This is a genomic window from Saccharothrix lopnurensis, from assembly GCF_042658445.1.
GTDB classification, from domain to species: Bacteria; Actinomycetota; Actinomycetes; order Mycobacteriales; family Pseudonocardiaceae; genus Actinosynnema; species Actinosynnema lopnurensis.
In genome coordinates this window covers 1-56,626 of the sequence record NZ_JBHSQO010000001.1, presented here as the reverse complement: position 1 = coordinate 56,626, position 56,626 = coordinate 1, and the positions used below count along the sequence as shown (strand labels likewise).

Below are 56,626 nucleotides of genomic sequence, written 5' to 3'. Positions count from 1 at the left end.
CAGCACCTCGACCAGCCCCCCGGCGTCGGCGTCGACCCGGTCCACCCAGTCGAGCACCCGCTGCACCACCTGCGGCAACACCGCCGCGCGCACCTCCCGGGGGGTGCGCGTGCCCTGCGGCCCGGCCGCCACCCAGGCCGCCAGCCCGACCAGCAGGAGGGGGTTGCCCGCGCTGAGCCAGTGGCACTCCGCCACCAGCCCGTCGGGCCGGCGCGCCCCCGTGCGGGCCTCGAACAGCTGCCCGGCCTCGGACCGCGACAGGCCGTCCAGCGCCACCCGCCTGGCCCCGTAGAGCAGCTCGCCCAGCTCGGGCACGACCGCGCCCGGTCTCAGCGAGGCGACCAGCAGGACCGGCAGGTCGGAGCACGCGGCCAGCACGCGGTGCAGCAGCGCCGGCCCGCCGGTCCCGGCCTGGTCCAGGTCGTCCGCGGTCACCACGAGGCAGGACCCGCCGGCCGACGCGACCACCGCCTCGCGGACCGCCGCCACCAGCCCGCAGGTCGGCTCCGCTCCCGTGGCGCGCGCGTCGTCCCACGCCGCGCCCAGCCGTCGCGCCACCTCGTCCGGGCACAGCTCGGCCAGGTCGCGCAGCAGGTCGTCCACCAGGGCCGCAGGCCCGCGCCGGTCGCGCCACCGCCCGCTCAGGCGCACCGCCGCGTTGCCCCGGGCTCGGGAGGCGGCGGCGAAGGCGTCGAGCAGCGCGGTGCGCCCCATCCCGGGTTCGCCGGTCACGACGCAGGTGACCAGCCCGTCCCGCGTGCTGTCGGCGCGCGCCGAGGCCAGCGCGCCGAGCTGCGCCCGCCTGCCGACGAACACCGCGGGCGGCCGATCCCTCACGACGGGGTTCCGGGACGGGCCACCAGCACCGTCGCCTGGTCCCCGATGGCGTGCGGGCGGTGCCGGAAGTGGCGGTGCACACGGGGCCGCAGGGCCTCGCGCATCTCCTCGACGCGGGGGTGCCCCTCGTACCAGAAATCGCCGAGCACGGCGCAGGCGGCGTCCACCCGCTCGTCGACGGAGGGTTCCGGGAAGTGCAGCGCGGCCTCCGTGCGGTGCAGCGAGAAGCGGCCGAACCCGGAGTCGGCGAACGCCGCCGCGGCGGTCGCCAGCAGGTAGCCCTGGTGGTCGGGCTCCTCGCCGGCCAGGGGGACGCAGACCTCGTTGAGCACCGAGACCAGCTCGTTGTCCGGGGAACCGCCGATGAGCACCACCTTCGCGCCGGGGTCCGACGCGTCGCACACCCGCGCCATCTCCCGCGCGGCCCGCTCCGGGTCGTCCACGTACGGCAGGACCCAGGTGGCGTACACCGCGTCGAAGGCGCCGTCCTCGAACGGCAGCGACTCGGCGTGCCCGGGGTGCACGTCGACGACGCCGTGACCGGAGTCCTGCAACGAGGCCACCCGGTCGGCGTGGGGCTCGACGGCCGTGCACCGGCCCACCTGCGCGGCCACCGCGCGGGCGATCTCCCCGGTGCCGCCGCCGACGTCGAGCACCCGCCGGTTGTCGGCCACGGCGGCGCGGATGATCGCGACCTCCTCCCCGCGTTCGAGCCTGGTCACGAAGTTCACCCACCCGTCCCGGCCCAGGCCGTGCGGACCGCGGTAGCGGGTGGGCATCCGGTCCGCGGGACCGCACCACGGGTGTTCCCTGACCTCCGTCGCGGTCAGGCCCCGGGTCGGCGCGGACAGAACTGGTTCCCTCGTCGTCACGGTGTCTCCAGGTGTGGGGGAGTTCGACGGTTCTCCGGCGCGCACACCGCACCACTGCGCGCGATGGGTTTGGCGCCGGATTCGAGACCGATATTTTCACAACTACTTAATGAAGTATGCGGTGTCAATGCCGGGCAGCACCTGAGCGGCTTCGCGAAATTAGTGGATTCCGCCGGCTCCACCCTGATATACTTCCTCCCCCGCCGTCGTGAACCACACCTACCAATCGGCTAGCCCGGCCGGAGCAGGGAAAATGCCGTCCACCGGCCCCACGATCCGCAGTTTCGGCAGGCCGGCCGTCGAATTTCCCGCTCGGCCGGAATCACCGTGGACGTAATTGTGGCGCACCACTGCGGCGCCAAGGCTGCCCTTTGGGGCAAAACAGCCCTGCCCGGATCGAGCGGTGTGATCATGGGGCCAATGAATCGAAACACCGAAACCACGACCGGCGGCTGTTCGCGTGGTCTCGCGGCGATTCCCCGCGATCCGCCGCGCGGAACCGCTGTGCACGTCCGCAGGGGGGTGTGGCCGTGCGGTTGCGCTTGCCGGGCGAGCCGGCCGTGCACGTGGACGGCCGGCAGGCGTGTCGGGCCGGTTCCGCCCGCCGCCGCTTGCAGCCCCGCCCGGCCCGACCCCAGGGGCGCGGACCACCCTTTCGGCCCATCCGCCTTCCGTAATTCTGACTGTGCGTAGCTTGGCGTTGCTGCGTTGGAGTGACCCTCTTCACCGGCGTGCGGTTCGCGGAGGTGGTCATTAGTTTCGGACGTGCCGGTGCCCGAGTGTGCGCCGGGTGTGTGCCGGACGCCGGGGGTGTCCGGTTCCGTGAGGGGGAATCGTTGTGAGACGCAGTTTTCTGCGTGGTTTCGCGCTGCGCGCGTTCGGCAGCACCGTGATGGCCGTGGCGCTGGCGGCGGGTGTGGTGACGGGTGTGGCGCAGGCCCAGCCCGCAGCGGGTGACGTGGTGCGGGCGCCGCGGACGTGGACGCCGCCGGCGGAGGTGAACCGGACCCCGACGGGCGGTCTGCCGCCCGAGGTCCCGGCCGCGCGGGCACAGGGGGAGGTCGGGACCAGGACGGTCCAGTGCAGCTCGTCGGGCGACCGACCGGGTGCGCTGCCCTCCTACCCGATGGAGCGCCACCGCATCAGCGACCGCCTGGAGTTGGCGGTCAACCTGAACAACGGCAACCTGCTCGTCATCGCCCGTGACCTGACGCTCAAGGGCACCGGGATGAACCTGTCGATCGACCACGTCTACAACAGCAACGACTGGGGGACCAACGGTTTCGACAACTGGCAGTTGAACACCGGCCGCGGCGTGTACCTGTCCCTGTGGGACAGCGGCTCGGTGGAGATGCACGGCCCCAACGGCTACTGCGTGCTGTTCAGCCCCAACCCCGACGGCGGCTACAAGCGCGTGCCGGGCCTGAACGCCGCGCTGACCAAGGGCTCCGACGGCACGTTCACCCTGGTGTTCGACTCCTCGCGGGAGAAGTGGCGCTTCAACGCCGACGGCTGGCTGCTCTCGCAGTCCGACCGCAACGGCAACACCAACACCATGGCCTACACGGCCGACGGCAACACCGCCTCGATCACCGACTCCCAGGGCCGGGTCACGACCTTCGGCCACAACTCGTACCGCATCAGCTCGATCACCGACCCGGCGGGGCTGACCTTCGGCAACTTCACCTACACCGGCGACAAGCTCACCAGCTACACCGACCGCGACGGCAAGGTGGTGTCGCTGACCTACCACGGCACCACGCGCCTCAAGTCCATCACCGACCCCCGTGGCGGCACTTACACCATCGGTTACACCGACGACTACCGGGTCTCGTCCTTGACCAAGCCTCTCGCCGGCGGGACGACGGCCACCACCACCTACGCCTACGACCGGCCCAACCGCAAGACCACGGTCACCGACGCCAACGGCAACCCGGCGGTGCACGAGTTCGACGACAAGGGCCGCCAGATCAAGGCCACCGACGCGCTCGGGCACGAGCAGTCGCGGACCTGGACGGCCAACAGCGACGTCAACACCACCACCGACAGCCTGTCGCACTCCACGACCTACTCCTACGACCCGCTCAACAACCTCATCGGCACCCAGTTGCCGACCGGCGCGAAGAACGTCGTGGGTTACACCAGTTCGGCGCACCCGCACCTGCCCACCCAGGTCACCGACGCCTCGGGCAACCAGGCCACCCGCGAGTACGACACCCGCGGCAACCTGACCAGGACCCGCTCCACCGGCCTGAACGCCGACATCGAGACCTACACCCACGACAACCGCGGCCTGGTCACCACGCGCAAGGACGGCAAAGGCGCGACGACGACCTACACCTACGACACCGCGGGCAACCTGACCAAGGCCGCCCCGCCCGCGCCCGCCGGCGCGACCACCTACACCTACGACTCGCTGTCGCGGATCACCAGCGTCACCGACGGCAACGGGGTCAAGATCGACTACGGCTACGACAGGCTCGACCGCGTCGTGTCGGCCGAGCACGGGGCGACCGTGGTGCAGGCCAACGACTTCGACGCCAACGGCAACCTCACCTCCACCCGGGTCCCCGGCGTCACCCGGACGCTGACCTACGACCCGCGCAACCAGCTGACCAAGGTCACCCGCGGCACCGAGGTGGTGTCCTACACCTACGACGAGGTCGGCAACCTCAAGACCCTGACCACCCCGACCGGCACCGCGACCTACGCCTACGACGTCGCCGACCGGCTGACCTCGTTGGCCGACGCCTACAGCGGCACCACGACGTTCGGCTACGACAACGCCGACCGGCGCACCACCACGAACTTCCCCGGCGGCGCGGTGCAGACCACCGGCTACGACAACGCCGGGCGCCACACCTCCATCACCGTCACCAAGCCCGGCGCGGAGCTGCTCAAAGCCACCTACCGCCACACCCGCCCCGACGGCAGCGACACCGACAAGCTCCAGTCCAAGACGATCAAGGGCGTCACCACCGACTACACCTACGACGGGTTGGGCCGCCTGACCAGGGCGGGCACCGGCTCCTACACCCTGGACAACGCCGCCAACCTGCTGTCCGGCGAGGGCCGCACCTACACCGTCAACGCCGCCGACCAGTACACCGGGTCCAACGAGACGACGGTGGCCTTCGACGGCGCGGGCAACTACGAGTCCACCACCAACCCCGACTCCGCCGTCACGCACAGCCCCACCAACCAGTTGCTCACCGGCAACCTGGGCACCACCGAGGTGCTCGACCTCCACTACGACACCAGCGACCAGACCCAACCCCGCACGGTCACCGAGACCCTCACCAGCGGCACCACGACCACGCACGTGTTCACCCGTACGGCGCTCGGGGTAACAGAGACCGTGGACAACGGGACGCGCTCCAGCTACACCCGCGACACCGAGGGCCTGCTCGTCGGCCTGAAGGACAGGGCGGGTTCACGCTACGGCGCGATCACCGACCACCAGGGCAGTGTCCTGGCGCTGGTCGACACGAACGGCAACCTGGCCGCGGAGTACAGGTACACCCCCTACGGCGCGGTGACCGCCACCGGCACGGCGGCGGCGTCCAACCCGTTCCGCTACCTGGGCGCCTACCAGCTCCAGCGCGGCCACTACCTGCTCGGCTACCGCGTCTACGAACCGAGCTACGCCCGCTTCTTCTCACCCGACCCCACCGGTCAGGAACCCAACCCGTACAACTACGCGGGGGGCGACCCGATCAACAACAGCGACCCCACCGGCGGGAGCTTCAGCTCAAGCGGTGGTGCCACCATCGGCGGCGGTGTCGGCGGGCTCGCGGCAACGGCATTCGTCACAGCCGCCTGCGGCACCGGCGTGGGGTGCCTGCCGGCCTTCGCGCTCATGGGCGGCTTCCTGGGCGGAGCCGGGGCGGCGATCGGGTCCCAGGTGGCCGGCGGAACGCGGAGCGACGTTTCCACCGACGGCTTCTGGGGCGTTGTGGGCGGGGCGGCGTTCACCTCACTGGGCGCCGGGTTGGGCAGGCTCGTCAAACCCGCACAACAATAGTTCCGCCACCTCGTAGGGGGTCCTCCGGTGGGTTCACGCGGTCACTCCGGAGGACCCCCTGCGCGCGGCACCGTCGTCGGTCGAGGACGGACCCGTCGATCCCGAGGAGGGTGTCCCGTGGTTGTGAAGCGCCTGCTGCTGGGAGCGTTCTGGCTCGTGCTGCTGGTCCTCGCCGTCGTCTTCCGGGACGAGGCACCCGGTGCGCTACCGGCGGTCCTGGCCGGAGGACTGGTCCTGCTCGGCGCGGGAACGGTCATGCGCGCCGTCGAAAAGCGGAAGAACCGGTCCCCGGATCGCTGATGACGGCAACGGCGGGCGCGTTCGACGGCGGCGCTGCCCGGGCGCTCACGCGACGGTCGACCGGCGAGGTCCACCTCCCTCCGGTCTCCGGGGACAAGGCGTGTTCCGGTCGCGCCAACCGGGAGGAGGGCCGCCGGCTCCGGGCAGCCCTAGTGGTGCGCGAGCCGGTAGCCGCTCCACCCGAAGCCGACCTGCACGGCCACGGCGAAGCCGCCGGTGCCGCTGCCGAGCCAGCGCCACAGGGTGTTGTCGTCGGCGCGCACGGCGACGAGGTCCGCCTTGGCGTCACCGTTGATGTCCATGACGTTGAACGGACCGAATCCACCCCACCCGGAGCCGACCCTCCGGCTGCTCGAGAACGTCCCGTTGCCGTTGCCCTCCCAGAAGTAGAGCTCGCCCGCCGCGTTCGTCCCCCACAGGTCACCGTCGCCGTCACCGTCGGCGTCGCCGCCCGCGAACTCGGGGAACGTCGCCCAGCCCTCACCGACGAACGCCCGCTCGGAGAACGCGCCCCTGCCCCTGCCCGGGTACCAGTACAGCCTGTCGCCGTCGCGACCGACGACGTCGGCGCGGTTGTCACCGTTGACGTCGAGCACCGCGAACCACTCCACCGTGTGCCAGCCCGAGCCGATGTCGGGTACGCGCTCGAACGTGGCCTGACCGGAGTTGTGCCAGTAGTGCAGCGACCCGTCCGCCTTCGTCGCGAGGATGTCGGTGAAACCGTCGGCGTTGGTGTCACCGACACCGATGCGGTTGTACGGCGACCACCCCGGGCCGATGTCGCTGGAGCCGCCGAACGTCCCGGTGGCCGTGCCCGGGTAGACGCGCAGCGTGCCACCGGGGTCGACCGCGAGCAGGTCGTCGTACTTGTCGCCGTTCACGCTCTCGGCGGCGAGGCCGCGCGGCGTGGACGTCCACCACGTGGTCTGCTTGCGCGCACCCGCCCAGCTGAAGCTGAAGTGGATGTGGTCGGTGTGGGGGTTGGCGCCGGTGTAGGTCTGCCAGCCCTTCGACGACTCGTACGCCCGCCAGATCTGGTGGTTCCAGATGATGTACATGACGCCGAACCGGCGGACCCTCGCATGCGTGTTGCCGTGCTGGTCGGTGGCGAAGAGCCAGTTGAGCACCTCGGCGGCCTGCGCCTTCTGCGTGGCGTTGGTCGCGTCGAACCAGGCGTCGAGCGCGCGGCCCTCCTTGTGCTCGCTCTGCCCACCCTGGTCGCACTCGCGGCTGATGCCGCCACCGCGCCCGTACTCGGCCGTCAGGATGTCGCGGAACCCCACGACGCCCGGCTTGGCGTCCGGGTCGCACGTCGACTGCCCCACGTACTGGGCGTAGGCGTCGATCGCCGACCCGAACGCCGGCGCGGGCAACGCCGCCGACGCGGGCGGCGTGAGCAGGACCACCATCATGACGGCGGCGCCCAGTACCGCGAAGAACCTTCTCATCATTCCCTCCCTTGTGCGCGACCGGCGGCTGAGGATCTCCTCCAGCGGTGTTCCGGTCTCGCTGTCCTGTGGAGTTCGTTCCTGTGGAGTTCGTTCCGGGCGCGCTGCCGTTCGTGCGGCAGAGCGCCTCACCGCGGCGTCGAAGCCGTTCGGCTTCTTCGCGGGCCGGCGGGCCCTCGCTGGAGTGGAGCCTCTTCCGGTTCGCGGCGTGCACGAGCGCGGCCGAGGCCACCGGTGCCGCGCACGAGACGATCCCGACCGGCAACGACCTGGACCCGCACGGGAACAAGACCTTGAGAACGCACGAAATCCACCCCTGTGGCAAACCCGGCGAGCGCACCCCGCTGTCACGCACCACCGTCGACGCGGTCTTACCCGGACAGGATCACGCGAAATTCCGTCTCATGACGAAAACGCGGAACCGCAGGTGCGGGTGATCGACCACAGCACCGGCAGACCGTGCGCTTCCCCGAAAGCGCACAGGGATTACGGAGGCCCCCCTCGCGACGCCCGACGGTCGGGCAGTCACCCCATACTGGGCGGTGCCTTTATGTCGAACAATCTGCCGTTCGAGTGACGCGGTCACAACCTCTGGGCTCTGCACCCGCACCACCACGGTGGCGGTCGACGTTCGAGGTTCCCGACGGTGAAATGGCTCCCTGCTCCTCGGCATCCGGAACACCGGACACCCGGGCGATCACGCGTCGGTGGGCAGCCATTCCTCCCGGTACCCGGGGTGATCGCGGAACGGCACGGACAGCCTCCGCAGAAGGCTTTCGGCCAGTAGGCGCTCGTCGGCCGTGCCCGTGTACAGGTCCAGTGTCGAGACGAGTTCCTCCAGGACACCGCTGTACCCGTCGTACAGGGCCCGGAAGCCGCCGGTACCTGCCTCGGACGCCCCCACTCCCTGTTCGTGGGCGAGCTGGTCGAGCCTGGCGCGCAACCACTCGGCAAGATCCTCCACGACGGACATCTTACGCCCGTTCGAAGCCGGTGATGGAGCGGCTGCTCAACGCGGCGCCCACGGTGCCGCCCGCTACCTGCGCCGGTTCGGCCCGCGGGGAACCGGAGCACGACTGGCCGGCCTCTGCGACGTCGGTGAGGCGCACGTGGTCGGCCGCGGCTTGGCCCTGGCCGGTCTCGGCGCGCACGGTTCGCGGGAAGACCTGGAGCGGTCGGGCTTCCACGTCTGCGTCGAGGACCTGGAGGACGAACTCATCCGCGCCGCCGGGCCGACGCGGGTGATCGAGGTCTTCGCGGCCCACGGTGATGTCGGCGCGTTCCGCAAGGTCCAGCGGCAACCCGCGTGGCGGGGGAAGGACGAGGCGGCCCAACTGCGCCGCTTCCTCGGCTCCGGCTCACAGCGCAAACTCCGCTACGCCCGCCTGCTGACCGAGGCGATCGCCCTGGACCGCGTACCGCGACCGCTCACCGGTCTGCTCGACGCCATCTGATCCGGTCGTGGGTCGGGACCGGACGCCGAACCGGTCACGGGGTGATGATCTCCAGCACCACCTGGCCGTACAGGGCGGACAGGGTGCCCAGACCCAGGTTGCACAGCAGGATGTTGGTGCTGGGGTAGATGATGGTGTGCACGAACGTCGCTCCCGCGAACACCCCCGAGGTGACCGTGCCGGTCGTGACCACGGTCAGGGCGAGGCCGCTCAGGCTCGACACGTTGTTGCCGGACAGGGTGGACGTCTCGCCGGTGTTCCAGGTGATCGGGATGGTGATCGCGTTCGCGCCGAGCAGGCTCAGGCAGGTCGCGCCCTGGGAGGTGCCCGTGGCGCTGGAGTGGCCCGAGGTGATGTCCGGGCGGGTGGCCGAGACGCACGGGCCGTACTGCCGGGACACCGAGAGCGCCATGGTCTGCGGGGAGTTGGTCGCGGGCGGGTCGAAGAGCAGGCTCGCGCTGCTGGGCGGGGTGCACGTGAGGTCGAGGCCCACGGCGGCGGCCGTGCCGGGTGCGACGAACGGGATGGACGCGACGGTCATCAGGACGGCGGCGAGGGCGGAGGCGACTCGGGACATGGCGGTCCCCTTTCCGAACACTAATTCCGCAGAAATGCGGATTCGGTGGTGTCGGCATTGATCTATCGCGCACCGCGGGGCTCCGTTACCGCAATTCCCGCACCGACCGCCGCCGGGCACCGGTCGTCACAAAAGGCGAGCGAGGGGTTCGCCACCGGAACAACTGCGTGACCGTCGGCCCGTCCGCGACGTGCGGCCACCGGGTGCCCCACAGCGGGACCACGGGCCGGCACGACAGCATGGTGGAGGCCACCGTGCGGTAGCGGCCCGGCCCGACCGGCTCGGCCACCCCGCCGGGTCAGGTAGCGGTGCGGCGGCCGGGCGTGCCGGCCGAGCTCAGTCGTCGAACCGCACCTTGACCCAGGTGGTGGTGCTGCCGGCCAGCGGCACGACGCCCCACTGCTCGCTCAGCGCCTCGACGATCAGCAGCCCGGCCGCCGGCACCGGGTCGACCGCCCCGCCGGTGGCCCGGTTGCGGAGCCTGATCGTGAGCGTCCCGGTCCCCCGGTCCAGCACCAGCTCCAGCACGTAGCGGGGCAGGCCGTGGCGCTGCGCGTTGTCCAGCAGCTCGACCACGATCAGCCCGACCCGCAGGACGTCGTGCTCCGGCCAGCCGGCCAGCCGGTCGCGCAACCACAGCGCGACCTGCTCCCGCGACAGCGCCCTGTCGTCCCGGATCAGCAGCAGGGCGGTGTCGTAGCCGGCGCTGTCGTAACCCGCGCTCATCGTCGCCCCCGGTCCGCCCCGAGGCGGTGGGGACGCGTGGCTGCGGCTTCTCGGGGCACGGCATCGAGTCTGCCACCGACATGTCCGGTTGCACCTGACGATCACCTTGCGCCACCCGGTCGCACCACGGGCACGTGATCGGCCGGACCGGGTCCGCCCCACCCGGGGCAGCGGGTGCGGCGGTGCGGGCGGTCACGGTCACCGGTCGTCGCCTTCCTCGGTGGCGGCCCGGGGCGGGGTCCCGGAACAGCGGCGCGCCCTCACCCGGCGCCCCACCGCCGGACAGCCGCCCTCGCGGACGCGCCCACCCCCGCGACCACCACGACGGCGCCGGTGACCGCCTCGTTGACGGCCGCGATCCCCAGCTCCGGGGAGCGTCCCGCGAACGGCGCGACCACCAGCCACGCCCCGACCAGCAGCAGGACGGGCCCCAGCCACGGCGTCTCCCGCGGCGCCATGGCGTGGACCAGGGAGCACACCGCCACCGCGAAACCGGCGAGCACGCCGTGCCAGCGGGGGTCGAAGTCGCCGACGGCGGTCTGGTAGCCCAGCGCGAAGGGCGCCATGAGCAGCCACAGGCCGGCGAAGAAGCCCAGCACGACCCCGAGCGAGACCACCGCGTCCCACCCGGGCCCGCGCCGCGTCGCCGCACCGCGACCCGTCGCGGGCGACCGCGTTCCCACGGACGTCACGGCGCCCTCCTCCCCCTGCACCGGTGGCGGCCGCACGCCGTTGCGCGGCCTCCCCCGATCGTGGCACCGTCCGGCGGAGGTGGACCTGACGCTTGTCTTGCGATCGCGTCGCCACGGGATCGGTCGGCCCACCCCGGAAGGGCTCAGGCGCCCGCGCACCTGCTCGGGCCGACGACCGCGGACGTGACGGGTACGGTCACGCTCAGGTCACCGGAGCGGGCGAAACCGAACTCCACGGTCACCGTCGAGCCGACCGTGACCCCCTCCCCCAGGTCGACCAGCACGACCCGGTAGTCCGAGCCCGCACCGCCGCCGGGCACCACACCGCCCTCCAGGGGCAGCGTCGCCACCGGTTCGGCGGCGCCGTCGCAGTCGCGGTCCCAGCGCAGCTCGACCCGCCGGGCCTCGTCGCTGCCGACCGAGACCAGCTCGTCGTCCGCGCCGTGCTGGGCGAAGACCCTGAACCTGACCACGGCGTCGTCCCCGGGCCGCAACGGCGACCCGCCCTCGGTCACCGCCGGGGCCACGCGCAGCACGACGTCGCCGACCCGGCCCCGCACGCCGGCGCCGGCGGCCGAGCCCAGCCCCCCGGCGATGACCACCAGGCAGAGCCCGATGCCCACCGCACCGGTCCCGATGCGCGTCACGACGTCCGGCATACCCGACCGGGCCGCCCGGTGGGGGTTCGCCGGCGAGCTGTCAGGTGATCGCAAGGTGGCGGTCGCCCGGGACGAGGCGCGCTCGGCAGGCTTCGGCCCGCAGCAGCCGACGACGGCCGGGTGGCGCGGGCGCTGGCGCTCGCGGCGGTGGCGCTCGCGGCCGGTCCGGGCGCGCTGGCCGACCGCGGGCCGTCCCCGCGCCGGCCGGCCGACCCGGCACCCGGCCGCACCACGCGCGACCCCGGCACCGGCAGTCCGTTGTAGACCGGCGCGCGGGTGACCAACTGTTCACCGGCTGTTCGCGCCCGAGCCCCGCCACACCACGGAGCGGGATCACGATACTTCGGTCCGCCGCAGTTCGGTTCAGGATCGGAGCCGCCAGGATGTCGCACCACCACCACGGCCACACCCACGAGCACCACCACGAGGAGGTCGAGGGCAGCCGGCGCGACGCCGAGGACGACCGGCCGCTGTCGGTGGCCCGCCGCAGGTTCCTGACCGGGTTGGGCGCGGCCGGGGTGGCCACGACGCTCGGTTCGCTCCCGGCGCACGCGCACGACGACCGCCCGCCGCACCCGGTGAACCCGTGGCACGGCCGGTCCCGCTGGTACGCGGGTGACCACCACATCCACACCAGGTAGTCCTCCGACGGCCAGTACGAGGTCGCCCAGCAGGTGGCCAAGGCGCGCGAGCACGGCCTGGACTGGGTCGTCATCACCGACCACGGCGGGGTCGCGCACGAGAAGCTGTCGATCGACCAGGTCGCGCCGGACATCGAGCGGGCCCGGCGGGCGCACCGCGACGTGCTGGTCTACCAGGGGCTGGAGTGGAACATCCCGGGCGCCGAGCACGCCACCGTGTTCCTGCCGCCCGGTCGGTCCACGGTGGACACCCTGCGGGCGTTCGAGGCGGCCTACGACGGCGGCGTGCTGTCCACGCCGGTCGCCCAGGGCTGCACGGGCCTGCTCACCCGCTCCGCCTCCGCCGACGGCGAGCCGTACGCGCCGGCGGCGCTGCGGTACCTGGAGGCGCAGGTGCTGTCCGGCCGCACGGAGATCGCGCCGATGTTCGCCAACCACCCGGCGCGGCGCGGGGTGGACAGCCCGCACGAGATCCGCGGCTGGCGCGACGCCGCGCCCGGCGTGGCCGTGGGCATGGAGGGCGCGCCCGGCCACCAGGCGGCGGGCACCCGGCGCGAGGCGGGCGGGCGCGGCGGCGCGCGCGGCTACTACGACGGCTCGCCCAACCAGGACAGCTTCCCCGGCTACGCCCCCACCGCCACCGAGAACCCCTACCGCGCCTACGGCGGGTTCGACTGGATGACCGCCAAGGTCGGCGGCCTGTGGGACTCGCTGCCGGCCGAGGGCCGGCCGTGGTGGGTGACGGCCACCTCCGACGCGCACCAGGTGCACCTGGACACGCACGCGCCGGGCAGCGGCGACCACAACGCCACCGGCAGCCGCGGCAAGCCCGTGGACACCGGCGAGCCCCAGGTCTACGGGGACTACTGGCCCGGCTTCTACAGCTCCACGCTCGTCGGCGCGGATTCACAGTCCTATGTGGACATGATGCGCGGTGTGCAGGGCGGTCGCGTGGTGGCCGTGCACGGCCGCGTGGTCGACGGGCTGAACCTGCGGGTGCGCTCGCTCGGCGGGGGCGACGACCGGGGCGTGACGATCGGCGGGCGCACGTTCGTCCGGCGCGGCGACTCGGTGGAGGTGGGAATCGAGGTCGACCTGGCCCGGGGCGCGAACTTCGGCGGCGCGGTGCCGCGCCTGGCGAAGGTGGACCTGATCGCGGGCCCGGTCACCGGTCCCGCCACCGACCGCGACGCGCTCGCCGCGCCGCTGACCCGGGTGGTCAAGACCTTCGAGGTGGCCCGCACCGCGCGCGGCACGGTGCGGTTCACGCACACCTTCCGCGACGTGGGTTCCGCGTTCTACCTGCGGCTGCGCGGCTCGGACGGCAACCGGCTCACCTCCGACGGCGGCCCGGTGATGGACGTGATCGGCGACGCGGACCCGTGGTCGGACCTGCGGTTCTACGCGAACCCGGTCTTCGTCGACGTCGTCTGATGGTGTGGCCCGACGCCGTGCCCGCGCTGCCCGGCGGGCACGGCGCGGCGCACCGGGACGCGCTGCTGCCGGCCGCGCTGGACTCGTGCGCGACGGCGGACCCGGTGTTCACCCGGGTCGACCGCAGCGGCCCGGTGGCGGTCACCGCGGTGTCCGCGCGCGTCACCGGCCCGTTCGAGGTGGCCGCCGCGGCGGCGGCGCTGGGCGGCCCGGTGACCGTGACCGACTCCCCCGCCCTCGACCGCTGCGTCCGGTTCCCGGGGCAGGCCGCGCTGACCGGGACGCACCCGGCCGGCGAGGTGGTCGCCTCGTCGGCGATCGACCGCGTCGTGGGCGTGGGTGTCCCGGTCTCGCCCGGCGACCCGGCCGAGACGCTGGGCTTCCTGCGCCCGATCCACCAGGAGGGGGCGCTGGTGCTGCTGGTGGAACCGGCCGTGGGCGGGGTGCTGCGGCCGATCGAGGCGGAGGACCCGCACGAGTGCCGCGGCGGCGCGCACCGACGGTGCGCGGGTCCCCGGCACCTCGGCGTGGACTGCACTTCGCGGGCCGAGGCCCACTGTCGGTCGCTTCGGTCCGAAGTCCCGGTAGCCCCACGAGAGCAGCCGTGTGCGGTGGTGTGCGGGTCACGGGGGCCGGCGGCGTCGACGCAAAGTTACTCACCGGAACGGCCTAGTAACCCCCGGGTCACGGCCCTCGATTCCCCATCGACGCGTACGAAGGGAAAACAAGGGACATGAGATCCAGACAACTGGCCGGGACGGCGGCGTTGGCCGTCGCCGTCCTGGTCGCGAGCCAGATCCAGGCCCACGCCACCGACGGCAACCTGCCGGGCGGCACCAGCATCTCCGTGGACATCACCAGCCCGGCCCCCGACACCGTCGTCCCGCGGGGGCCGGTGACGGTCACCGGCACCGCGTCCGTCGGCACGGGCGTCGCGGTCAAGGACACCGCGCTGACCTACGTCGTGGACGTGTCGGGCAGCACCGCGAGCCCGTGCGCCGGCGGTGACGTCCTGTCCTGCGAGCGCACCGCGGTGGCCAACCTCAACACCGTCGCGGCGGCGCCGAACACGGTGGTCGGCAGCGTGGGCGCGGTGGTGTTCGGCAGCGCCGCCGCCACCGTGGACGTGGGTCCGGCGGGCGGCGACCAGCTGCTGACCGCGCCGGAGACCGACGCCAACGGCAACGGCGTCCGGGACGTGCAGGAGGCCGTCGGCTCGGCCGTGCAGGGCGGCGTGGGCCAGTTCACCGCCAGGTCCGTCGGCACCGGCACCAGCTTCGTGCCCGCCGTGCAGTCGGCGACCACCGTCACCAACGCCCAGCCGCAGGCCCGCAAGGTCGTGCTGTTCCTGTCCGACGGCTTCGCCGTGGGCGACGTGACCGGTGTCGCGGGCGCGGTGCCGGCCAACGTCGACTACTTCACCTTCGCCGTGGGCCCCGGCTCGGCCTGCAACAGCGGCGACTACAACGCCAGCCTCCAGGCCATCGCGGACCTCACCGGCGGCACCTGCACGTCGGTGCCCGACCCGGCCAACCTGCCGAACGTGGTGCCCGGCGTCATCGCCTCGCAGCTGACCGACCTGACCCTGAGCGTGGACAACGGCGCGCCCACGCAGATCACCGACGTCACGCCGGCGCTGCCGCGGACCGGCCCGGCCTCGGTCACCTACACCGCCACCACCGGCACCCTGACCTCCGGCACCCACCAGCTGTGCGTGACCGCCCGCGGCACCGACGGCGGCGGTCCGGGCACCGTCACCGAGTGCACCACGGTCATCGTCAACGACCCGCCGGTCGTCGAGGCCGGTGGCCCGTACGCGGGCCAGGAGGGCACCCCGGTGACGCTGGCCGGCAGCGTCGTCGACCCCGACGGCCCCTCGCTGACCACGCAGTGGAGCGCGACGCCGCAGTCCGGCGTCGACCCCGGCACCACCTGCGCCTTCTCCGCGCCCACCGCGCCGAACACCACCGTGACCTGCAACGACGACGGCGTGTGGACGCTGACCCTGACCGCGAACGACGGCCTGAACCCCGCCGTGGTCGCCACGACCACGCTGACGCTGACCAACGTCGCCCCGCAGGTGAGCATCTCCTCGCCGGCCAACGGCACGCTGGTGCTGCGCAACACGCCGGTCACGGTCACCGCGCCGTTCACCGACATCGCCACGCACGACACGCACACGTGCACGGTCGACTTCGACGACGGCACCCCCGTGGTGACCGGCACCGTCGCGCAGGGCGCGGGCTCGGGCACCTGCACGGCCACGCACCCCTACGCCGGCGTCGGCTCGCACGACGTGCTGGTGACGGTCACCGACGACGACGGCGGGTCCGCCACCGCCGTGGTCACGATCGTGTCCCACGTGCGGGCGGAGGCGTGGTCGCTGAGCGCCTCGGGCCTGATCACCGTGGCCAAGATCCCGCACGCGACCTGCCCGCCGTCCTCCGACCGGACCACGGCCTCGGTGAACGTGCTCGGCCTGGCCTCGGTGCAGGCGCTGCACGCCGACTGCTTCCTGGACCCGGCGACGGGCCGCACCGACGCGGGCGCCGAGGTGTCCAGCGCCAGCCTGCTGGGCGGCGCGATCACCGTGTCCGACATCGAGACCAGCTGCGTGGCGAACGAGCAGGGCCTGTCCAGCTCCTCGCGCGTCGGCACGCTGAACGGCCAGCCGATCGGCACCGGTCCGGTCACCATCGGCGTTCCCGGTGTGGCGACCGTCCACCTGAACCAGACGGTCGTCGGGCCGAACGGCCAGCGCGCGCAGTACGCGGTGCGGGTCGTGACCCTGCTGGGCCAGGAGATCGTCCTGTCCGGCTGCCGGATGGGCTTCTGAGCCCGTGACGCGCGAAGGGCCCGGCCGCTCGGGTGAGCGGTCGGGCCCTTCGTCGCCGGGATCAGGACGCCGGCGGGGATCAGCACATGGCCGGGATCAGGACGCCGGCGGGGTGTCCGACAGGTCCAGGCTGGAGCGCAGCACGATCGGCTTGAGCAGCAGGGCCGCGACCACACCGACCACGGCGATGCCCGCCGAGATCAGGAAGATGTGCCCGGTGGCGTCGCCGTAGGCGGCGCGGACGATGTGCTGCACGGCCTCGGGCAGCGCGGCGAGGTTCAGGCTGCTGCTGCCGTCGCCACCGCCGGCCGGGATGCCCGCGGCGGTCAGGTCGCGGGTGATGGCCGAGTCGACCCGCCGGGCCAGCACCGCGCCCAGCACCGACACGCCGATCGTGCCGCCGAGCGAGCGGAAGAACGCCACGGTCGAGCTGGCCGCGCCGATGTCCTTGAGCGGCACGGTGTTCTGCACCGCGAGCACCAGGTTCTGCATGCTCATGCCGACCCCGGCGCCGACCAGCAGCATCGCGCCGCCGACCAGCACCAGCGAGGTGGCGTGGTCGATCTGGCCGAGCAGCAGGAACCCGACCACCAGCAGGGCGGCGCCCGTCACGATGTAGGGCTTGACCCGACCGGTCTTGGTGATCAGCCGCCCGCTGATGATCGACGCGCCGAGCACGCCCGCCATCATCGGGATGGTCAGCAGGCCCGCCTCGGTGGGGCTGTAGCCGCGGCCGATCTGGAAGTACTGGCCGAGGAACACCGCGCCGCCGAACATCGCCATGCCGACCGCGAGGCTGGCCAGGATCGCCAGCGCCGTGGTGCGCTGCCTGACGATCCCGAGCGGCACCACGGGCTCCGCGGTGCGCGCCTCGACCGCGACCGCGAGGGCCAGCAGCACCACCGAGGAGCCGACCATGGCGAAGGTCTGCCACGACAGCCAGGCGAACGACGAGTCCACGAACGAGATCCAGATCAGCAGCACGCTCACGCCGATCGCGATCAGCGACGCGCCGAGGTAGTCGATCTTGACGTGCTCGCGCCGGGTGGTCGGCATCCGCAGCGTGGCCTGGAGCACGAACAGGGCGATCACCGCGATCGGCACGCCGATGAAGAAGCACCAGCGCCAGCCCAGCCACGAGGTGTCCACGATCAGGCCGCCCAGCAGCGGGCCGCCGACGGTGGCCACGGCCATCACGCCGCCGAGGTAGCCGTTGTAGCGGCCGCGCTCGCGGGGCGCGATCATCGCCGCGATCACCACCTGCACCAGCGCCTGGAGACCGCCGACGCCGATGCCCTGGAAGGCGCGGGCGGCGATCAGCTGGCCGGCGCTCTGCGCGAGGCCGGACACGATCGACCCGGCCACGAAGACCACGATGGCGACCTGGACCAGGGTCTTCTTGTTGAACAGGTCCGCGAGCTTGCCCCAGATGGGCGTGGTGGCGGTGGCCGTCAGCAGGGTCGCGGTGACCACCCAGGTGTACTGGGTCTGCGAGCCGTTGAGGGCGCCGATGATCTGCGGCAGCGCCGTGGACACGACGGTGCCGCTGAGCATCGCGACGAACAGCACCAGCAGCAGGCCGCTCAGGGCCTCCAGCACCTGGCGGTGGTTCATCGTGCCGGTTGTCGGCGCGGGGGCGGGTGCGCCCAGCGCGCGGGGTGCGCTCATCGCGCGGCCTCCCAGGTGGAGCCCAGGGCTCCTTCGACGTCGGTGGCCAGTCGCCCGATCGCGGTGGTCAGGGCGCTGACCTCTTCAGGTGTCCAGTCGGCAAGGGCACGGCCCACCAGCGCGCCGTACCGGTCGCGGGAGTCCGCCAGCGCGGTGTGACCCCGTTCGGTCACCACCAGCACGCTGGCCCGGCCGTCGTCGGGGTCGGCGCGTCGCTCCACCAGGCCGTGCGAGACCAGCGCGGCCACCGCGCGGCTGACCGTGGACGGGTCCAGCCCGGCGCGCACGGCCAACTGCTTCGCGTGGCAGCCCGTGGGGTTGCCGCCCTCGCGCTCGATGAGCCCGAGGATGCCGACGAGACCGGCGGGCACGGCGGAGTGGTGCTGCTGCTTGACCATGCGCACGACCCTGAGCAGGTCTCGCATCCGGTCCTCCAGCTCCTGCGCGACGGCGTCCACGTCGCCCCCTCTCCCGCATTGCTTGCCACATACAAGTATCCACAATCTTGCGCGTCGTGCAAGATTGCCCAGTGGGAACTTTCGGTAGGCTGGGTGGGGATGGACACACTCCGGGAGCGCAAGAAGGCCGCCACCCGCATGGCCCTGCACCAGGCGGCGCTGCGGCTGGCGCTGGAGCACGGCCCCGACCGGGTGACGGTCGAGTCGATCGCGGACGCGGCCGCGGTGTCGCGGCGCACGTTCTCCAACTACTTCGCCGGCAAGGAGGAGGCGATCTTCTACGGCGACCTGGTCCGCCTGCGCCGCCTGCTGGACCTGGTCCGCGCGCAACCCGCCGGGCCGCCGCGACCGGCGCTGGTCCGGGCCGCCTCCGAGCTGACCGACGAGGGCTTCGACCCGGAGTGGCTGACCAGGCGGCGGCAGGTGTCCCGGCACCCGAGCCTGGTCGCGCACCAGGTCGCGGCCTACGCGGCGGTCGAGCGCGACCTCACCGCCGAGATCGCCCGCCGCCAGGCGGTCGACGACCCGCTGCGCGCCCGCGTGCTCGCGGCGACCTTCCTGGCCGCCCTGCGGGCCGCCACCCAGCACTGGCTGGACCACCCCGACCGGCCGCCGGCCGAGGTGATCGCCGAGGCGATGGGCCCGGCCTGGCCGACCGGGGAACAGAACTGACCGGGGAATAAAAAGGTGCACGGTGCGCATGTTTCTGCGTACCGTGGGTGACGGGTACGCCGCCACGACGCCGAGCAACGGCCCGGCCACCTCCGGGTCGGGAACGGACCAGGTGATGACCACCGCTCCCCGACGGCCGAACACCAACCGCCTCTCGCTGGGCCTCCCGCCGGGGCTGACCGCGCGCGAGTCCGGCGCCTTCGCCCCGCCCGAGCTGATCACCCGGCTGGCCGGGCAGGGCCCCGTGCACCGCCTGACCCTGCTCGACGGCGACCCGATGTGGCTGGTCACCGGCCACGACGAGGCCCGCGCCGCGCTCGCCGACCCCCGGTTGAGCTCCGACCGGTTCCGCAGCTCGCGCCTGGTCGCCAAGCTGCCCGAGGGGTTCCGGGCCCTGGCGTCCGACCCCGAGCGGCGGGCCGGCAACTTCCTCACCCAGGACCCGCCCGGTCACACCCGCTACCGCAAGCTGCTGACCGGCCAGTTCACCGTGCGGCGGATGCGGCAGCTGGCGCCGCGCGTCGAGGCGATCGTCACCGAGCACCTCGACGCGATGATCGCCGCCGGCCCGACCGCGGACCTGGTGACCGCGTTCGCCCTGCCCGTCCCCTCGCTGGTGATCTGCGAGCTGCTGGGCGTCGACTACGCCGACCGGCACGAGTTCCAGGAGCGCAGCTCAAGGCTGCTGCGGCTGGACACCCCGCTCGACGAGGTGGCCCGGACCTCCGACGAGCTGCGGGCGTTCATGCTCGACCTGGTCCGGCGCAAGCGGGTCGAGCCGGCCGACGACCTGGTGTCCGGGCTCATCGGAGCCGACCCGGGGCTGACCGACGCCGAGCTGGTCGGCATCGCGAGCCTGCTGCTGGTCGCGGGCCACGAGACCACCGCGAACATGCTGGCCCTGGGCACCTTCGCGCTGCTGGAGCGCCCCGACCAGCTCGCCCGGCTGCGGGCGGACCCGGCGCTGGTGGACGACGCGGTCGAGGAGCTGCTGCGCCACCTGTCGATCGTCCACCTGGGCGCGCTGCGCCTGGCCCTGGAGGAGGTGGAGATCGCGGGCGAGGTGATCCCGGCCGACTCGGAGGTGCTGGTGTCGGTGATCGCGGCCAACCGCGACCCGCGCCGGTTCGACCGGCCGGACGAGCTGGACGTGACCCGGCCGCGCGGGCCGCACCTGGCGTTCGGGCACGGCGTGCACCAGTGCCTCGGCCAGCAGCTGGCGCGGGTGGAGATGGCGGTGGGGTTCACCGAGTTGCTGCGGCGGCTGCCCGACCTGAGGCTCGCGGTGCCCGCCGACCAGGTGCCGCTGCGCAGCGACATGCTCGTCTACGGCGTGCACTCGCTGCCGGTGACCTGGGGTTAGGGATGCCGGCCGCCCGGACGCCCCCCGGCGCGGAGTCTGCGGGGAGGTCCCGGCCGGGCGGCCGGGAAGGCTCGGCCGGGCGACCGGGGGGGGAAGGCCCGCCAAGACGGCCGCGGACCCCCGGTCACGGCTCGGCGAACCCCGTGCGCAACCGGTGGACCAGCGCGTCGATCAGGTCGACCAACCGGGGCGGGTCGGCGCTGTCCAGCCACCGGCCGACGACCACCCGCAGGGTCGCCATCACGGTGGCCGCCAGCAGCGCCGGGTAGGGGTCGGTCCCGGGGTCGAGGCCGACCCGCTCGGCCACCGCGGCGGTCAGCTCCCGCTCCCGCGCGGCGAAGGCCGCGATCTGGTGCGGCAGCAGCGCCGGCGTGCCGCGCAGCGCCCGCAGCTGGGCGACCTTGCCGGGGTCGACGTGCTCCGGGACGACCTCGACCAGCGCCCGCCGCAGGGCGTCCAGCACCGGCTCGCCGGCGGGCCGCTCGGCGAAGGCGCGGACGAACGCGGTCGCGGTGGCCACGTCACCGGCGACCACCGCCTCCTCCTTGGAGGAGAAGTAGTTGAAGAACGTGCGCAGCGAGACGCCCGCGTCGTGGGCCACCTGCTCGACGGTCACCCCGTCCAGGCCGTGCGCCACGCACAGCCGCAGCGCCGCGTCGGCCAGCGCCGCGCGCGTGGCCTGCTTCTTGCGTTCCCTGAGCCCGGACACGGCGAAAGTGTCGCACCCGCCCGGGACGATCCGGACAGGTGCGACACCTCGTGTCTCGATCAGGGCCGACGAGCAGGGCCGGCCAGCAGGCCCGACGAGCAGCCCCGGCGAACGACCTCAGTGCAGCGGCGCCATCTCGGCCTCGGCCGCCAGGCGCTCGTCACCGCTGAGCGTCTTGAGCGGCTTCTCCTTGATGAACAGCACCGCGAGCAGGGCCAGCACCGCGATCGGCGCGCCGATCAGGAACAGCTCGGCGGTGGCGGTGGCGTAGATGTCCCGCACGATCACCCGCATGGGCTCGGGCAGCAGCGACAGGTCCGGCACCTCGTTGGTCCGACCGGCGGCCGCCGGGCCGAACTTCTCCTCGGACAGGCTGGTCACCCGGGTGGCGAGCACCGCGCCGAGCGCGCTCACGCCGATCGCGCCGCCGAGCGAGCGGAAGAACGTGAGCGTGGACGTGGTCGCGCCCAGGTCCTTGGCCGGCACGTCGTTCTGCGCCGCCAGAACCAGGTTCTGCATCACCATGCCGACGCCGACGCCCAGCACCGCCATGTGGACCGACACCACGAACACGGTGGTGTTGGCGTCGATCGTGGCCAGCAGGAGCATCCCGGCGACCATGATCGCGCCACCGGCGACCAGGAACACCTTCCACCGGCCCCACTTGGTGATGAGCTGACCGGCCACGGTGGAGGACACCAGCAGGCCGAAGATCATCGGCAGGCTCATCAGGCCGGCCTCGGTCGGCGTCTTGCCCAGGCCGATCTGGAAGTACTGGGACAGGAACACCGTGCCGCCGAACATCGCCACGCCGACCAGGGCGCTGGCGAGCGTGGTCAGGGCGACCGTGCGGTTGGCGAAGATGGTCAGCGGCACGATCGGGTCGGCCGCCCGCGACTCCACCCACACCGCCAGGCCCAGCAGCACCACGCCCGCGGCGACCAGCACCGCGGTCCACGTCGAGGCCCACTCGAACTGGTGACCGGCCAGCGTCGACCACACCAGCAGCGTGGACACGCCGGACATGATCAGCACCGCGCCCGCCCAGTCGATGCTGACCTCCTTGCGCACCACCGGCAGGTTCAGCGTGCGCTGGAGCAGGACGACCGAGGCGAGGGTGAAGGGCACGCCGATGAAGAAGCACCAGCGCCAGCCCAGCCACGAGGTGTCGACCAGCAGGCCGCCGATGAGCGGGCCGGCGACCGTTCCGACGCCGAACACCGCGCCGAAGATGCCCGCGTAGCGGCCCATCTCCCGGGGCGGGATCATCGCCGCCATCACGATGGTGGCCAGCGCGGTCATGCCGCCCGCGCCCAGGCCCTGCACGATGCGGCTGCCGATCAGCACCTCGACGTTGGGCGCGAACCCGGCGATGAGCGAGCCCACCGCGAACAGGCCCAGGGAGAGCTGGATGAGCAGCTTGCGGCTGTAGAGGTCGGCGAGCTTGCCCCACAGCGGCACGGTCGCCGTCATGGCCAGCAGCTCGGTGGTGACGACCCAGGTGTAGACCGACTGCGAACCGTGCAGGTCGGAGATGATGCGCGGCAGCGCGTTGGACACGATGGTCGACGCCAGGATGGACACGAACATGCCCATCATGAGGCCGGACATCGCTTGGAGCACGTCCCGGCGTGAGTGGGTGCCGGTTTCGGTGGACATGATCCCCCCGGTGTTCTTCCTTCAGGACTGCGGTGGTGTGGCGAGGCCCGTGACGAGCAGGTCGAGGGCCTCGGTGAGCAGGGTCGGCAGCGGGGTGGAGCCGTCGGCGGACCAGCGGGCGACGGCGACCCGGAAGGCCGCGCCCGCCGCCGCGGCGAGCAGCATCGGGTAGGTCGCGTCCACGGGCATGCCGACGCGTTCGGCGATGCCCGCCACGACCTCGCGCTCGACCTGCTCGCCGCCGGCGAGCACCCCGGCCAGCAGGACGGGGTGCCGCTGCACCACCGACATCCGCCGGGTCCAGAACTCCCGGTCCTCGTTGACCTCGGCGCCGAGTTCCGCGAGCAGCGCCTCGCGCACGGCCTCGGCGGCCGAGAGCCCGGCCGGCTGGGCGATCACGGACGCGCGCAGCCGGGGACCGGTCTCCGGGTCGGGGGCGAGGACCGCCTCCTCCTTGCCGGCGAAGTAGTTGAAGAACGTGCGCGGCGAGACGTCCGCCGCCGCGCTGATGTCCTCCACCGTCACGCCGTCGAGCCCGTGTTCGGCGACCAGGTGGACGGCCGCGCGGCTGAGCGCCTCGCGGGTCTGCCGCTTCTTGCGGTCGCGGAGACCCTCACCCGCCACCTTGCTCACTCGATCAGACTAGAGAAAAAGATGCACGCACTGCAACTTTGCAGGGACTGCACGATTGTGATCCGACTCTCCCGCGAACTCCACCGGCGCGCTCACCCCGTGACCAGGTGGCCGCCGACGGGTTCGCCCCGCTCGGCCGCGTCGAGCAGCAGGGCCGCGGCCACCGCCGCCCCGTCGGTGCGGATCGTGCCCGCCACCGCGCCCGCGCGGGCCCGGACGCCGGGGGCCAGGGCCGCGTCGAGCGCGACCGACAGGGAACCGGAGGTCGGCGTCGGGCCGTCGTGCGCGACGCCGATGCCCAGCGCGGCCACCCGCGCCGCCCAGTAGGGCTGGTCCGCGACCTGGGGCACCAGCACCTGGGGCGCGCCGGCCCGCGCCGCCGTCGTGGTCGTGCCCGCGCCGCCGTGGTGCACGACCGCGGCCACCCGGCGGAACAGCTCCTGCTGGTTGACCTCGCCGACCACGAGGCAGTCGTCCCGCCCGTCGACCGGAGCCAGGCCGGCCCACCCGCTGCCGAGCAGGACCCGGCGCCCCCGCGCCCGCGCCGCCCCGACCACGGCCCGGGACAGCTCCTCCGCGCTCGCGCCCCGCATCGGCATGCTGCCGAACCCGACGTACACCGGCTCCTCCCCGGCGGCCAGGAACGCCTCCACCCCGGCCGGGAGCGGACGCCCGTCCCGCCGGGTCCACGCGCCGGTCTGCGCCACGTCCGGGTCCGCCGTCGCCCGCCACGGGCCCAGGACCGGGTCCGCCGCCAGGAACGGGTGGTCGGTGAACACGTGGTCGCGGACCCGCTCCACCGGCGGCAGGCCGACCGAGGCCCGGTGGGTGTTGACGATCCCGCCGAACAGCGCGTCCATGTGCTCGGCGTTGAGCTCCCACAGCACCCGGTTGTCGGTCTCGCCCGCCGGGACCACCTGGCCCGGCCACACGGCCGGCGGGTGGTGCGGCGACGGCAGGAAGGACGGGGAGAAGGACGCGAACGCGTAGGGGATCCCCAGCCGCTCGGCCGCCGCCCGCGCCCCGGCCGCGGCCGGGAACGAGCCGGTGGCCACCACCGCGGCGCAGCCCCCGGCCGCGGAGCTGACCGCCTCGTGGGCCGAGGCGGTCAGCTCCGCGGCGATGTCGGGCAGGGTCGCCCGCGCCTTGCCGGGGACCGCGCCCGTCGCCAGCGCGCGGATCGGCCGGCCGACGGGGGTCAGCGGCACGGCCACCTCCTCCAGCAGCCCCGCGAAGTCCGGCGGCGCGCACACCCGGACCTCCGCACCGAGTCCGCGCAGCGCCACCGCGAGCCCCACCGGCGGCTCGACGTCCCCGCGCGACCCGTACGACATCAACAAAACCCGCACTCCGCGACTCCCCGTTTTTTTTCGCAGCTCCTGGCTTCGGGCGGCGATTCTGCGCCACGACCGGGGTCTTGCCGCAAGACCCCCTGTGCGCTATAAGTTAGAAGTGGCGAGGAGTGCGATCTCCTCGCTTTTGCCTTGTTCCCGCCCGATCCGGCCGCGTCGTCACCACCGGGCCGCGGTCCCTGGTGGACAATCCGGTGCGTGACGGGTGGCGATCCAGCTGACCGGGACGCGCCTGCCGCGCCGGTGACCCAGTCGGCCGAGGCGGGGCGGTCGGCCTTCGTGGTCCAGGCGGGGCGCGACGTCAACCTGCGGACCGGCGCGCCCGTGACGACCCGGTACCGCCACCAGGTCAAGCGGATCGCGCCCTCGGTGCTCCTCGACCGCGACGCCGAACTGGCCGAGCTGGGCGCGTTCTGCGCGGGCTCGTCGGGCGACGGCTACCAGTGGTGGCGCGCGGAGGCGTGGGCGGGCAAGACCGCGCTGCTGTCGCGGTTCGTGCTCGACCCGCCGCCGGGGGTGCGGGTGGTGTCGTTCTTCGTCACGGCGCGCCTGGCCGGCCAGGCCGACCGGCCGGCCTTCGTCACCAACGTGCTGGAGCAGCTGCTGACCCTGCTGGGCGAGGAGAAGCCGCAGTTCCTCGACCCCGCCACGAGCGAGGCGCACCTGCTGGGGCTGCTGGAGGAGGCCGCCGCGCTGTGCCGGGCGCGCGGCGAGCACCTGGCGCTGGTCGTCGACGGGCTGGACGAGGACCGGAGCGTGACCACGAGGCCGGACTCGCACAGCATCGCCGCCCTGCTGCCCGCGCACCCCCCGGAGGGGTTGCGGATCGTGGTGGCCGGGCGCCCGGACCCGCCCGTCCCCGCCGACGTGCCGGAGGACCACCCGCTGCGCCGGGGCGGGAACGCGCGGTCGCTCACGGTGTCCGAGCACGCGCGGGCGCTGCGCGCGGAGATGGAGCGCGACCTGAGGTCCCTGCTGGCCGGCGCGGAGGTGGAGCGCGAGCTCCTGGGCCTGGTGGCGGCGGCCGGCGGCGGCCTGACCGCCGGGGACCTGGCCGAGCTGGCGGGCACCGGGGTGTGGCGGGTCCGCGACCACCTCAGGACGGTGTCGGGGCGCAGCTTCACCCGCCGCGACAGCGACCTGGACCCCGGCGCGGACCCCGAGGTCTACCTGCTGGCCCACGAGGAGTTGCAGGTCACCGCGGTGGACATGCTCGGCGCGGCCGAGCTGACCGCGTACCGGCGGCGCCTGCACGACTGGGCCGACGGCTACCGGGAGCGCGGGTGGCCGCCCGGGACGCCGGAGTACCTGCTGCGCGGGTACCACCCCGTGCTGCTCACCACCGCCGACCTGGGGCGGGCCACCGCCCTGGCCACCGACCCGGCCCGGCACGAGCGGCTGTTCCACCGGACCGGCGGGGACACCACCGCCCTGGACCAGGTCACCGCGACCCTGGACGCGCACGCCGGCGGGGACGTGCCGGACCTGGTCGCGGTCGGCCGGCTGGCCGTGCACCGGGATTTCCTGACCGACCGCAACACCCACATCCCCCCTGGCGTCCCCGCGCTGTGGGTCCGCCTGGGCCGGCCCCACCGGGCCACCGGCCTGGCCCGGTCGATCACCGACCCCCACCGGCGGGTCCTGGCGCTGGCATCGCTGGCCGAGGCGCTGGTGGACGCCGGCGACCACGACCGGGTCGACGACCTGCTGGACGAAGCCGCCGACACCGCCCGGTCGATCACCGACTTCCACCGGCGGGAACCCGCTTCGGCGGCGGTCGGGGTGGCGCTGGCCAAGGGCGGGCACCACGACCGGGCCGCGGGGATCGCCCGGTCGATCGCCGACCACGACCGGCGCAACGCGGTGGTCGCCGCGACCGCGGTGGCGCTGGCCGCGACCGGGGAGCACGACCGGGCCACGGCGGCTGCCCGATCGATCACCGACTCCTACCGGCGGGGGCCGGTGCTGGCGTCGGTCGCCGAGCGCGTCGCCGCGGTGGACCCGCACCGGGCCCGGGAGCTGCTCCGCGAGGCCGAGAGGACCACCCGCGCGATCATCGACCACTACCTGCGGAGCCTGGCGTTGGCGCGGGTGGCCCTGTCGTCGGCCAGGAGCGGGCACCGCGACCGGGCCGACGTCCTCTTCCGCGAAGCCTCCCGGGCCGCCAGGTCCAGCGCCGGCGCTGGCCGGCACGATTCGGCACTGGCGGCGGTCGCCGAGCAGCTGGCCCGAGCCGGGTACCACGACCGGGCCACAGCCGCCGCCCACGTCATCGCCGATCCCGATCTCCGAATCCCGCTGCTGGTGGCGGTAGCCGGGGAGCTGGCCACCGCCGGCCACCACGAGCGGGCCGAGGAGCTGCTGCGGGAGGTGGAGGGCGACCTCCGCTCGATCACCGACCCCGGTCGTCGGGGTGCGGTGCTGACCTCGATGGCGGAGGCGGTGCTGGGGGGCGGGCAGCAGGACCGGGCCAGGGACCTGCTCGACCAGGCGCTGAGGACCGTCCGCTCCGTCACCAGCCCCAGGCTGGACAACCGGGCCTTGGCCGCGGTGGCCGAGGTACTGGCGAGGAGCGGGCACCACGACCAGGCCGCGGAGTTGATCGACCGGGAGCTGGAGACGGACCGGGGCATCACCGACCGCCTCGCGGTGACGTTGTCGATCGTCACGGCGTTGGCCGGGATCGGGCGCGTCGAGGAAGCCGCCGGTCTCCTCAACGAGGCGCAGGTCAGGTACTCGACGGACTTCTCCTTCACCCCTGAGTTGACACTCCTGCCGTTCGCGGTGGCGTGGATCCGCATCGGTCACCACGACCGGGCGGTGGCGATGGCCAAGTCGATGTCCCACCACCACCGGGAATCGGCGCTCAGGTCGATCGCCAACGAGTTGGCCGAGGTCGGGGAGCACGACCGGGCGCTGGAACTCGCCCGCTCGTTGGCCACCCCGGGTTTCCGGAGTGAGGTCATGGCGTCGGTCGCGAGGGCGTTGACCAGGGCCGGGGACCGCGACCGGGCCCGGGAATTGCTCGACCAGGCGTTGGAACTCCTCCCCCGACAGGATGGCCGGTGGGTGTCGGCTCCGGAAGCGGTGGTGCGGGCGCTGGCCGAATTCGGGGACCACGACCGGGTGCTCGAACTCGCCCGCGCGGCGGGCCTGCACCACCACCCCGGTGCGCTGCCGCTGGTGGTGAGGGCGCTGGCCGCAGCCGGCGACCACAAACGGGTCAACTTCCTGATCGCCCGCCTCATGGCTGCCTCCAGCACCTCCAGCGTGTTCACATCGGCTCTGCTGGCGCTGGCGGGGTTCCTCTCCGGGGACCACGACCTGGCCGACAAGACGATCGACTCGATCGCCGACGTGGACGACCGGTGTCGAGTACTGGTGCGGCTGGCGCGCGAACTGGTCGAGGGAGCGGCCCCGGAGCCCGCGGCGCGCTTCGCCGCACGGGCCCTGCGGATCACGCACTGGAGCACCGCCGTCGACGACCTCTGCGCCGTCTCGATGCCGGCGGCGCTGGCCGTGGTGGCGGACTTCCTCGCGCTCTCACGCTCCTGATCCACCGGCAGGCGCAGCGGTGCCGGGAAAGACTTCCGCTCCGCGGTCATGAACCGGGCTCAGGAGGGGTAGTGAGACGCGCGGCGGGAGGAGGTTCCATGGCGGTGGAGCTGCGCGTGCTCGGCGAGGTCGGGCTGCTGGTCGACGGGCGTCCGGTGGACGTCGGCCACGCGCGCCAGCGGTCCGTGCCGGCGGTGCTGCTGGTGGAGGCGGTGGGGCTGGGGCGAGGCGAGGCGTTCGAGGGGCTGGACGAGGCGTTGGGCGACGGGCCGGAGCGGGTCCCGGTCGCCGCGATCGCCGGCGCGGGCGGGATCGGCAAGACCTGGCCGGCGCTGGACTGGGCGCACCGCAACGCCGACCGGTTCCCCGACGGCCGGCTGTTCGTGGACCTGCGCGGGTTCGGCCCGGAGGGTGAGCCGATGGACCCGGCGGTGGCGGTGCGCGGGTTCCTCGACGCACTGGGCGTCGCCCCCTGCCGGGTGCCGGTCGACCCGGCCGCCCTGACGGCCCTGTTCCGCGACCTGGTGGCCGGCCGGCGGGTGCTGCCGGTGCTGGACAACGCCGTCGACGCCGCCCAGGTCGCGCCGCTGCTGCCCGGCGGCGACACGTGCGCGGTGCTGGTGACCAGCCGCAACCGGCTGCCCGACCTGATCGCCCGGCACCTGGCGCTGGACGTGCCAGCGGACGCCGAGGCCCGCGCCCTGCTGACCGACCGGCTGGGCGCTGCGCGGGGACGACCGGCGCGCCCTGGAGCAGGCCCGGCTCGCCCTGGACCTGTTCCGCGCCCTCGACCAGCCGGTCTGGCAGGCCCGCGCGCTCAACGCGGTGGGCTGGTACGCCGTCCTCCTGGGCGACTACGACACCGCCCGCACCCACTGCCGGGCCGCCCTCGACCTGCCGCGCCGCCACCTCAACCCGGTCGGCGAGGCGGACACCCTGGACAGCCTGGGCCTGATCGACCACCGCACCGGCCGCCACCGCGGGTCCGTCGACCACTACCGGCAGGCCCTGGCGCTGTTCCGGGCCCACGGCGACACCAACGCGGTCGCCGAGACCCTCGACGCGCTCGGTCACCCCCACGCCGCCCTCGGGGAGCGCGAGCAGGCCCGCGCGCGGTGTGGCGGGAGGCGCGCGAGCTGTTCCGGCGGCAGGGGCGCGGTCGGCAGGCCGAGGCGGTGCGGGGGCGGCTCGACGCGCTCGACCGCCCGGCTCCGGCGTGGCGGGGTGGCGGGGTGGCCGCAGCACAGCGCCCACCGGGATCACCCCGAGGCAGGCGTTCAGACGCGGGGAACCGGACGCCCCGCCCCGAGCCCCCTCACCCGGACGTGTGACCGTCCACTTGAAACACCGGCCCATCGCGGGGAAGCTGTCAGCGCCTCCAGCAAGATCAACCCGCAGGGACCGCGATGCTCCGCAGCACCCGCCTGTTCGGCGGCAAGCGCCACGTGACCTTCTCGCTGCCGCTGGACGACCCGCACGGCCCGGTCAGCGTGGTCGGGTCGTTCAACGACTGGACGCCCGGCGTGCACGAACTCATCCCCCGCCGCGACGGCACGCGCACGGTGGCGCTCGTCCTGCCGCCGGGCACGCACCGCTTCCGCTACCTCGCCGCCGACGGCCACTGGTTCGACGACGACGACGACGTCCCGCACGTCGACGGTGAGGGCGGGGTGATCACGATCGAGGTCTGAGCAGCCCCGGTTCAGTCGGTCGTCGGGGCGAGCAGGCGGTTGAGCACCTGCTTCACCGCGACCGTGAAGCGCCCCATCACCGTGTCCCGCGAGCCGAGCACGACCAGCAGCAGCGTCCCGCTCAGCGGCTGCACGCCCACGCAGCCCCGCTCGCCCTCCAGCACCACGGACTGGAGGCGACCGTGGTCGGACGCCTGGACGAAGCGCTGGCCGATGCCCGCCGAGGCGGCGGCCATCGCGGCGGACTGGTCGGCCGCGTCACCGGGGTTCGGGGTGCCGGGGTCGAGGTCGGCGGCGACCACGATCCCGTCGCGGCTGGTCACCACCAGGCCGGCCACGCCCGCGACGTCCGCGCGCACCCGGCCGAGCAGCTCACCCAGGGCTTCGGGGTCCTGGAGGCGGATCTGGACGCGGTCGGTGGTCATACGACCAGGGCCTGCTCGATCCGGCGCAGGTGCAGCCGGGCCAGGGCGAGGTTGGCGCGGGCGCGGTCGAGCACCAGGTAGAGGAACAGGCGCGAGCCGTGCGTCTCGGTCAGCGGCCGGATGATGTGGTACTGGCGCTGGAGGGTGATCAGGATGTCCTCGATCGTGTCGTCCAGTTGGAGGGCCGCGATGGTGCGCAGCTTCGCCCGCACGACCTCGGTGTTGCCCGCGCCGGCGGTTTCGAGGTCCAGCAGCGCGTTGCCGCCCTGCGCGCCCAGCGTCATGCCGCTGTCGTAGTCGACCAGCGACACACCGACCGCGCCTTCCACGGACATCGCCTCGCGCAGCATCTCGTCGATGTTCACCCGCCGGACCTCCAGTCGACCACCTGATCGACACGCACGGTAACCCAGGCTTCCGGCGAACGGGCGACCAGTTCCTTACGCGACCGATGAAAACAGCGAAAAGTTACGAGAAGCGCGGAGGCTACTGCTCCATTCGGAGGTAGGACCCAGGCCCGTGGGTGGGACCGGCAACCCGGGCGCGCCCGGATATCCGCTCCCCTCCCGAATCCGACCGGGTTAATGTAACAGCACTGTTGTATCCGTACGAGGAGGTGGGTCGTGCTGTACCCGGAGATCGAACCCCACGACAGCGGGATGCTCGACGTCGGCGACGGGCACCGCGTGTACTGGGAGGTCAGCGGCAACCCGGACGGCAAACCCGCCCTGGTGGTCCACGGCGGGCCGGGCGCGGGCTCCACCACCCGGGCGCGCCGCTTCTTCGACCCGGAGGCGTACCGGATCGTCCAGTTCGACCAGCGCAACTGCGGGCGCAGCACGCCCCACGCGAGCGAACCGGTGGTGGACCTGTCCACCAACACCACCGACCACCTGCTGGCCGACGTGGAGCGGCTGAGAGAACACCTGGGCATCGACCGCTGGCTGCTGTTCGCCGCGTCGTGGGGGTCGGTGCTCGCCCTGGTCTACGCCGTGCGGTACCCGCACCGGGTCAGCGGGATGGTGCACGCCGGCGTGGCGGTCGGCCTGCGCGAGGAGACCGACCTGCTCACGAAGGGGCTCGCCCCGATGTTCCCCGGGGCGTGGGCCCGGTTCCGCGCGCACGCCCCCGAGGGCGACGACCTGTCGGCCGCCTACCTGGCCCTGCTCCTGGACCCCGACCCGGCCGTGCACCAGCCCGCCGCCGACGAGTGGTGCCGGTGGGAGGACGCGGTGGTGCCGCCGCCGAGCGGCCCGAGCCGCTTCGACTCCCCGGAGTACCGGCTGGCGTTCGCCCGGATCGTCACGCACTACTGGGCCCACGGGTGCTGGGTGCCCGACGGGCTGGTCCTCGACCGGGCGTCGCGGCTCGCGGGCATCCCGGGCGTGATCGTTCAAGGGGTGCTGGACCTGGGCAACCTCACCGGGGTCCCCTGGCGGCTGACGCACGCCTGGCCGGACGCGGAGCTGGTCATGATCCCCGCCACGGACCACGGCGGGAACGACGCCATGACTGCGGCCAGGGTTCGGGCCACCGACAGGTCCAGGTAACACCCGGCAACTCCGTGCGATGGTCTGGTGACAGCCCGAGCGCGGAGGGCGTGCCCGAAGCGGTGGCGAGGGGTTGACGGTGGATCGGTTCACGGAGGGGGCGCGCCGCGTCTCCGCGCTGGCGCTCCGGGAGGCGCGGGGGTTGAACCACACCGCCCTCGGCACCGGGCACCTGCTGCTCGGCCTGCTGGGCGAGGGCGGTGCGGCGGCGGCCGTGCTGGCGTCGTTCGACCTGTCGCTGCCCGGCTGCCGCGAGCACGTCCGGGGGGTGGAGGGGCGCGGCACCGCGCGGGTGCCCGGCCACCTGCCGTTCACGCCGGGCGCGAAGCGGGCGCTGGCGGCGGCGGTGCGGGAGGCGTTCGCGCTGGGCCGGCGGCAGGTCACGACCGAGCACCTGCTGCTGGGCCTGCTGACCGAGGAGGAGGGGCTGGCGCTGGACGTGCTGGCCCGGTGCGGGGCGCGGGTCGACGCGGTGCGGGACCGGGCGTTCGCGGTGCTGGCCGGGATCGAGCTGCCGCCCGCCTGGGGGCCCGCGCGGCTGTTCCTCAGCCACCCGCCGCAGGACCTGCACGTGGCGGGTCGGATCGCGGACCGGCTCGGGGACATCGGCCTGCCGGTGGTGGACGACGTGGCGCGGTGCGACGTGCTGCTGGCCGTGGTCGGGCCGGGGTGGGCGCCGACCGGGGCGGTGCTGGACCACGTCGAGTCGGCGCGGACGCGGTCGGTGCCGGTGATCCCGGTGCTGGTCGACGGGGCCGAGCTGCCCGCCGACCGGCTGCCGGGCACCGAGGGCGTCCCGGTCCGGCACGAGACGTTCCGCGAGGACGTGGCTCGGCTGGCCGACGCGGTCCACTACGCCCGGCTGGGCGCGGGCTGACCGTCGTCGGGGGGGTACCGGTGGGCGCGGGAGGCCGGGAAGCGCACCTGCCCTTCTCCCTGGTTTGAGGGTTTCGACCGTCGCTCCTGGCGCTTTCCGCCCAAAGCCTCATAAAGCAGTTCAATGGAACACTTGAAGCATGGAAGCCGGTGAGGTGCAGCGGTACATCAGCGAGACGTTCGAGGGGGTCACCGCGCTGGAGAGCGACGGCGACGCGTACTTCCTCTACGACCCCGACCGGGACCTGCCGCCGGAGCGGCAGACGCCCTTCGCCACCCTCGTCACCGGCGACCGCCACGACCGGGTGTCGGACCTGGACCGCCCCGGCGCCTACCGGCTCAACATCGGCCTCACCAAAGCCACCTACACGTCGCTGTTCGGCGCCCCGCCCACGCGGCGCGACGAGGACCACGTCCTGGACACCGGGTACGACCACGCCGAGCGGGACCGGCTGGTGCCGCACCCGGTCTACGCCTCCCAGCACTGGGTGTGCGTGGTGATGCCCGGCAGGGCGACGTTCGAGACCCTGCGGCCCCTGCTGGCCGAGGCGCACGGGTTCGCCGCGCGCAAGCACGCCAACCACGCCCGGCGCGCGAGGTCCGGGCACGCCGTCGACCAGGAGGGCTGACGCGCGGCGAAACCGCGCGAGCCGGTGCGGGGCCGCGTTCGGCCCCGCACCCGCGACCTCAGGCCCAGCCGGGCATCGGGTAACCCGACATCAGCTCGGCCACCTCACCGGCGATCCGGTCCAGCTCCCCCTCGTCCCCGACCGCGGTCACCGCGCGGTCGATCCACTCCGCGACGCGCGGCATCTGCTCCTCGGTCAGACCGCGCGTGGTGACGGCGGCCGTCCCGAGGCGCACACCCGACGGGTCGAACGGCTTGCGCGGGTCGAACGGCACGGTGTTGTAGTTCGCCTCGATCCCGGCCCGGTCCAGGGCCTTGGCGGCGGGCTTGCCGCCCACGCCCCTGCCGGTCAGGTCGAGCAGGACCAGGTGGTTGTCCGTGCCGCCGGACACCAGGTCGAACCCGCGGTCGAGCAGGGCGGCGGCCAGCGCCCGCGCGTTCTGCACGACCGCGTGCGCGTACAGGCCGAACGAGGGGTCCAGCGCCTCACCCAGCGCCACCGCGATCGCCGCCGTGGTGTGGTTGTGCGGGCCGCCCTGCAACCCCGGGAACACGGCCTTGTCCACGGCCTTGGCGTGCTCGGCGTCGCTGAGCACCATCGCGCCGCGCGGGCCGCGCAGGGTCTTGTGCGTGGTCGTGGTGATGACCTGGGCGTGGCCGACCGGCGACGGGTGCGCGCCGCCCGCGACCAGGCCCGCGATGTGCGCGATGTCGGCCACCAGCACCGCGCCGACCTCGCGCGCGATCTCGGCGAAGCCCGGGAAGTCGATGGTGCGCGGGATGGCCGTGCCGCCGCAGAAGATCACCTTCGGGCGTTCGGCGCGGGCCAGGTCGCGGACCTCGTCCAGGTCCACCACGCCGGTCTCCTTCCGCACCCCGTACTGGGCGCTGCGGAACCACTTGCCGGTGGCCGAGACGCCCCAGCCGTGGGTGAGGTGGCCGCCCGCGGGCAGGGCCATGCCCATGACGGTGTCGCCGGGCTCCAGGAAGGCCAGGTACACGGCGAGGTTGGCCGGTGAGCCGGAGTAGGGCTGGACGTTGGCGTGGTCGACGCCGAAGAGGGTCCTGGCCCGCGTGACGGCCAGTTCCTCCACCGGGTCGACGACCTGCTGGCCCTCGTAGTACCGGCGGCCCGCGTAGCCCTCCGAGTACTTGTTGGTCAGCACCGAGCCGGTGGCCTCCAGCACCGCGGTGGACACGTAGTTCTCCGAGGCGATGAGCCGGACCTTCTCGAACTGGCGGCGGGCCTCGGCCTGGACCAGGCGGGCGATCTCGGGATCGGCTCCGGTCAGGGACGGGATGGCGGGGTCGTGCACGACGTCCTCCACGCGCGCGGGGGCGCTGCCGTGGCACCCAGGCGCGCGGTGCGTTCCGGCCTCACGCTCCCCGGTGGTCCGTCCCACCCTCGACACGCCAGTCGCGAACGGCACCGATCCTACCCGCTCCCGCGTTCACGTCACCCCTTTTCCGTGGACGTATTGGGCGGAACGGTCCATTGCCCTCCCCCGTACCCAACCCAATACTCAGGGTTGGAAATCTTCCAACCGGCCCTGTGCCACGTCAGCACTTCCCCCTGCCCCGAAAGGACTGACGTGCTCGATCGGCGAACGTTCGTGCTGGGTGCCGCCGCGACAGCGGCACTCGTCACCGCAGTACCGGCCCACGCGACGGCGGCAGCCGCCGCGCCGGGCAAGACCGCGGGCGCCCTGCTCGCCCCCGACGGAAACCCCTACCTCCTCACGTGGACCGACGGCCAGTGGGTGCTGCTCGACGAGCGCGGCTCGGTGCGCATCACCCGGGGCCTCGGCAGCGCGGCCCTGGTGGACGTGGCCGCCGACGGTGACCGGCTGGTCGCCGTCGGCTCGCTCGCCGGCGCCGACCCGACCGCCGCGATCTGGGAGTCCACCGACGGCGCCACCTGGCGCGAGGCGCGCCGCCTGCACGGCGTGCGCTCGGAGTTCACCGCCGTCGGCGGCGGGCTGGCGCTCGGCTCGGTGGTCAAGACCGAGCGGGCCTCCGTGGTCCGCATCGCGGCCCGCCGCACCGGGTCCGGCTGGGCGACCGTGCCCGTGCGCGGTCTGGAGTGGACCGACGGCCTCGCCGCCACGGCGGTCGCCCGCACCGCCGACGGCTGGGTGGCGGCGGCGGTCGACCAGGCCGGCACCGTCCTGCACACCTCGCGCGACGGCGTCTCCTGGACCGCCCGGCCCCGGCTGGACGGGGTCGCGGTGCGCGCCCTGGCCCCGCTCGGCGGCGGCGTGCACTGGGTCGGCAACGAACTGGTCGAGGCCACGCCGCTGACCGGTGTGCTCGACGCGGGTCAGCGGCAGCCCGCCGTGCCCGCGGACGCGAAGGCGCTGGGCGTCGTGGGCGCCCGCTCGGCCTGGCTGGCCGGTGGCCGCCTGATCACCGCGGAGGCGACCCGATGATCACCTTCCAGCGCATCGACGGCACCCCCGTCTACTACTGGCGGTCCGGCCGCGGCAACACCACCCTGCGCAACTGGCAGGTGACCCAGGGGTTCTACGACACCCTGGTGCTGTGGATGCGGGACCTGCGGTCCCTGTCGTCGGCCTACGGCAGCATCACCTACCTGGTGTCGGCGGGCTTCTACGTCAACAAGCCCGGCGAGCACGGCGCGGGCACCGCGATGGACCTCGACCACGTGCGGTGGAGCGGCGGCCAGACCTGCTCGCCGCTGGACCGCGAGCACGCCTCCGGCACCCTGGCCACGCGCCGCCGGTACCTGGCGGTGGACGCGGTGTGCCGGCGGCGGTTCCGGTTCGCCCTGGACGGCTGGTACAACGCCGCCCACGAGGACCACATCCACTCCGACTTCGGCGGGCTGCCGGTCCGCTGCGTGACCGGGTCGGAGAGCGACACCAAGTTCGTCCAGGCGCTGTGCAACAACTTCATGAGCTCCGGCCTGGTCGTGGACGGCATCTGGGGCCCGAAGACGCAGAGCGCGTTCACCACCGCCAGGTCGCGGCTGGGCGTCACCGGCGACCCGCACTCCAGCAGCGCGGCGTGGCAGTCGTTCCTGTCCGCGGCGGCCCGGCGCGGTTTCGCCAACCAGGCGTTCTGAGCAGCACCCGGCCCGGGGGCGCGACCCCGGGCCGGGTGTCCCCCTCCTGGCGGCACCCACGCTCGTACCCGCGCTCCGGACCTGCCGTGGAACCCGTCGAGGACCGGTGGTCCGGTTCCCCGGTTCACCATGCGGCCCCCACCCTCCTGCCCTATACCTTGTGCTTGCGGTGACAAGGGGTTGAGGAGGCTCGCTGGTGACGGCACCGGGTGGCCCCGACCGGGCGCGCGGCGTCCCGGCCGCGGGCGGCGAGGCGAGACGGCTGGTCCGCGACTTCGACTGGGCGGCCGGTCCGCTCGGACCGAGGGGCGGGTGGCCGCAGAGCCTGCGCACGGCCGTCGACGTCTGCCTGTCCTCCCGGTTCCCCCTCGTGCTGCTGTGGGGCCCGGACCTGGTGATGATCTACAACGACGCCTACCGGCCGATCCTGGGCACCTCCAAGCACCCGGCGGCGCTGGGCGCGCCGGCCGAGGTGGTGTGGCCGGAGATCTGGCCCGTCATCGGCCCGATGCTGCACGACGTGCTGGCGGGCCGCGGCGCGACCTGGTCCCGGGACGAGCTGCTCCCGCTGGACCGCAACGGGTTCCTGGAGGAGTGCTACTTCACGTTCTCCTACAGCCCGATCGCGGACGAGACCGGCGCCACCGGTGGCGTGTTCTGCGTGGTCACCGAGACCACCCAGGAGGTCGTCGGGGCCCGCCGGCTGGCCACGCTCGGCGCGCTGGCCGCCGAGCTGGTGGACACCACCGACGTCGACGAGGCGTGCGTGCGGGCCGCCGCGGTGCTCGGCAGGCACCCCGAGGACGTCCGGTTCGCCGAGATCCACCTGGTCGACGAGACGGGTCCGCGCCGGGCGGCGTCCACCGGACCGGTGGGCGGGGTGGGCGGGGTGGCCGAGGCGGGCGAGGTGGCCGAGCTGGTCGCCGACGTCGCCGCCACCGGGCGGACGCGGGTGCTCGACCGGGTGCGCGCGACGCCGGTGGTCGAGCCCGGCGCGGCGGGGCCGAGCGCGGTGCTGGTGGTGGGGTTGAGCGAGCGCAGGCCGTTCGACGCCGACTACCGCTCGTTCGCGGACCTGATCGCGGGCCACGTCGGCACCGCGATCAGCGGCGCCCGCGCCTACGAGGCGCAGCGCCGCCGCGCCCAGGCCCTGGCCGAGCTGGACGCCGCCAAGACCGCGTTCTTCGCCAACGTCAGCCACGAGCTGCGCACCCCGCTGACCCTGATCACCGGTCCCGTCCAGGACGCCCTCGCCGATGCCGAGCACCCCCTGCCCGCCGTGCAGCGGGCCCGGTTGGAGCTGGTGGGGCGCAACGCCGAGCGGCTGCGCCGCCTGGTCAACGGGGTGCTCGACTTCGCCCGCGTCGAGGGCGGCCGGCTGCGACCGGAACCGGCGGCGGTCGACCTGGCCGCGGCGACCCGCGACCTGGCGGTCAACTTCGCGCCCGCCGCGGAGCGGGTCGGCCTCGCGTTCACCGCGCACTGCCCGCGGCTGCCGCGACCGGTGCGCGTGGACCGGGACATGTGGGACCGGGTCGTGCTCAACCTGCTGTCCAACGCGGTGAAGTACACGCTCGCCGGGAGCGTCCGGCTGGAGCTGCGCGACGGGGACGGGCACGTGCGGCTGACCGTCGCCGACACCGGCGTGGGCATCCCGGCCGAGGAGCTGCCCCGGCTGTTCGAGCGGTTCCACCGGGTGCGCGGCGCGCACGGCCGCTCGCACGAGGGCAGCGGCATCGGCCTGGCGATGGTCGCGCAGCTGCTGGACCTGATGGGCGGCTCGGTCCGGGTCGAGTCCGAACCCGGTCGCGGCTCGGTGTTCACCGTCCTGCTGCCCTACGGCGAGGGCGCGCCCGCCGCCGCGCACCCCGACGCGCCCCCCGACGCGGGCGAGGCCGTCGCGCCCTACCTCCAGGAGGCGCTGACCTGGACCGCCCCCGCCGGCGCGCCGCCGGCCGCCGACCGGGACCGGCCGCGGCTGCTGGTCGCCGAGGACAACGCCGACCTGCGCGACTACCTGCGCGACCTGCTCGCCGGGCACTTCGCGGTGGAGCTGTCCGGTGACGGCGAGGACGCGCTCGACCGGGTCCGCCGCAGGCCGCCCGACCTGGTGCTGGCCGACGTGATGATGCCGCGCCTGGACGGTTTCGGGCTGCTGCGCGAGCTGCGCGCCGACCCCGCGACGCGGCACCTGCCGGTGGTGCTGCTGTCCGCCCGCGCGGGCGAGGAGGCCGCCGCCGAGGGGCTGGCCGCGGGCGCGGACGACTACCTGGTCAAGCCGTTCTCCTCGGTGGACCTGGTGGCCCGGCTGCGGTCGAACCTCGCGCGCGCCACCGAGCGCACCCGGGACGCCGCGTGGCGGACCGCCGTGGTGGGCGCCTTGCACGACGGGGTGTTCATCGCCGACGCGTTCGGGGTGGTGCTGGAGGTCAACGACGCGTTCGAGCGCATCACCGGCTGGGGCCCGGCCGACGCGCCTTATTCGCCGCCGCTGCCCTGGCTGCCCGGCGGGAGGGAGCCCGCGCGGCCGACCGACGAGGTGGAGTTCCGCCGGCGGGACGGCGGCGTGGCGCGGGTCGTGGTGACCACGGGCACCGTGGCCGACGAGCGCGAGCACCGGGAGCTGGTGGTCGGCACGGTCCGCGACGTCACCCGGGACCACGACGCGCGGGCCCGGCGCGCCACCGCCGTGGACATGGCCGGCCGGCTCGCCTCGCTGCTGGACCCGGGCAAGCTGCTGGAGACCGTCATCGCCGGCCTGGGCGAGGTGTTCGGCGGCGAGGTGGTGCCGCTGGGGGCGGACATCGCGGTGCCCACCGCGCCGAGCCGCTCCCCCGTGCCCGGACTGCTGCTCGAAGCCGGCGGGCGGCGGTTCTGGGTCACCTTCCCCCGACCGCGCGTGGTCGGGGCGGACGAGCGCACCCTGGCCGACGTGCTGGCCGCGAACCTGGCCACCGCCCTGGACCGGGCCGGGCGGGCCGCCGAGCACGCCGACGTGGAGCGGCAGCTGCGCCAGGCGGTGCGCAGCCACCAGGTCATCGGCCAGGCGGTCGGCATCCTCATGGAGCGGCACCGGTTGACCGACCAGGCGGCGTTCGACCACCTCGTGACCACCTCGCAGCGCCGCAACACCAAGCTGCGCGACCTGGCCCGGAGACTGGTGGAGACCGGGGAGGACCCCGGCCTGGTGGAGGGGCCGCCGCACCGGTGAGGGCCCCGGCCCGGCGCGGGGACCGCCGCCGCACCGGTGACGAGGGGGCCGCGGCGGTGGCGGCCCCCTCGCGCCCTCAGCCGAGCCGGTACGCGCGGATCACGGTCTGCCGCAGCTCGTGGCCCCGGCCGTCGGTCGCCCCCACCCGCAGCGAGGCGTACGCGCCCTTCGCCGCGCCGTTGCGGACCAGCGCGGTGGAGCCGGCCACCGGGACCGGGGTCCACCGCCCGCCGTCGTCGAAGGACACCTCCACCCGGAACCGCCGCGGGTCGACCCGGTCCGGGCCCTCCTGCCGGTCCACCACCAGCGGCACGCGCAGGACCCCGCCGGCGGGCGCCGCCCCGGACGCGTCCAGGCGCGGCGTGAAGCGGACCACCGACAGCGGCAGCGCCCGGTAGCCGTTACCCGGCACCGTGCCGGAGCGGAACGTCCAGCTCAACCCCACCCGCGTGGCGAACTCCGAGATGCCGGGCGCGCGGTCCGCGCCGACCTCCAACCGTTAGTCGGCCGGGCCCGGCGGCACCGGGAACGTGGCGAAGGTGTGGTCGTCCGACTCCCCCACCAGCTCGCCGTCGCGGTACAGCGCGGTGCGCGCGGACGAGGTCAGCGAGAAGCCCCGGTTCCCCTGGCCGTCGCCGAACAGCGGCAGGCCGATGTCGACCAGGTCACCGGCCCGGGACAGGTACGGGTAGCGCGCCGGCGGCAGCGCGGGTCCGAAGACCGGGTGGTTCGACGACCGGTCGTAGGTCCGGCCGGCCCGGTAGCGCTCCGCGCCGGAGAACAGGCCGGTCTCGCTGAGCACCTCGCCGTCCTGGAAGAACGCCCGCCGCCACGGGTTGCCGTCGGTGGTGACGTAGTCGATCGCGGTGCCGGACGGCGGCACCGCGGTCAGCCAGGAGATGCCGCCGATGCCGGAGGAGTCGTCCATGGCCAGGCCGTGGAGGTGGACCTTCCCGGGCGGCGCCGGGCCGAACGAGGTGCGGACGCGCGCGAGGTCGCGGGCCGCGGGCGCCCGCTCGAACCCGGTGGGGACGTGGCCGGGCACCTCCCAGGCGAACCGGTGGCGCACCGGCGCGGAGTCCACCGGGGACGCGGCGAACTCCGCGCCGATCACGCTGCTCACCTCGTCCTCGGACAGCTCCGGGCCGACGTACCCGATGGTCGTGCCCGCCGGGAAGCCGCCCGGGTAGATGGCGACGATCCCGGTGAGGTCGCCCGGCCGGCCGCCGAGGCGCCGGGAGAGCCGCACCGAGCCGAGGAGGGGTTCGGCGGCCGGGTCCGGCGCGGTGACGCGCAGTGGTTCCGCCACCCTGGCGTCCAGGGTGACCGTGCTCGTCGCGGTGACCGCCAGGTCGGGTCGGACCAGCAGGCTGAGCTGGCTGTCGGTCCTGAGCTCGGACATGACGAAGTAGCTCCCCGCGGGCAGCCGGACGGTGTCGCGGCCGGCGGAGAGGGTGGCGGTGCGCTGGTTGGACAGGCCGATGACGTAGGTGCGGTACTCGTCCTCGGGCCCACCGGACCGGTCGAGGTGCGCGAAGGTGGTGTCGTGGCTCTCCGCCTCCCGGTCCACCGCCACCGGCGTGCGCAGCGGCTCGTCGCCGCCGGTCGCCACGACGGCGCCCGAGTAGGCCCCGTCCAGCCCGGCGACGGGCCGGCGTTGCCCGCGGCGACCACGAACAGGGCGCCGGTCCGGGCGGACAGCGCGTTGACGGTCTCCTCCAGCGGGTCGACGCCGGGGCTGTCCTGGTAGCCGAGGCTCAGGTTCACCACGTCGGCGCCCTGCTCGACCGCCCACTCCATGCCCGCCAGGATCGCGGACTCCCGGCAGCCGCCGCTCGCCTCGCACACCTTGCCGTCGAGTACCCGGGCGTCCGGCGCGACGCCCCGGTACCTCGCGCCCCCGCCCGCGATGGTGGCGGCGACGTGCGTGCCGTGACCGGCCCGGTCGACCGCGTCCGGCTCGGCGCTGAAGTTGCGCTCCGCGACCTCCCGACCCGCCAGGTCCGGGTGGTCGCCGTCCACACCGGTGTCCAGCACGGCGACCCGCACGCCCGCGCCGGTGTGGCCCGCGGCCCACGCGGCGGGCGCGCCGACCTGGGCGGTGGAGCGGTCCAGGAGGACCCGGCGCACGCCGTCCAGCCAGACCTTCCGCACGCCCGGGTCGGTGAGCAGCCCCTGGAACGCCGAGACCGCCCCGGTCTTCGGCGTCCCGGTCTTCGGCGTCCCGGTCTTCGGCACCGCGGTGGCGGTGAAGTCGTCCCCGCGGGCCACGATGAGCGGCACGCTGTCGCGGCGGGCGTCGTCGTAGCCCGCCTCCACCAGACCGGTGACGTCGAACAGCCGGGGGTCCAGCCGGTCCTGGGCCAGCGGCCGGGCGGCGTCGCCCGGGACCACGTGCACGTGGTCCGCGCGGTGGAACGCGTGGAACGACACGCCCCCGCGCCCCGCGCCCGGCCGGACCACCACGACGCGGCCGCGGTCGAGCACCACCCGGTCACCCGTGACCAGGGTGACCGTCGTGGTCGGGCCGCCGGTGGTGGTGGACGGGGTGGTGGTGGAGGTGGCGGCGGTGCTGCCCGTCAAGAGGACCACCACGAGGGCGGTCGCCGCGCGGGCGGCGCGCCGACGTGTTCGAGGGTGCGACACGGTTGTCTCCTGATTTCGTCCGACATCGGGAGGAACCGGTTCGACGTTGGGGTCCCGGCCGCTGTTCGGGTCCGTGCCCCCGGCGCTGAACAACGTTGTGTGGACAACGGAATCGCGGGAGGGGTGGTCTGAATCCGCACCGCGGCGGGGACCGGGTGGCGGGGCACCGTAAGGCGCGGTGTCCGGCCCGGCGCGGGGTGTGCCTCGGTCGGGTGGGCGTCTTCGCCCGGTGGTGTGCGCCGTGTCGCGGCGGTGGTCCCGTCGTGGTGCTGTGGCGGTGCAGTTCGATTCACCGATGAAGGAGACATGACATGCGAGGACTGATCCTCGGGGCCGTTCTGCTCGCCGCCGGTGCCGCGACGGGCACGGTGGCCGGCACGGCCGGCGCAGCGGTCGAGGCGCCCTCCGTCGCGCGAGCGGCCGAGTTCTACTGCGACGAGATCCGCGAGCAGAGCGACCGGATCGCCGCGAACCACTGCGATCCGGCCCCGTTCGAGGAGATCAACGACATGTTCGTCGTGCGCGACTCCGAGAACGCGTACGAGTGTTGGCACGGCGCGCCGTACCGGGAGAACGGGATCGTCGCGGAGGACTGCGAGCAGATCGGCTGATCCACGAGGACGTGGTCCGGGTCGGCGCGGCGCGGCGCCGGCCTCCCCGTCCGGTCAGAAGGCGTAGCGCACCCGCAGGTACGGGGCGTGCCGGTCGATCAGCGCGAGCAGCTCGTCGAGCAGCCCCCGCTTGAGACCCGCCCGGTACCGCACGTTGACCCCGCCGCCCTCGCTGCGCTTGACCTCCTGGAGGTCGGGCCGCCACAGCAGCTCCTCCGCCTTCGGGTGCCAGCGCAGGTTCACCTCGTGCAGCGCCCGGTTGTGCGTCAGCATGATCACCTCGGCGGCCAGCTGCGCCCGGGTCTCCGGCGAGGCGGCGTCGCCCAGCGCCTCCAGCAGCTCGCGCCAGTCGTCCAGCCAGCCGTCGTGCACCACGACCGGGCTGAGGTTGACGTGGACCTCGTAGCCCGCGGCGCGGAAGTCGTCCAGTGCGGCCAGGCGCTCGGCCACGGGACTGGTGCGGATGTCGAGCAGCTTGGCGGTGCGCTCGGGCATCAGGGAGAAGCGCACGCGGGTGCGGCCGCGCGGGTCCCAGTCGAGCAGGTCGCGGTTGACGTGCTTGGTCGCGAACGACGCCTTGGCCGTGGGCAGGTCGCGGAACAGCTCCACCAGGTCGCGCACGTTGTCGCTGACCAGCGCGTCGACCGCGCAGTCCGAGTTCTCCCCGATGTCGTAGACCCACGCGTGGTCGTCGACCTGGTCCGGTTCGGTCAGGGGGCCCTGGCGCGCCACGTGCCTGGCCAGGTAACCGGTGATCTGCTCGATGTTGGCGAACACCGTGATCGGGTTGGAGTAGCCCTTGCGCCGGGGCACGTAGCAGTAGGCGCACGCCATCGCGCAGCCGTTGGCCGTGGACGGGGCGATGAAGTGGGCGGAGCGGCCGTTGGGCCGGGCGCTGAGCGACTTCTTCACGCCGAGCACGAGCGCCTCCCGCTTGATGCGCACCCAGCGGCGCGCGTTCGCCTCGTCGCCGTGCAGCTCGGGGATCTGCCAGTGGCTCGCCACCTCGACCAGCTCGGCGTCGGGGAAGCGGTCGAGCACCGCGCGCCCGCGGGGCAGTGCGGCGGCGGCGGGCTCCACGTAGATGCGGGTGGGCGAGATCAGCGGTGGTGCGGTCACCCCTCCAGTGTCCGAGCAGGACCGACGAACCCGCACGACGAGCGGCCCCGTGTGCCGGGCCTCACCGCCGTGAGCCGGGCCACCCCGGGAGTTCCCCGCTACGCGCCGGGGTCGGTGGTCGGGGTGGGATCGGCGGTGGGGCCGCCCGTGGCGGGGTCGGCCGTGGTGGCGTCGCCCGTGGCGGGGCTGCCGGTTCGCTGGACGACCGAGCCCAGCGCGTCCAGCGCCTCGGCCCGGGAGGCGTAGATGTCGAGCACCGCCGTGACGCCGGTGACCTCCAGCGGCCGCAGCACGGGCCTGCGGTCGGCCACGACGGCGACCGCCCCGCCCGCCCCGAGCGCCCGCTCGTGGGCCCCCAACAACAGCGACAGGCCCGGCGAGCCGAAGAACACCACCTCGCTCAGGTCGAGGACCAGCAGCGGCGGCCCGGCCCTGAGTGCGTCGTCCACGGCGGCGTGGACAGGCGGCGCGCTGTCCACATCAAGTTCACCCGAAAGAGCGACAACATGAGCGTCGCCCGCGCGACCGACGCGCACGTCGAGGTCGAACGGTGGCGGCTCGACGGGCTCGGTCACGGCGTCTCCCGCTGTGGGCTGCGGTGTTCCCCCGACGTTCTACCAGTGCCGAGGCGTCGCACAGCAGCCACTATGTCACGGTTGGGCGCGCCCTTGACGATGTACTCGGTGACCCCGGCCGCCCGGATGTCCTCCACGGCGGCCAGGTCGGCGTGAGCCGAGAGCGCCAGGATGCCGGTGCCCGGCGCCAGCCTGCGGATCTCCCGGGCGGCGCGGCCCCCGCCGCCGCCGGGCATCCGGACGTCGAGGACCACGACCGCGGGGACGTGCCGCCTGGTCAGGTCGATGGCCTCGTCGGCGTCGGCGGCGACCCCGACCACCTCCAGGTCCGGTTCGGCGTCCAGGACCTCGCGCAGCGCGTCGCGGATCATGGCGTCGTCGTCGGAGATGACCACGCTGAGCTTGGCGGGCGTCACCGCTCGGCCTCCACCGTCGTCGGTACCCAGAACCGCACCACCGCGCCACCGCCGGGGCGGTCGGTCAGCGACCACCAGCCGCCCGCCGTCTCGGCCCGCTCGCGCATCTCGATGGTGCCGAAGTGCTCCAGGGCGTTGGGGTCGGACAGCCGCCCGACCCCGACGCCGTCGTCGGAGATCTCGACCAGCGTGCCCTCGTCGGCGGAGGACAGGTTGATCTCGACGGTGGTCGCCCGCGCGTGCTTGCGCACGTTGTTGACCGCCTCCTGGCAGATGCGGAAGATCGTGATCGCCGTGTCGGCGGGCGGTTCGTGGTCCAGCGCGTGCCGCAGCCGGTAGTCGATCCCCCACGAGCCGGTCGCGTCGGCGAGGTAGTGGTCCAGCGCCTCGGCCAGGCCGTACCGGTCGAGCTCCGGGGGCCGCAGCCGGAACACCAGGCCGCGCAGGCGGCCGATGGTCTCCCGGACCGTCTCGTCCAGCCGGTGGACCACGGCGGCGTGCTCGGCGGGCAAGCGGCCGGCCAGCAGCTGGAGCCTCATGCCGACCGCGACCATGGCCTGGATCGAGTCGTCGTGCACGTCCCAGGCGATGCGGCGGCGCTCCAGCTCCTGGGCCTCCACCAGGTGGCCGACCAGCCTGCGCTGCTCGCGCAGCGCCTGCTCGGACCGCCGCCGCTCGGTCAGGTCCCGGGTGACCTTGGCGAACCCGCGCAGCCGGCCCTGGTCGTCGAACAGGGCGGTGATCACCACGTTGGCCCAGAACCGCGAGCCGTCCTTGCGCAACCGCCAGCCCTCGTCCTCGAACCGGCCGACCTCGCCGGCCACCTCCAGCTCGTGCCAGGGCTTGCGCGTGGCCAGGGACTCGGCCGGGTAGAACACCGAGAAGTGCCGGCCGACGATCTCCTCGGCCAGGTAGCCCTTGATGCGCTCCGCGCCCGGGTTCCAGCTCACCACCCGGCCCAGCGGGTCGAGCATGAAGATCGCGTAGTCCACCACGCTCTCGACGAGCAGGCGGTAGTCCTCGACCGGGGGCCGCTCGTAGGGGTCCAGGGGGTGGGGCGGGTCCGCGGTCATGACGACACTGTCCACCACCGGGCCCACCGACCGCACCGGCCACGCCGCCCGGGGTGGGGTGGCGACGCTCAAGACGCCACGGCGGGCATCTCGCACCAGACGACCTTGCCACCGGGCCGGGGCTCGGTGCCCCAGCACGCCGTCAGCCGCTGGACCAGGGGCACGCCCCAGCCCCCGGAGGAGCCGGGGGGACGCGACCTGGGCAGCGCGGGGCTGCTGTCCGCGACCTCGATCCGCAGCCCGCGCGCGGCGCCGACCAGCCGGAGCAGCGGGACGCCCGAGGCGTGCCGCAGCGTGTTGGTGACCAGTTCGGAGACCACCAGCACGGCGTCGTCGTGGTCGCCCCGGTAGCCCCAGTCGGCGAGGGTCCTGCGGACGAAGTCGCGGGCCAGCGCCGCCCCTCCCCGGCCCAGCGGGGCGCTGAACTCCGCCACCGGGTTCGTCACCGAAACGTCCACGAGGACACCGTGCCGCACGGGCACCAGTCCGCCCAGACGCAGCGGCACCCGGTCAACTGGTGCAGGAGCATCAGTCGAGCAGGCCGTCACGGCGGGCGATGGCCACCGCCTCCAGCTTCGACCTGGCGCCCAGCTTCTCCAGCACCCGCTGGACGTGGTTGCGCACGGTGTTGCGCGCCACGCCCATGCGCTCGCCCATCTCCTCGGTGCTCGCACCCTCCGCGAGCAGGGACAACGCCTCGCGCTCCCGGGTGGTGAGCGCCACGCCCGGCGGGGCCGACCTGCCGGTGAGCCTGTCCAGCACCCCGGCGAGCAGGCCGCCGTCGAACACGACCTCGCCCTCCGCCACCCGCCGCACCGCTTCGGTCAGCTCGTCGAGCCGGGAGGACTTGAGCACCAGGCCGGACGCGCCGGACTCCGCCACCCGGGAGGCCGCCGACACGGTCGCCTCGCCGGTCAGCACCAGCACCCGGGCCCCGAACTCGACGAAGCTCGACACCGCCCGGAGGCCGTCGCCGTCGGGCAGGCGGCGGTCGAGCAGCACCACGTCGGGGCGGTGCCGCCGGACGTCGGCCAGGGCGTCGGTCACGGACCCGGCGGTCGAGACCACCTCGACCTCGTCGGAGTCCTCCCAGGCCAGCCGGATCACCTCGGCCACCAGGTGGTGGTCCTCGACCAGGACCACGCGGACGGGAGCGCGCGGAGCGCCTTGGTGCGGCATGGCGGTGCGGTCCCTACGTAGCCGTGCGGAGCCAGCACCCCACCCTAGTCGGTCTGCGGCCCGGCCCCCGATCGGCAACTCGCTGTCGGGGGATGAGCACCCAGGGGTGGAACGGGCCGGAGGTGTCGGCGGTCGCGGAGCCGCGGGTGGCGGCGTGCACGCCGCCGACGGCGGAGCGGTCGCCGCGGGTGGCGGGGTTCGACGGGCCGGTGGCGCGGGCGGGGGTGGGTCGCGCGGGCCGGTGAGCACGGGCCGGTGAGCACGGGCCGGTGAGCACGGGCCGGTGAGCACGGGCCGGTGAGCACGGGCCGATGCTCACCGGCACCGGCCACTACCGCGCCCGGGGCAGCTTGGCGGGCGCCACGACGATGTCCACCCGCCGCACCCGGTCGCCGACGGCGGTGATCGAGCAGACGAAGCGCGTCGTGCCGTCCGCCCGCAGCACGGCGAACCCCGGACCGCCGTTGACCGCCAGCGGCACCAGGCGCTCGTCGGCGGCGACCTTGCGGCGCACGCCGAGCACGAAGCGCGCCACGTGGTCGGGCCCGTGCACCGGGCGGCGCGCCACACCGAGCAGGCCGCCGCCGTCGCTGGTGAGCACCACGTCCGGGTCCAGCAGGCCGACCAGCGCGGCCAGGTCGCCGCCCTCGACCGCGCCGAGGAAGGCGTCCACCACCCGGCGGTGCTCGGGCGCGGCCACGTCCACGCGGGGCGCGCCGGCCGTGACGTGCGCCCTGGCCCGCACCGCCAGCTGCCGCACGGCGGCGGGACTGCGCCCCACCACCGCGGCGATCTCCGGGAACGACATGCCGAAGACCTCGTGCAGGACCCACGTGGTGCGCTCGGCCGGGGTGAGCGTCTCCAGCACGACCATCAGCGCGTAGCTCACGGTGTCGTCCAGGGTCACGCGCTCGGCCGGGTCGGGCGAGCCGGGGTCGACCAGCGGTTCGGGCAGCCACGGCCCGACGTACTCCTCCCGCCGCACGCGCGCCGACCTCAGCACGTCCACCGCCCGCCGGGCCACCGCCACGACCGCCCACGCCTCCACGTCGAGGACGCGCTCCCGCGCGTCGGCGTCGGCGAGCTTCAGCCAGCAGTCCGAGACGACGTCCTGCGCCTCGGCCAGGGTGCCGACGATGGAGTAGGCGACCCCGACCAGCCGGGGCCGCACGCGGGTGTACTCGGCGGCCAGCTCGGCGACGCGGCTCACGCCCCCACCGAGTCCAGGTACTCGGCCCAGGTCCGCCCGCCCCCGGTGTACTCGCCCCGGGGGGTCAGACCGCCGGTGGCCAGCCCGGCGGGCCCGCCCTCGGCCTCCTCCACCCGCAGGTCGTCGCCGCGCCGGGCGACCAACTGCCGGGCCATGTCCACCACCCGCAGCCGCTCGGGCCCGGCGATGGGCGGCACGAACCCCCGCGGCTCACCGGCGGCCAGCTCGACCAGCCGGACCGCGACGTCCTCGGTGGCCACCGGCTGCGACAGCATGGCGGGCACCCGCGCCACCGGCCCGCTCGCCTGCGCCAGCACCTGCCCGGCGAACTCGAAGAACTGCGTGGCCTTCAGCACCGTCCACGGCACCCGGCCGGCCGCGACCAGGGCCTCCTGGCGGCGCTTGCCGAAGTAGTAGTCCAGGTCGACCTCGTCGGCGCCCACGATCGACAGCACCACCAGGTGCCGCACGCCCGCGCGTTCGGCCGAGTCGAGCAGGTGGGTGGTGGCCGAGGTGAAGAACCGCTCCGCCTCCTCGCGCGTCCACGCCGGACCGTTGGAGACGTCGATCACCGCCTCGCACCCCGCCAGCGCCTCGTCCAGGCCCTCCCCCGTGGTCAGGTCGGCGGTGGACCGGCTGATCACCACGGCCTCGTGCCCGGCCCGCGCGACCTCCTCGACGACCTTGCGCCCGACAACTCCGGTGCCACCCGCAACCGCGATCTTCATCCCCGCGTCCCAACGATCGTGCGAATTCCGTCATCACCAGGACGATCCGGCCCGACGAACTGTGACATCCCCGGCGGCGCCCCGCGCCGACCGGGCGTGAAGATCCTCCTGGCAGGGCTGTTGGCCCTGGTCACGGGCTGTGCCACGACCGCAACGGGCTCAGGCGCCGCGGTCAGGACCACGACCGGTGAAACCACGACCACGACCACGAGCACCACCGAGCCGACACCCCTGGAGCTGCCCGAGATCGACGAGGGCGCCCCGGCCCGCTACTGCGACCAGCCGTTCCCGGGCGCCCTGGGCAAACCGATGCTGGCCGTCGTGGTCGAGACCCCGTCCGGCCGCCTGGACTGCGACGGGGCGGCCGCCGTCCTCGTCGACTACTACGCCGAGCGCCACGACCCGACCCCCGGCCTGCCGCCGCTGGTGGTCGCCGCGATGACGTGCAACCAGGTGCCGGAACCGGCGCTGCCGCAGGTGGTGTGCTCGGACGGGGACGACGTCGTCTACTCCATGTGGCCGCAGACCTGAGGTGACCGCACTCCTGCGGTGCGCGGGACCCCGCAACCGGGTGGTCCTCGACCGATCGCGGGGTGATCCCCTTTCTGCGGCGTGGGTTCCGCGCGCCCGGGGTGACACTGCGGACGGGACCGTGGGCCGCCGGCGCGGGTCGACGCCGGGGCTCGCGGTCCGGGACGCGGTGGAGGTGAGCGGCGACGCCCGGACCGGAGGACCGCGGCGAGCCCGCCGACGTGGTCGGCGGGCCGGTGGTGCGCAACGAGGTCACCGCGCCCGCGGTCGGGGTGCTGGCGCAGGTCGGGGTGGTGCACGGCGGTCTGCACGTCCACCCGCCGGCCGCGGTGGTGGTGCCCCGGCAGTTGCCCGCCTCGCCCCGTTCGTTCGCCGGGCGCGCCGGGCCGTTGGCGGAGCTGGACCGGGCCTGCGCGGCGGAGGGCGCGGCGGTCGCGGTCTCGGCCATCGGCGGCGCCGGCGGGATCGGCAAGACCTGGCTGGTCCTGCACTGGGCGCACCACAACGCCCACCGGTTCCCCGACGGGCAGTTGTTCGTCAACCTGCACGGCTTCAGCCCCGCCGAGGACCCGGTCACCCCCGATGCCGCGCTGTTCGGGTTCCTCACCGCCCTCGGGGTGGCCCCCCGCGGCATCCCGACCGACCTGGCGTCGAAGTCGGCGCTGTACCGCAGCCTCGTCGCGGACAGGCGGGTGCTGGTCGTGCTCGACAACGCCGCCACCGGCGAGCAGGTCGCCCCGCTGCTGCCCGGCGGCGCGTCCTGCACCGTGCTCGTCACCGGTCGCACCCGGCTCGCCTCCCTGGTCGACCGCCACGGCGCCCACCACCTGAGGCTGGACGTCCTCACCCGCGAGGAGGCGCGGGACCTGCTGGTCCGCCGCCTGGGCCCGGCCCGCCCGGCCGCCGAACCCGACGCGGCCGACGAGCTGATCGCGCTGTGCGGGCGCTACCCCCTGGCCCTGTCGATCATGGCCCGGCACGCCCGCGCCCACCCCTCCGTCCCCCTCGCCGAACTCGCCGCCGAGCTGCGCGAGCTGGGCCTGGAGCTGCTCGACCACGACACCGACCCCGCCGCCGGCCTGCCCGGCGTGCTGTCCTGGTCCCTGCGCGGCCTGACCGCCGAACAGCGCGAGGTGTTCGCGCTGCTGGGCACCGCCCCCGGCCCGGACATCGGTCTGCCGGCGGCGACCAGCCTCACCGGCTCGTCGGCGAGGCGGACGCGCGAGGTGCTCAGGGTGCTGGAGGACGCCTCCCTGATCGAGCGACACCCCCGCGGCCGGTACGCGATGCACGACCTGATCCGCGACTGCGCCGCCGCCTCCGCGCGCGCCCTGGCCGAGCCGGCGCGGCGGGCGGCGCTCGACCGGGTGGTCGACTTCTACCTGCACACCGCCCACACCGCCGACCGCGTCCTGAGCCCGCACCGCCGACCGATCCGGCTCGACCCGCCCACGCCCGGCACCCACCCGCACCCGCTGCCCGACCACCCGACCGCGCTGGCCTGGCTGGACGCCGAACACCTCCACGTGCTGGCCGCCCAGCGCACCGCGGCCGCCCACCACCGGCACCGGACCGCGTGGCGGCTGGCCTGGACCCAGCAGAGCTTCCACGAGCGGCGGGGGCACCACCACGACGACCTGGCCGTGTGGCGGGTGGCCGCGGCCGCCGCCGACCACCTCGACCCCGGCAGCCGCGCCCTCGCCCACCGGCGCCTCGGCGTCGCGCACGCCCACCTGGGGCAGCACGAGGAGGCCATCGAGCACCTGGGGCGGGCCCTCACCCTGGCCGCGGACGACCCCGGCGAACAGGCCCACACCCACAACAACCTGGCTCGGGCCTGGGCACTGCGGCACGACCACCCGCGGGCCCTGGAGCACGCCCGGCACGCCGTGGACCTCTACCGCGCCCTCGGCCACCCGGTGTGGGAGGCCGACGCGCTCAACGCGGCGGGCTGGTACGCCGCCCACCTGGGCGACCACGACACCGCCCGTGAGCACTGCCTGGCCGCCCTCGACCTCAACCGGCGCCACCACGAACCCGCCGGCGAGGCGGAGACCCTGGACAGCCTGGGCTGGATCGCCCACCAGACCGGCAGGCACCACGAGGCCGTCGACCACTACCGGCGGGCCCTCACCCTGCTCCGCGACCTGGGTGCCACCCAGACCGCCGCCGAGACCCTCGACCACCTCGGCCAGGCCCACACCGCCCTCGGCCGGCACCACCGGGCCCGCACCGCCTGGCGGGAAGCGCTCCGGCTGTACCGGCACCAGGGCCGCGACGCCGACGCCGAACGCGTGGCGCGGTACCTCGACACCCGGGTCCCGGGCGCCCGGCGCACCCCCTGATCCCCCGGTGGGGCGACCCGTCGCGAACGCGCCGCCGGGTCGCCCCACCGGATCAGCGGTCGGCGGCACCGGGCGCGGCGATCACCCCACGCGCCCCATCCACCAGTTGCCGGGCGCGGACGGGTCCGTGCTCGACCAGAACTCCACGCACGCGCGCGTGAACTCCTCGGCGGTCAGCCGGCCGTCGCCGTCCGCGTCGAGGTGCTCGAACGCCTCGGCGGCCTCGGCCTCGCTCAGGCCGGGGAAGTGGCCGCGCTGGAAGACCAGGAACTCGGCGGGGCTCAGGCTGCCGTCGGCATCGACGTCGGCGACGGCCAGGAACGCCTCGGCCAGCGCGCCGATGGTCGACCGGGCGGCCCCCGGGTCGTCGGAGAGGGAGCCGGTGGAGGCGAGGAACCGCTCGCGCGAGATGGTCGTGCCGCCGCCGGGGACGTGCGGCAGGTGCAGGTCGTGCCAGATCCTCAGGTAGGCGTCGACGATGCGCTGCTCCTGCGGCGACCCGGGCGCGTGCCCGAGGGCCTCGGCCGCCCGCTTGCCCATCAGGACGTGGTCCTGTTCGTCGAGGAACCCGTCCCCGTCGACGTCCAGGTGGTCGAAGCCGTGGTTGATCTTGGCCTTGAGCAGGTCGGTGAGAGGCACGAACCCTCCGTACGCGGTCGGTGACGCGGGCGGCACACAGGATGGTGGCGCCGGGGAAGGGCGGGCAAGGGTTGGGCGGGGATACCGCACGACCGGACCGCCGGTGTCCACCATCGGGGGATGGACGGGCCGCCGAACCGCGGTCGGCGCCGGCCCGTGGACTACCGTGCCGCTCGTGGACGACTGGCTGGCCGACACCCGCGCCTCGTACGACACGGTCGCGGTCGCCTACGCCGACCAGGTGCGCGGGGCCATCGCCGAGCGCCGGTACCTCCGGGCTGCCCTGGCGCTGTTCGCCGAGGACGTGCGGGAGGCCGGCGGCGGACCGGTGGCCGACGTCGGCTGCGGTTCCGGGGAGGTCACCGCCCACCTGGGCGGGCTCGGGCTCGACGCCTTCGGGATCGACCTCTCCCCCGGCATGGTCGACGTGGCCCGGCGCGCCCACCCCGGCCTGCGGTTCGAGGTGGGCTCGATGACGGAGCTGGACCTGCCCGCCGCCTCGGTGGCCGGCCTGGTGGCCTGGCAGTCGCTGATCCACGTGCCCGACGACCTGGTGCCGACCGTGTTCGGGCACTTCCACCGGGCGCTGCGGCCCGGCGGCCCGCTGCACCTGCTGTTCCACGTCGGCGACGAGACCCGGCTGAAGACCGCGGGTTACGGCGGCCACCCGATGAAGGTCCACGTCCACCGCCGCCGGCCCGAGCGGGTGGCGACCTGGCTGCGCGAGGCCGGTTTCGAGGTGGAGGCCCAGCTGCTGCTCGACCCGGAGGGGGAAGCCCCGCAGGCGTTCCTCTTCGCGCGCCGCGGGTGATGGCGGCCCCGTGGCCCTCGGGGCCGTCCCGCCCGGCGGGACGCGCTTTTCCTTTTCCCCCAACGGTGTGACGCCGGTTCCTTGACACCTCCCCCGGAAGTGCGGTTCGCTCGGCTTCGCGAAACGATCAGCCAGGGGGGCGACGCCGTGGAGCCGGCTTCCGCAGTGCCGGACGCGACCCGCGCGTCGCGGCCCCGTGCGCGACCGGTGCCGCGCGGATGATCACGGCCCTGGCGGCGGTCGCGTTCTGGGTCGGGCAGCTGGGCCTGGAGCGGGCGTGGGCGCACACGGACGGGTCCGGCGTGACCGTGGCCGTGCTGGACACCGGGGTGGACCCCGACCACGCCGACCTCGCCGGGGCGGTGCTGCCCGGGGCGGAGTTCCCCGACCTCGGTTCCGGGGCCCGGGACGCCTCGGGGCACGGCACGTCCGTCGCCGCGCTGATCGCGGGGCGGTCGGGGGTGGCCCCCGGCGCGCGGGTGCTGCCGGTGAAGGTGACCGGGGGCAGCGCGGACGCCACCGAGGCGCTGACGTGGGCGGTCGACCGCGGGGCGCGGGTGGTGAACCTGTCGCTCGGCGGCGGGACCGGCTCGTTCGACGAGGGCCTGCTGTACGCCGCCGAGCACGACGTGGTCGTGGTGGTCGCGGCGGGCAACACCGGGACGGACGCCGGGGTCACGGCGTTGGCGCGCGGCGAGCACGTGGTGGCCGTGTCCGCGGTGGACCGCGAGGGGCGGTTCCGGGAGGACGTGAGCGTGTCCGGACCGGAGGTCGTGCTGGCCGCGCCCGGTGTGGACGTGCCCACCTCGCGCGGCGAGCGCAGCGGCACCAGCTACGCGGCGGCCCTGGTGTTCGGGGCGGTGGCTCTGGTGCGGGCGGAGCACCCGGATCTGGACGCCGTCGAGGTGGTGGAGCTGCTGACGTCCACCGCGCGGGACGCCGGGCCGCCGGGCCGCGACGCGGAGTACGGGTTCGGCGTGGTCGACCCGGCGCGGGCACTGGAGGAGGGTCCGCCGGGGGGCGGCGGGGTGTGGTGGTGGTCGGCGGTGGCGCTGGTGCCGCTGGGGGTGTGGGCGGCCTGGCGTGCCCGTGGACGCCGCACCCGGTGCCACGCCCGTGGACGCCGCACCCGGTGATCCTGCGGATCACCCGGCGTTCTCCCGACACGCGGGAGCCGTCACGACCACCTCGTCCAGCTCGCTCCGCCTCCACACCCTCGACGGCCTGCCCCTCCAGGGCACCCTGGTGCTGCCCGAAGCCCCGGCTGAGCACGCCGTCGTCCTGGTTCACGGCGGCGGCGCGACGCGCGAGGAGGGCGGCTTCCTCACGCGCCTGGCGGCCGGTCTGGCTGACACAGGCGTGACGTCGCCGCGCTACGACCTCCGCGGGCACGGTGAGAGCGACGGTCGTCCCGAGGAGTCCTCACCGGCGGCTCACCTGAACGACATCCGAGTTGCCCTCGCCCAGGTACACCGGGAGTCCGACGGGACCTGTGGGTCACCGCGGAGCTGCGGGACCAGGGCGAAGTGGTCAGCGCCGAGAACGTCGCCGAGGTCATGGCCGGAACCGGGATCGAGGCCATCAGCCCACGTGCGTTCGAGGTGAGAACGACGACCGCCGGTGCGGCGGCGTCGTTCCCGCCGGATCCGGTCGAGCGCGAGTTCGACCAGGATCGCCCGGACGCGGTGTGGCTGACCGACATCACGTACCTGTCCTGTGGTGAGGGCGACGTGTTCCTGTGCGCGACCCGGGACGGCCATTCCCGCAAGGTGCTCGGCTACAGCGTCGCTGACCACATCGGCGCCGGGATGGTCACCAAGGCCACCGAGGCGGCGGTGGCCGTCCGTGGCGAACGGTGCCGTGGCACGGTCCCGCATTCCGACCGCGGCGGCGAGGGCGGATTCACCTGGTCGTCGCAACACCCCTGATCAAGAGGTGAAACGATGGCCGGGCCGAAGCAGGAACAGGTTCGGGCGTACCGCGGGCAGATACCGTCGCCGGGACGCCCGACGGTCGCCTGGCGCGAGGATCGAGTGCGGTTCTGGGCGGTGGTGGCCCCCGGGGTGCCGACCGACGAGGCGTCGGAGGTGGCCGGCGTGTCGGCTCCGGCCGGTTACCGGTGGTTCCGCCACGCCGGCGGGGTGAACCCCCGACTGTCCACAACGGTCTCCGGCCGTTACCTGTCGTTCAGCGAGCGCGAGGACATCGCGCTGTTGGGCGCCCGGGGCCTGGGCGTGCGCGAGATCGCCCGGCGGCTCGGACGCGACGCCCCGACGACCTCGCGGGAACTGCGTCGCAACGCCTCGACACGAACATACGACGTGGAGTACAAGGCATCGACGGCCCAATGGCATATCGAACGGCGTGCCCGGCGTCCCGAGGTCGCCAAGCTCGTGGCCGACGAGCGGCTGCGCGATCACGATGGCCGACACCCTCGCCAGGACCGTCACCGCGCTTCCCGGGCAGTTGCGTCGGTCGTTGACCCGGGACCGCGGCAAGGAACTGTCCGCACACGCCCGATTCACCGTCCGGACCGGGCTGCCGGTCTACTTCGCCGACCCGCACTCCCCTTGGCGGCACGGCACCCGCCGAAGCACTCAACGACCACCTACAACCACTCTAAGTAGCCGTTTCCGAGCTACTGGTGTTGGGTGAGTCGGCGGCTGGTGATGCGGATCATGGACCAGCGGACCATGGCCTCGTGGTGG

58 protein-coding genes, 1 pseudogene and 1 riboswitch (1 of these 60 cut by a window edge) are annotated in these 56,626 nt (G+C 74.1%); of the genes and pseudogenes, 31 read left to right on the top strand and 28 right to left on the bottom strand.

What is annotated here, in order from left to right; all coding sequences use genetic code 11:
• Both ACFP3R_RS00295 and ACFP3R_RS00290 read right to left on the bottom strand, forming a co-directional pair.
• A protein-coding gene (locus ACFP3R_RS00295; protein WP_380631549.1) for an AAA family ATPase crosses the window boundary here: on the bottom strand, positions 1–837 show its 5' portion. It extends 2,058 nt beyond the left edge of the window; the window shows 837 of its 2,895 coding nt (coding positions 1–837); it begins with the start codon at positions 835–837; its stop codon lies off the left edge, out of view.
• A complete protein-coding gene (locus ACFP3R_RS00290) occupies positions 834–1,709 on the bottom strand; it encodes a class I SAM-dependent methyltransferase (RefSeq protein WP_380631547.1) in 876 nt (291 codons plus the stop codon). The genes ACFP3R_RS00295 and ACFP3R_RS00290 overlap by 4 nt, the downstream gene beginning before the upstream one ends.
• Positions 1,710–2,547: 838 nt before the next feature.
• On the opposite strand from ACFP3R_RS00290, the gene ACFP3R_RS00285 reads away from it, so the two are divergent.
• Complete coding sequence (locus ACFP3R_RS00285; RefSeq protein ID WP_380631545.1) at positions 2,548–5,733, top strand: RHS repeat-associated core domain-containing protein; 3,186 nt, start codon at positions 2,548–2,550, stop codon at positions 5,731–5,733.
• Between the two features lie 123 nt (positions 5,734–5,856).
• Positions 5,857–6,033: a hypothetical protein gene (locus tag ACFP3R_RS00280; RefSeq protein WP_380631543.1), complete on the top strand. Its 177-nt coding sequence runs from the start codon at positions 5,857–5,859 to the stop codon at positions 6,031–6,033.
• Between the two features lie 149 nt (positions 6,034–6,182).
• Here the strand turns inward: ACFP3R_RS00280 and ACFP3R_RS00275 are convergent, their stop codons facing one another.
• The gene (locus ACFP3R_RS00275; RefSeq protein WP_380631541.1) at positions 6,183–7,481 is read right to left on the bottom strand and encodes an FG-GAP repeat domain-containing protein; all 1,299 of its coding nucleotides are present in this window, start codon (positions 7,479–7,481) and stop codon (positions 6,183–6,185) included.
• Positions 7,482–7,564: 83 nt separating this feature from the next.
• Between ACFP3R_RS00275 and ACFP3R_RS00270 the strand changes: the two genes are divergently transcribed.
• A complete protein-coding gene (locus ACFP3R_RS00270) occupies positions 7,565–7,918 on the top strand; it encodes a hypothetical protein (RefSeq protein ID WP_380631539.1) in 354 nt (117 codons plus the stop codon).
• Positions 7,919–8,178: 260 nt separating this feature from the next.
• On the opposite strand, the gene ACFP3R_RS00265 is transcribed toward ACFP3R_RS00270, so the two are convergent.
• On the bottom strand, positions 8,179–8,445 hold the full coding sequence (locus tag ACFP3R_RS00265) for a DUF6221 family protein (RefSeq protein ID WP_380631537.1): 267 nt from the start codon (positions 8,443–8,445) through the stop codon (positions 8,179–8,181).
• 145 nt (positions 8,446–8,590) lie between these two features.
• Between ACFP3R_RS00265 and ACFP3R_RS00260 the strand changes: the two genes are divergently transcribed.
• A complete protein-coding gene (locus ACFP3R_RS00260) occupies positions 8,591–8,935 on the top strand; it encodes a hypothetical protein (protein ID WP_380631535.1) in 345 nt (114 codons plus the stop codon).
• 34 nt (positions 8,936–8,969) lie between these two features.
• On the opposite strand, the gene ACFP3R_RS00255 is transcribed toward ACFP3R_RS00260, so the two are convergent.
• The 4 genes from ACFP3R_RS00255 to ACFP3R_RS00240 form a co-directional block, all read right to left on the bottom strand.
• Positions 8,970–9,512, bottom strand: a complete 543-nt coding sequence (locus ACFP3R_RS00255; protein ID WP_380631533.1) for a hypothetical protein — start codon at positions 9,510–9,512, stop codon at positions 8,970–8,972.
• Between the two features lie 336 nt (positions 9,513–9,848).
• The gene (locus ACFP3R_RS00250) at positions 9,849–10,238 is read right to left on the bottom strand and encodes an ATP-binding protein (RefSeq protein ID WP_380631531.1); all 390 of its coding nucleotides are present in this window, start codon (positions 10,236–10,238) and stop codon (positions 9,849–9,851) included.
• Between the two features lie 260 nt (positions 10,239–10,498).
• A complete protein-coding gene (locus tag ACFP3R_RS00245; protein WP_380631529.1) occupies positions 10,499–10,930 on the bottom strand; it encodes an SPW repeat domain-containing protein in 432 nt (143 codons plus the stop codon).
• Positions 10,931–11,073: 143 nt separating this feature from the next.
• Entirely contained in the window at positions 11,074–11,577 is a 504-nt protein-coding gene (locus ACFP3R_RS00240) for a copper chaperone PCu(A)C domain-containing protein (protein ID WP_380631527.1), read from the bottom strand.
• 132 nt (positions 11,578–11,709) lie between these two features.
• On the opposite strand from ACFP3R_RS00240, the gene ACFP3R_RS00235 reads away from it, so the two are divergent.
• The 5 genes from ACFP3R_RS00235 (at position 11,710) to ACFP3R_RS00215 (ending at position 16,500) form a co-directional block, all read left to right on the top strand.
• Positions 11,710–11,853: a hypothetical protein gene (locus ACFP3R_RS00235; protein WP_380631525.1), complete on the top strand. Its 144-nt coding sequence runs from the start codon at positions 11,710–11,712 to the stop codon at positions 11,851–11,853.
• 119 nt (positions 11,854–11,972) lie between these two features.
• On the top strand, positions 11,973–12,230 hold the full coding sequence (locus ACFP3R_RS00230) for a twin-arginine translocation signal domain-containing protein (protein WP_380631523.1): 258 nt from the start codon (positions 11,973–11,975) through the stop codon (positions 12,228–12,230).
• 33 nt (positions 12,231–12,263) lie between these two features.
• On the top strand, positions 12,264–13,664 hold the full coding sequence (locus tag ACFP3R_RS00225; protein ID WP_380631521.1) for a histidinol-phosphatase: 1,401 nt from the start codon (positions 12,264–12,266) through the stop codon (positions 13,662–13,664).
• Entirely contained in the window at positions 13,664–14,401 is a 738-nt protein-coding gene (locus ACFP3R_RS00220) for a hypothetical protein (protein WP_380631519.1), read from the top strand. Before ACFP3R_RS00225 ends, ACFP3R_RS00220 begins: the two co-directional genes overlap by 1 nt.
• A complete protein-coding gene (locus ACFP3R_RS00215; protein ID WP_380631517.1) occupies positions 14,398–16,500 on the top strand; it encodes a PKD domain-containing protein in 2,103 nt (700 codons plus the stop codon). Before ACFP3R_RS00220 ends, ACFP3R_RS00215 begins: the two co-directional genes overlap by 4 nt.
• A gap of 96 nt (positions 16,501–16,596) precedes the next feature.
• On the opposite strand, the gene ACFP3R_RS00210 is transcribed toward ACFP3R_RS00215, so the two are convergent.
• Together ACFP3R_RS00210 and ACFP3R_RS00205 are read right to left on the bottom strand one after the other, a co-directional pair.
• A complete protein-coding gene (locus ACFP3R_RS00210) occupies positions 16,597–18,168 on the bottom strand; it encodes an MFS transporter (RefSeq protein WP_380631515.1) in 1,572 nt (523 codons plus the stop codon).
• A complete protein-coding gene (locus tag ACFP3R_RS00205) occupies positions 18,165–18,626 on the bottom strand; it encodes a MarR family winged helix-turn-helix transcriptional regulator (RefSeq protein ID WP_380631513.1) in 462 nt (153 codons plus the stop codon). Before ACFP3R_RS00205 ends, ACFP3R_RS00210 begins: the two co-directional genes overlap by 4 nt.
• Before the next feature lie 99 nt (positions 18,627–18,725).
• Between ACFP3R_RS00205 and ACFP3R_RS00200 the strand changes: the two genes are divergently transcribed.
• Both ACFP3R_RS00200 and ACFP3R_RS00195 read left to right on the top strand, forming a co-directional pair.
• A complete protein-coding gene (locus ACFP3R_RS00200; protein ID WP_380631511.1) occupies positions 18,726–19,298 on the top strand; it encodes a TetR/AcrR family transcriptional regulator in 573 nt (190 codons plus the stop codon).
• A 115-nt stretch (positions 19,299–19,413) separates the two neighbouring features.
• Positions 19,414–20,661: a cytochrome P450 gene (locus ACFP3R_RS00195; protein WP_380632114.1), complete on the top strand. Its 1,248-nt coding sequence runs from the start codon at positions 19,414–19,416 to the stop codon at positions 20,659–20,661.
• A gap of 124 nt (positions 20,662–20,785) precedes the next feature.
• Here the strand turns inward: ACFP3R_RS00195 and ACFP3R_RS00190 are convergent, their stop codons facing one another.
• From ACFP3R_RS00190 to ACFP3R_RS00175, 4 genes are all read right to left on the bottom strand, one after another.
• A complete protein-coding gene (locus ACFP3R_RS00190; protein ID WP_380631509.1) occupies positions 20,786–21,370 on the bottom strand; it encodes an acyl-CoA-like ligand-binding transcription factor in 585 nt (194 codons plus the stop codon).
• A 117-nt stretch (positions 21,371–21,487) separates the two neighbouring features.
• Positions 21,488–23,029, bottom strand: a complete 1,542-nt coding sequence (locus ACFP3R_RS00185) for an MDR family MFS transporter (protein WP_380631507.1) — start codon at positions 23,027–23,029, stop codon at positions 21,488–21,490.
• Between the two features lie 21 nt (positions 23,030–23,050).
• The gene (locus ACFP3R_RS00180; RefSeq protein ID WP_380631505.1) at positions 23,051–23,662 is read right to left on the bottom strand and encodes a TetR/AcrR family transcriptional regulator; all 612 of its coding nucleotides are present in this window, start codon (positions 23,660–23,662) and stop codon (positions 23,051–23,053) included.
• Between the two features lie 92 nt (positions 23,663–23,754).
• Positions 23,755–24,996 (bottom strand): glycosyltransferase, encoded by a 1,242-nt coding sequence (locus ACFP3R_RS00175; protein ID WP_380631503.1) that lies wholly within the window; start codon positions 24,994–24,996, stop codon positions 23,755–23,757.
• Between the two features lie 216 nt (positions 24,997–25,212).
• Between ACFP3R_RS00175 and ACFP3R_RS00170 the strand changes: the two genes are divergently transcribed.
• The 3 genes from ACFP3R_RS00170 to ACFP3R_RS00160 all read left to right on the top strand — a co-directional run bounded on the left by ACFP3R_RS00170 (position 25,213) and on the right by ACFP3R_RS00160 (position 30,260).
• Positions 25,213–28,569: a hypothetical protein gene (locus ACFP3R_RS00170; protein WP_380631501.1), complete on the top strand. Its 3,357-nt coding sequence runs from the start codon at positions 25,213–25,215 to the stop codon at positions 28,567–28,569.
• 98 nt (positions 28,570–28,667) lie between these two features.
• Positions 28,668–29,900 carry a hypothetical protein gene (locus ACFP3R_RS00165; RefSeq protein WP_380631499.1) on the top strand — a complete coding sequence of 411 codons (1,233 nt, stop codon included), beginning with the start codon at positions 28,668–28,670 and terminating at the stop codon, positions 29,898–29,900.
• 75 nt (positions 29,901–29,975) lie between these two features.
• Positions 29,976–30,260, top strand: coding sequence for an early set domain-containing protein (locus tag ACFP3R_RS00160; RefSeq protein ID WP_380631497.1), 285 nt, complete (start codon positions 29,976–29,978; stop codon positions 30,258–30,260).
• Between the two features lie 11 nt (positions 30,261–30,271).
• Here ACFP3R_RS00160 and ACFP3R_RS00155 read toward each other — a convergent pair whose 3' ends face one another.
• On the bottom strand, positions 30,272–30,685 hold the full coding sequence (locus tag ACFP3R_RS00155; protein ID WP_380631495.1) for a roadblock/LC7 domain-containing protein: 414 nt from the start codon (positions 30,683–30,685) through the stop codon (positions 30,272–30,274).
• A complete protein-coding gene (locus ACFP3R_RS00150; RefSeq protein ID WP_380631494.1) occupies positions 30,682–31,050 on the bottom strand; it encodes a hypothetical protein in 369 nt (122 codons plus the stop codon). Before ACFP3R_RS00150 ends, ACFP3R_RS00155 begins: the two co-directional genes overlap by 4 nt.
• 258 nt (positions 31,051–31,308) lie before the next feature.
• Between ACFP3R_RS00150 and pip the strand changes: the two genes are divergently transcribed.
• From pip to ACFP3R_RS00135, 3 genes are all read left to right on the top strand, one after another.
• On the top strand, positions 31,309–32,235 hold the full coding sequence (gene pip, locus ACFP3R_RS00145; protein WP_380631492.1) for a prolyl aminopeptidase: 927 nt from the start codon (positions 31,309–31,311) through the stop codon (positions 32,233–32,235).
• A gap of 79 nt (positions 32,236–32,314) precedes the next feature.
• Entirely contained in the window at positions 32,315–33,112 is a 798-nt protein-coding gene (locus ACFP3R_RS00140) for a Clp protease N-terminal domain-containing protein (protein ID WP_380631490.1), read from the top strand.
• Between the two features lie 139 nt (positions 33,113–33,251).
• Complete coding sequence (locus ACFP3R_RS00135; RefSeq protein WP_380631489.1) at positions 33,252–33,740, top strand: DUF6194 family protein; 489 nt, start codon at positions 33,252–33,254, stop codon at positions 33,738–33,740.
• Between the two features lie 58 nt (positions 33,741–33,798).
• Here ACFP3R_RS00135 and ACFP3R_RS00130 read toward each other — a convergent pair whose 3' ends face one another.
• A complete protein-coding gene (locus tag ACFP3R_RS00130; protein WP_380631487.1) occupies positions 33,799–35,055 on the bottom strand; it encodes a serine hydroxymethyltransferase in 1,257 nt (418 codons plus the stop codon).
• 28 nt (positions 35,056–35,083) lie between these two features.
• Positions 35,084–35,170: riboswitch (ZMP/ZTP riboswitch) on the bottom strand.
• 161 nt (positions 35,171–35,331) lie between these two features.
• Here ACFP3R_RS00130 and ACFP3R_RS00125 point away from each other — a divergent pair.
• The 3 genes from ACFP3R_RS00125 to ACFP3R_RS00115 all read left to right on the top strand — a co-directional run bounded on the left by ACFP3R_RS00125 (position 35,332) and on the right by ACFP3R_RS00115 (position 40,035).
• Positions 35,332–36,168, top strand: coding sequence for a hypothetical protein (locus ACFP3R_RS00125; protein ID WP_380631486.1), 837 nt, complete (start codon positions 35,332–35,334; stop codon positions 36,166–36,168).
• Positions 36,165–36,824 carry an extensin family protein gene (locus ACFP3R_RS00120; protein ID WP_380631484.1) on the top strand — a complete coding sequence of 220 codons (660 nt, stop codon included), beginning with the start codon at positions 36,165–36,167 and terminating at the stop codon, positions 36,822–36,824. The genes ACFP3R_RS00125 and ACFP3R_RS00120 overlap by 4 nt, the downstream gene beginning before the upstream one ends.
• A gap of 196 nt (positions 36,825–37,020) precedes the next feature.
• Entirely contained in the window at positions 37,021–40,035 is a 3,015-nt protein-coding gene (locus ACFP3R_RS00115) for an ATP-binding protein (RefSeq protein WP_380631483.1), read from the top strand.
• 76 nt (positions 40,036–40,111) lie between these two features.
• Here ACFP3R_RS00115 and ACFP3R_RS00110 read toward each other — a convergent pair whose 3' ends face one another.
• Positions 40,112–40,531: a hypothetical protein gene (locus tag ACFP3R_RS00110; protein ID WP_380631481.1), complete on the bottom strand. Its 420-nt coding sequence runs from the start codon at positions 40,529–40,531 to the stop codon at positions 40,112–40,114.
• A gap of 623 nt (positions 40,532–41,154) precedes the next feature.
• Positions 41,155–42,057 (bottom strand): S8 family serine peptidase, encoded by a 903-nt coding sequence (locus ACFP3R_RS00105; protein ID WP_380632113.1) that lies wholly within the window; start codon positions 42,055–42,057, stop codon positions 41,155–41,157.
• Between the two features lie 4 nt (positions 42,058–42,061).
• On the opposite strand from ACFP3R_RS00105, the gene ACFP3R_RS00100 reads away from it, so the two are divergent.
• The 3 genes from ACFP3R_RS00100 to ACFP3R_RS00090 all read left to right on the top strand — a co-directional run bounded on the left by ACFP3R_RS00100 (position 42,062) and on the right by ACFP3R_RS00090 (position 43,292).
• Positions 42,062–42,343 carry a hypothetical protein gene (locus ACFP3R_RS00100; RefSeq protein ID WP_380632130.1) on the top strand — a complete coding sequence of 94 codons (282 nt, stop codon included), beginning with the start codon at positions 42,062–42,064 and terminating at the stop codon, positions 42,341–42,343.
• Positions 42,344–42,535: 192 nt separating this feature from the next.
• Positions 42,536–42,694 carry a hypothetical protein gene (locus ACFP3R_RS00095; protein WP_380632129.1) on the top strand — a complete coding sequence of 53 codons (159 nt, stop codon included), beginning with the start codon at positions 42,536–42,538 and terminating at the stop codon, positions 42,692–42,694.
• 298 nt (positions 42,695–42,992) lie between these two features.
• Positions 42,993–43,292 carry a hypothetical protein gene (locus ACFP3R_RS00090; RefSeq protein ID WP_380631480.1) on the top strand — a complete coding sequence of 100 codons (300 nt, stop codon included), beginning with the start codon at positions 42,993–42,995 and terminating at the stop codon, positions 43,290–43,292.
• 54 nt (positions 43,293–43,346) lie between these two features.
• On the opposite strand, the gene ACFP3R_RS00085 is transcribed toward ACFP3R_RS00090, so the two are convergent.
• From ACFP3R_RS00085 to ACFP3R_RS00060, 6 genes are all read right to left on the bottom strand, one after another.
• Positions 43,347–44,411 (bottom strand): spore photoproduct lyase family protein, encoded by a 1,065-nt coding sequence (locus ACFP3R_RS00085; RefSeq protein ID WP_380631478.1) that lies wholly within the window; start codon positions 44,409–44,411, stop codon positions 43,347–43,349.
• A 98-nt stretch (positions 44,412–44,509) separates the two neighbouring features.
• Positions 44,510–44,986, bottom strand: a complete 477-nt coding sequence (locus ACFP3R_RS00080) for an STAS domain-containing protein (protein ID WP_380631476.1) — start codon at positions 44,984–44,986, stop codon at positions 44,510–44,512.
• Entirely contained in the window at positions 44,983–45,402 is a 420-nt protein-coding gene (locus ACFP3R_RS00075; protein WP_380631474.1) for a response regulator, read from the bottom strand. The genes ACFP3R_RS00080 and ACFP3R_RS00075 overlap by 4 nt, the downstream gene beginning before the upstream one ends.
• The gene (locus ACFP3R_RS00070; RefSeq protein ID WP_380631473.1) at positions 45,399–46,475 is read right to left on the bottom strand and encodes a PAS domain-containing sensor histidine kinase; all 1,077 of its coding nucleotides are present in this window, start codon (positions 46,473–46,475) and stop codon (positions 45,399–45,401) included. The genes ACFP3R_RS00075 and ACFP3R_RS00070 overlap by 4 nt, the downstream gene beginning before the upstream one ends.
• Before the next feature lie 68 nt (positions 46,476–46,543).
• Positions 46,544–46,933: an ATP-binding protein gene (locus ACFP3R_RS00065; protein WP_380631472.1), complete on the bottom strand. Its 390-nt coding sequence runs from the start codon at positions 46,931–46,933 to the stop codon at positions 46,544–46,546.
• A 70-nt stretch (positions 46,934–47,003) separates the two neighbouring features.
• Positions 47,004–47,654 carry a response regulator transcription factor gene (locus ACFP3R_RS00060; protein WP_380631471.1) on the bottom strand — a complete coding sequence of 217 codons (651 nt, stop codon included), beginning with the start codon at positions 47,652–47,654 and terminating at the stop codon, positions 47,004–47,006.
• Positions 47,655–47,746: 92 nt separating this feature from the next.
• Here ACFP3R_RS00060 and ACFP3R_RS00055 point away from each other — a divergent pair, with 92 nt between their 5' ends.
• The gene (locus tag ACFP3R_RS00055; RefSeq protein WP_380631470.1) at positions 47,747–47,899 is read left to right on the top strand and encodes a hypothetical protein; all 153 of its coding nucleotides are present in this window, start codon (positions 47,747–47,749) and stop codon (positions 47,897–47,899) included.
• Between the two features lie 86 nt (positions 47,900–47,985).
• On the opposite strand, the gene sigJ is transcribed toward ACFP3R_RS00055, so the two are convergent.
• Positions 47,986–48,864 (bottom strand): RNA polymerase sigma factor SigJ, encoded by an 879-nt coding sequence (gene sigJ / locus ACFP3R_RS00050; RefSeq protein ID WP_380631469.1) that lies wholly within the window; start codon positions 48,862–48,864, stop codon positions 47,986–47,988.
• On the bottom strand, positions 48,861–49,592 hold the full coding sequence (locus ACFP3R_RS00045) for an SDR family oxidoreductase (RefSeq protein WP_380631468.1): 732 nt from the start codon (positions 49,590–49,592) through the stop codon (positions 48,861–48,863). Before ACFP3R_RS00045 ends, sigJ begins: the two co-directional genes overlap by 4 nt.
• Positions 49,593–49,688: 96 nt before the next feature.
• Between ACFP3R_RS00045 and ACFP3R_RS00040 the strand changes: the two genes are divergently transcribed.
• Together ACFP3R_RS00040 and ACFP3R_RS00035 are read left to right on the top strand one after the other, a co-directional pair.
• Positions 49,689–50,123, top strand: a complete 435-nt coding sequence (locus tag ACFP3R_RS00040; protein ID WP_380631467.1) for a hypothetical protein — start codon at positions 49,689–49,691, stop codon at positions 50,121–50,123.
• Positions 50,124–50,344: 221 nt separating this feature from the next.
• Positions 50,345–52,468: an ATP-binding protein gene (locus ACFP3R_RS00035; RefSeq protein ID WP_380631466.1), complete on the top strand. Its 2,124-nt coding sequence runs from the start codon at positions 50,345–50,347 to the stop codon at positions 52,466–52,468.
• A gap of 81 nt (positions 52,469–52,549) precedes the next feature.
• Here the strand turns inward: ACFP3R_RS00035 and ACFP3R_RS00030 are convergent, their stop codons facing one another.
• Entirely contained in the window at positions 52,550–53,107 is a 558-nt protein-coding gene (locus tag ACFP3R_RS00030) for an EF-hand domain-containing protein (RefSeq protein ID WP_380631465.1), read from the bottom strand.
• A 166-nt stretch (positions 53,108–53,273) separates the two neighbouring features.
• On the opposite strand from ACFP3R_RS00030, the gene ACFP3R_RS00025 reads away from it, so the two are divergent.
• From ACFP3R_RS00025 to ACFP3R_RS00005, 5 genes and pseudogenes are all read left to right on the top strand, one after another.
• The gene (locus tag ACFP3R_RS00025; protein WP_380631464.1) at positions 53,274–53,918 is read left to right on the top strand and encodes a class I SAM-dependent DNA methyltransferase; all 645 of its coding nucleotides are present in this window, start codon (positions 53,274–53,276) and stop codon (positions 53,916–53,918) included.
• A 218-nt stretch (positions 53,919–54,136) separates the two neighbouring features.
• A complete protein-coding gene (locus ACFP3R_RS00020; RefSeq protein ID WP_380631462.1) occupies positions 54,137–55,054 on the top strand; it encodes a S8 family serine peptidase in 918 nt (305 codons plus the stop codon).
• Entirely contained in the window at positions 55,002–55,523 is a 522-nt protein-coding gene (locus ACFP3R_RS00015; protein ID WP_380631461.1) for an alpha/beta hydrolase, read from the top strand. The genes ACFP3R_RS00020 and ACFP3R_RS00015 overlap by 53 nt, the downstream gene beginning before the upstream one ends.
• Positions 55,445–55,846, top strand: a complete 402-nt coding sequence (locus ACFP3R_RS00010; protein WP_380631460.1) for a DDE-type integrase/transposase/recombinase — start codon at positions 55,445–55,447, stop codon at positions 55,844–55,846. The genes ACFP3R_RS00015 and ACFP3R_RS00010 overlap by 79 nt, the downstream gene beginning before the upstream one ends.
• 15 nt (positions 55,847–55,861) lie before the next feature.
• A pseudogene (locus tag ACFP3R_RS00005) lies at positions 55,862–56,338 on the top strand (helix-turn-helix domain-containing protein); the annotation flags it as partial.
• Between the last annotated feature and the right edge of the window lie 288 nt (positions 56,339–56,626).

Coding starts and splice junctions, on each gene's coding strand:
- ACFP3R_RS00215 (WP_380631517.1), top strand. CDS start 14,398: ATGAGATCCAGACAACTGGCCGGGACGGCGGCGTTGGCCGTCGCCGTC.
- ACFP3R_RS00160 (WP_380631497.1), top strand. CDS start 29,976: ATGCTCCGCAGCACCCGCCTGTTCGGCGGCAAGCGCCACGTGACCTTC.
- ACFP3R_RS00255 (WP_380631533.1), bottom strand. CDS start 9,512: ATGTCCCGAGTCGCCTCCGCCCTCGCCGCCGTCCTGATGACCGTCGCG.
- ACFP3R_RS00185 (WP_380631507.1), bottom strand. CDS start 23,029: ATGTCCACCGAAACCGGCACCCACTCACGCCGGGACGTGCTCCAAGCG.
- ACFP3R_RS00135 (WP_380631489.1), top strand. CDS start 33,252: ATGGAAGCCGGTGAGGTGCAGCGGTACATCAGCGAGACGTTCGAGGGG.
- ACFP3R_RS00060 (WP_380631471.1), bottom strand. CDS start 47,654: ATGCCGCACCAAGGCGCTCCGCGCGCTCCCGTCCGCGTGGTCCTGGTC.
- ACFP3R_RS00155 (WP_380631495.1), bottom strand. CDS start 30,685: ATGACCACCGACCGCGTCCAGATCCGCCTCCAGGACCCCGAAGCCCTG.
- ACFP3R_RS00070 (WP_380631473.1), bottom strand. CDS start 46,475: ATGACCGCGGACCCGCCCCACCCCCTGGACCCCTACGAGCGGCCCCCG.
- ACFP3R_RS00200 (WP_380631511.1), top strand. CDS start 18,726: ATGGACACACTCCGGGAGCGCAAGAAGGCCGCCACCCGCATGGCCCTG.
- ACFP3R_RS00230 (WP_380631523.1), top strand. CDS start 11,973: ATGTCGCACCACCACCACGGCCACACCCACGAGCACCACCACGAGGAG.
- ACFP3R_RS00275 (WP_380631541.1), bottom strand. CDS start 7,481: ATGAGAAGGTTCTTCGCGGTACTGGGCGCCGCCGTCATGATGGTGGTC.
- ACFP3R_RS00210 (WP_380631515.1), bottom strand. CDS start 18,168: ATGAGCGCACCCCGCGCGCTGGGCGCACCCGCCCCCGCGCCGACAACC.
- ACFP3R_RS00250 (WP_380631531.1), bottom strand. CDS start 10,238: ATGAGCGCGGGTTACGACAGCGCCGGCTACGACACCGCCCTGCTGCTG.
- ACFP3R_RS00220 (WP_380631519.1), top strand. CDS start 13,664: ATGGTGTGGCCCGACGCCGTGCCCGCGCTGCCCGGCGGGCACGGCGCG.
- ACFP3R_RS00045 (WP_380631468.1), bottom strand. CDS start 49,592: ATGAAGATCGCGGTTGCGGGTGGCACCGGAGTTGTCGGGCGCAAGGTC.
- ACFP3R_RS00120 (WP_380631484.1), top strand. CDS start 36,165: ATGATCACCTTCCAGCGCATCGACGGCACCCCCGTCTACTACTGGCGG.
- ACFP3R_RS00055 (WP_380631470.1), top strand. CDS start 47,747: ATGAGCACCCAGGGGTGGAACGGGCCGGAGGTGTCGGCGGTCGCGGAG.
- ACFP3R_RS00195 (WP_380632114.1), top strand. CDS start 19,414: ATGACCACCGCTCCCCGACGGCCGAACACCAACCGCCTCTCGCTGGGC.
- ACFP3R_RS00090 (WP_380631480.1), top strand. CDS start 42,993: ATGCGAGGACTGATCCTCGGGGCCGTTCTGCTCGCCGCCGGTGCCGCG.
- ACFP3R_RS00165 (WP_380631499.1), top strand. CDS start 28,668: ATGGCGGTGGAGCTGCGCGTGCTCGGCGAGGTCGGGCTGCTGGTCGAC.
- ACFP3R_RS00020 (WP_380631462.1), top strand. CDS start 54,137: ATGATCACGGCCCTGGCGGCGGTCGCGTTCTGGGTCGGGCAGCTGGGC.
- ACFP3R_RS00175 (WP_380631503.1), bottom strand. CDS start 24,996: ATGTCGTACGGGTCGCGCGGGGACGTCGAGCCGCCGGTGGGGCTCGCG.